Source organism: Microbacterium resistens NBRC 103078, assembly GCF_001552355.1.
Classification (GTDB): domain Bacteria; phylum Actinomycetota; class Actinomycetes; order Actinomycetales; family Microbacteriaceae; genus Microbacterium; species Microbacterium resistens.
Genome location: NZ_BCRA01000005.1, coordinates 1 through 43,299 on the forward strand (window position 1 = coordinate 1; position 43,299 = coordinate 43,299).

The window sequence follows — 43,299 nt, forward strand, 5'->3', positions numbered from 1 at the left end:
ACCCGGACGCGGCGACGCTGCGGTACGTGGTCGACGGCGACCGCATCGCCCCGGCGACGCTGGAGCGGACGGGGCAGTCCCTGGCCCCCACCCGTCGGCTGGGCGTGCTCGCCGCCGACGGAGAGGCACGGGCGATCACGCCGGATGCCCGTGCCTCCGCCGAGCGCGAGGCCGTGCTCGCCGCCACCGCCGTGCTGCTCGGCGCCGGCGAGCGCCTCCTTCGGGAGGCGGTGCAGTACGCCGGCGTGCGCGAGCAGTTCGGGCGCCCGATCGGCGAGTTCCAGGCGCTCAAGCATCAGCTCGCCGACGTGCGGGTCGCGCTGAGCTTCGCCCGGCCGCTGCTGTGGAACGCGGCGCTCACGGCCGACACCGGCACCGGCGACCGGGACAGCTCGGCCGCGAAGATCGCCGCGTCGGAGGCGGCGACCCGCGCGGCCCGCGTCGCCCTGCAGGTGCACGGCGCGATCGGCTACACGGCCGAGCACCCCCTGCGGATCTGGCTCGGGCTCGTCCCCGCGCTGTCCCGCGTCTGGGGCACGCCCGCCCAGCACCGCGCCCGCGTGGCCGGTGCGATCCTGTCCGACGGCTCGAGCGCGAGGGAGCGAGCATGAACTTCACCGTCACCGAGGAGCAGGAGGAGCTGATCGAGCTCGTCCGCGCGGTCCTCGCACAGCGCTCGGACGACCGCGCGATGCGGGCCGCGCTCGAGAGCGACGCGGGATACGACACCGAGCTCTGGCGGCTGCTGTGCACGGAGATCGGCGCCGCCTCGCTCGCGATCCCGGAGGAGGCCGGCGGGGCCGGGTTCTCCACGTTCGAGACGCACCTCGTGCTCGAGGAGCTCGGTCGCGGTCTCACGCCGTCCCCCTACCTCGGCTCCGTGGCGATCACGGCGCAGGCCATCCTCGCGACGCACGATGACGAGGCGGCGGCGCGCCTGCTGCCCGGCCTCGCGGAGGGCACGCGCATCGGCGCGCTCGGCTGGGCGGCACCGGACGGCCGGTGGGACCCCGAGCGTGTCGCGGTCACGGCGACGCCCGGCGAGCCCTGGCGAGTGACCGGCCGGGTCCCGCTGGTGCTCGAGGGCGCGACGGCGGACGTCCTCGTCGTCGTCGCGAACACCGCCGACGGCGCCCGCCTCTTCGAGCTCCTGGAGCCGGACGCGGTCCGCCGGGACGTCACCCCCGCCATGGACCCAGGGCTGCGTGTCGCGACCCTGCACCTCGAGGACGTCGCCGCCCGCCCGCTCGGCGACGGCGCGCCGGACGTGCTCCCGCTCGTCCTCGACCACGCCCTGACCGCCGTCAGCGCCCTGCAGAGCGGCACCGCCGCCCGGGCGTTGGCGAGCAGCCTCGCGTACGTCGGGCAGCGCGTGCAGTTCGGGCGGCCCATCGGCTCCTTCCAGGCGGTCAAGCACCGGTTGGCCGATCTGCACGTCCGGGTCGAGACCGCCGCGACGACGACCAGAGCGGCCGCGCGTGCGGTCGCGGACGGTTCCGCCGAGCGCACGTCGCTCGCCCGGCTCGCGAAGGCGTGGTGCAGCGAGACCCTCGACCAGGTCGCCGCCGAGATGATCCAGCTGCACGGCGGCATCGCGATCACCTGGGAGCACGACGCCCACCTCGTGTTCAAGCGCGCGCACGCACTCGGACAGCTCTTCGGGACCGCGGCCGAGCAGCGGGCGCGGGCGGCGGACTGGGCGCTGCAGCCCGCATGATCCGCCGCCGCGCCGGCTCAGGCCGTCACGCCGCCGTCGATGACGAAGTCCTGCCCGGTGCAGTAGCTGCTGGCGTCGCTCGCGAGGAACGCCACGAGGTTCGACACCTCCTCCGGGCGACCGGCACGCGGGATCGGGATGCCCGCGATGAAGCCGACCCCCGCGCGCGTGTCCTCGCTGATCATGGGCGTGTCGACCGCCCCGGGACAGATGGAGTTGACCCGGATCCCGTGGACTCCGAGCTCCCGCGCCGCGGAGCGGGTGATGCCGCGGAGCGCGAACTTCGACGCGGAGTACGCGACGCGATCCGCGTAGCCGGTCAGACCCGCCGTCGAGGAGACGTTCACGATCGATCCGCCCCTCGCCTTCATCAGGGGCAGCATCGCCTGGATCCCCAGCATCGGACCGATCGCGTTCACATCCATGGTGAGCCGGATCGTCCGCTCCTCGGCGTCCTCCAGCGGACCCGTCGGACAGTAGCCGGCGTTGTTGACGAGCACGTCCACCCGGCCGAACGCCCGACGGGCGGCCTCCGCCACCGCGTCCCAGGCGGCGCGCGACGAGACGTCGTGGGCGAGGCCGATCGCGCGGTCGCCGAGAGCGTCCGCGACCCCGGCGACCGCGGCCTCGTCCAGGTCGGTGAGGACGAGCCGGGCGCCGAGCCCGTGCAGGAGCCGGGCGTGTGCGCGCCCCTGGCCGCCGGCGGCGCCGGTGAGCACGACGACCGTGTCGTCGAGGCGGATGAGAGGGATTGTCGTCATGACGGTCCTTCCGTGAGGGATGGTGGGTGGGCGGGTCGGCGCCCCGGGAGGGAGGAGCGCCCGTGACACGGCTGCATCACATCGGGATCACGGTGAGCGACACCGAGCGGAGCGTGGAGTTCTACCGGGCGCTGGGCGCCGTCGACGTCGTCCGCCCCCGGGAGAAGAGCGGTCCAGCGGTCGAAGCGGCCACGGGATACCCGGGCATCCGGATCCTGCTCACGTTCCTGGGCTTCGGCGACGGCGGCACGGTGATCGAGCTGGCCGAGTACCGGGGCGGCGGCTCCCGGCGCGTCGATCCCGACAACGGCAGCATCGGCGCGGCGCACCCCGCCCTGCTCGTGGATGACATCGACGAGCGTCTGCGCCGCGTCGCGGACCTCGGATACCGCGCCCTGTCCGCGCCGATGACGGCGACCGACGGGCCGATGGAGGGGTTCCGGTACGTCTACGTCCTGGGCCCGGACGACGTCCGCGTGGAGCTCCTCGAAGAGCCTCACTGAGTCCGCTCCCCGACACCGCCCGCGAGCTCGGCGCGCTCGGCCTCCTCCAGGACCAGGGCCGTCGCGGCCGCGGAGTCGCGCACGCTCTCCGGGCGGCTCGCGCCCGGCACCGGGATCATCCGGTCGGAGAGGGTCAGGAGCCATGCGAGCGCGACCCGCTGTACGCTCACCCCGCGGCGCTCGGCGACGCGACGGAAGGCGGGGGCCGCGTCGGCGAGTCCCTTCGCGGCCCTCATCCCGCCGAGCGGCCCCCAGGCGAGGAACGCCAGCCCCCGCCGTTCGCAGGCGCGGAGCACCGCGTGGCTGTCCCGGCCCAGCGGAGAGTACTCGTTCTGCACGCTGACCAGCGCGTCTCCGAGCACGTCCTTGGCGATGTCGAGCTGCGCCTCGTCCACGTTCGAGACGCCCACCCGGATCACGAGCCCTTCGTCCACGAGCCCGCGCAGCGCCCCCATCGAGTCGGCGTAAGGCACCTTCGGGTCCGGTCGGTGGTGCTGGTACAGCGGCAGCGCCGGCAGACCCAGCCGGCGCAGGGACGCCCGCGCGGCCGCGGCGAGATGCTCCGGCGATCCGTCGATCCACCAGGTGGCGTTCGGTCCCCGCGTGTGCCCGCCCTTCGTGGCGATGACGACGCGGTCGACGGCTCCGGGCACCGCGCGCAGGGCCCGCACCAGGGCGGTCTCGTTCACGCCCATGTCGCCCGTCGGACCGTAGCTGTCGGCGGTGTCGAACAGGGTGACGCCCGCGTCCAGGGCCGCGTGGACCGCACGGACGCCGCGTGCGCGGTCCGTCTCCAGGGTCTGCGTCATCGTCATGGCGCCGAAGCCGACCGCCGAGACGCGCAGGTCCCCCAGGGCGCGGGTCGGGATCACTTCCCCGCCGCCGTCCATCCGCCGTCCACGGGAAGGCACTGCCCGTAGACGTGCGTGGCGTCGCAGAGCATCCACACGATCGCCTCCGCGATCTCCTCCGGCCGTGCCAGCCGGCCCCGGGGCGTGCGCGCCTCGGCCATCGTGAGGTCGTAGCCGGTCCGCTCCAGGTCCTCGACCATGGGGGTGCGGGTGTGGCCCGGGGCGATGGCGTTGACGCGGACGCCGCTGGGCGCCCATTCGATCGCCAGGTTCTCCATCAGCTGGCGCTCCGCGGCCTTGGCCGTGCCGTAGTCCGCCTGGTTCGCCCATCCCCGGTAGGCCGTCGTGGACGACACCATGACGATCGACGCGGGAAGACCGCCGAGTCGGCGGACGACGGCGCGGGACACGGCCAGTGCCCCGATGACGTGGACCTCGTACTGCCGCCGCATGGCGTCCAGAGCGATGTCCAGCGCGGGGACGTACGCGCCGCGGATGCCGTGGCACAGGACCACGCCGGTGACCGGCTCTTCGGCCGCGCACGCGGCGACAGCGGCGTCGACGGCGCCCTCGTCGCTGACGTCCACCCGGACGGAAGGCACGTCGTCGGCGACGGACGGCGCCAGGTCGAAGACGGTCACCCTGCCGCCCCGCGCGAGGAGCCGCTCGACGACCGCGGCGCCGATGCCGCTCGCCCCTCCGGTCACGATCGTGTGCCCGGGTCCGGTGGCTTCCCTCACGACGTCCTCCTCGACCTGTCCGCGAGACGCCATGCTAGCCTAGGGACCAAACAAGCGCTAGGTTTGCGCTGTTCGCAGAGTCGCGGAGAAGGAGCACTATGGCCGACAAACGGACCAGCCTGGATGAGGCCGTCGCCTCGATCCGGAGCGGGATGACGGTGGGCATCGGCGGATGGGGCTCCCGGCGCAAGCCGATGGCCCTCGTCCGCGCCCTGCTGCGCACGGACGCGACGGATCTGACCGTCGTCGCCTTCGGCGGGCCCGACGTGGGCCTGCTCGCCGCCGCCGGACGCATCCGCAAGCTCGTCTACGGCTTCGTCTCGCTGGACAGCATCCCCCTGGACCCGCTGTTCACGCGGGCCCGCGAGGAGGGCGCGTTCGAGGTCGAGGAGTACGACGAGGGCATGTTCGTCGCCGGCCTCCGGGCCGCCGGGCAGCGGGTCGACTTCCAGCCGATCCTCGCCGGGCTCGGCTCCGACGTGCTGCCGGCGAACCCGCGACTGAAGACCATCCGTTCCCCGTACTCCGAGGAGCAGTACGTCGCCATGCCCGCGCTGCCCCTCGACGTCGCGCTCGTGCACATGAACCGCGCGGACGCCGCGGGCAACAGCCAGTATCTGGGCCCGGACCCGTACTTCGACGACCTCTTCGCGATGGCGGCGCAGCGCACCATCGTGTCCGCGGAGAAGATCGTCCCCACCGAGAGCCTGCTCGACGAGGCCTCCTTCCACACCCTGCTGTTCAGCCGGATGTACGTCGACGCCGTCGTCGAGGCGCCGCGCGGCGCGCACTTCACGACCTGCGAGCCCGACTACCCCCGCGACGAGGCCTTCCAGCGGGAGTACGCCGCCGCGGCGAAGGACCCCGACGCCTGGGCCGCCTTCACCCGGACCTACCTCGACACCGACGACGCCGGATACCACGCGGCCGTCGCCCGCTTCCACGCCGCCCAGGGAGAGTCATGACCGCGCCCGCCACCCTCGCCGAGATCTGCGTCGCCGCCTGCGCAGACACCTACCGTTCGTCCGGCGAGGTGCTCGCCCACGCCGTGGGCACCATCCCGACCATCGGCGCCCGGCTCGCCCGGCGCACCTCCGCGCCGGACATCGTGCTGACCGACGGCGAGGCCTTCCTCATGAGCGACCCGCCTCCGCTCGGGCGCAGCGCGGCCGGCGGCGGGACCATCGAGGGATGGGCCCCGTTCGGCCGGATCTTCGAGATCCTCGCGACGGGGCGACGGCAGAGCATGATGGGCGCCAGCCAGATCGATCGATACGGGAACCAGAACATCTCCCTCATCGGCGACTGGGATCGCCCGAAGCGCCAGCTCATCGGGGTCCGCGGCGCCCCCGGCAACACCGCGAACCACCGGGTCGACTACTGGGTGTCGAGGCACAGCCCGCGGGTCTTCGTCGACGCGGTCGACATGGTCTCCGGCGTGGGAAACGACCGCGCCCGAGACGCCGGGCTGCGCTTCCATCGTCTCGGCGTGATCGTGACCAACCTCGCGGTCCTCGACTACGACGAGGAGGGACGCGTCCGGGTCCGCTCGATCCATCCCGGCGTCGATCCGCAGGCGGTCGCCGACGCCACGGGCTTCCCCCTCGACGTCTCCGCCGCGGCGACCACGCGTCTGCCCGATGCGGAGGAGCTGCGCCTCATCCGCGAGGAGCTCGACCCGCGCGGCGCCCGCACGCGCGAGGTCCCCGACTGATCCGACCGGTCGTGGGCGGTCGCGCGACCGCCCACGGCTCAGTCCACGAGGAGGCCGCCGTGCAGCAGGTCGAGGTAGTTCTCGGTCAGGCTCGCCGCCGTGTGCGTGCCGCTGGGTCGGTACCAGGCCACCGTCGACCACACCGAGTCGCGGATGAAGCGGTAGGCGATCGGGGCGTCGAGGGTGTCCCGGAAGACGCCCTGACGCTGCCCCTCCCGGATCTGGCCGAGCCACAGCGACTCGATCTGGAGGCTGTTCTCCTTGACGAACTCGAAGCCCGGCTGGGTGGCGAGGAAGCTCGACTCGTTCTGGTAGAGGCCCACCGCGTCGGGCTTGCTGACCACCGTCTCGAAGGCGTGCTCGATGAGGCGGTCCAGCGTCTCCCGGGGGCCCGACGACTCGGCGACGATCTGCTCGAAGCGCCCGTACAGGTCGGTCATGAAGGTGCGCAGGATCTCCTGGAGGATCGCCTCCTTCGAGGAGAAGTGATGATAGAGACTGCCGGAGAGGATCCCGGCCTCGTCGGCGATGTCGCGCACGGTCGTCGCCGAGTAGCCGCGCTGGGAGATCAGGTGGGCGGCGATGGACAGGATCTGCTCTCTCCGCTCGGAGCTCTGCTCGCCTCGCGTGGTCCGCGGGTTCATCGCCATGGCTTCTCCTTCTGGGGTGCCGGGAGTATTTCACAACAAGCGCTTGTTCAATAGTGCACCATCGCAGGCCGGAACACGCGCTCCGAGAGAGGTTTTCTTATGGTATGGGAAGGACCCCGCATGACCGTTTCTGACACCGACACCGTCCCGGCGCTGCTCCGGGAGAAGGCGGAGCTGGGCGCGCATCCGGCGATCGTCGACGCCGGCCGCGTCATCACCTACGGGGAGCTGCCCGCCCGCGTCGCTGAGGTGTCCCGCGCCTACCTCGCCGCGGGCGTCCTGCCCGGTGACCGCGTGGGACTCTGGGCTCCCAACCGGGCCGAGTTCATCCTCGCGATGCTCGGCGCGCAGGCCGTCGGCATCGCGGTCGTCCCCCTGAACAGCCGCTACACCGGCCACGAGGCCGCGACCATCCTGGCCCGCGCCCGGGCGACGGCCATCGTGCTCGCGGACGGCTTCCTCGGCCGGTCGATGTCGACCATGCTGCGCGAGGCGGCTGCCGAGCTCGGCGCCGACGGGGCGGTCGTCCCCGGGCTCCCGCACCTCCGCGCGGTCGTGACGATGGACGAGGGGGCCGGTCCCGTGCTCTCGTGGTCGCGATTCCTCTCCGCCGGAGAGGGCGTCCCCCTGGCCCGCGTGGAGGAGGCCGCGGACGCCGTGACCGCCGACACCGTGATGGACGTGCTGTTCACCTCGGGGACCACGGGGGTGCCGAAGGGCGTGATGAGCGCGCACCGGCAGACCCTCGGCGTCGCCCGCTCCTGGGCGAAGGGCGCGTTCCTCACTCCGGAGGACCGGTACGCCGTGGTCAATCCGTTCTTCCACGGCTTCGGCTACAAGGCGGGGATGATCACGTCCCTGATGGCGGGGACCACGATCTACCCGGTGGCGGTCTTCGACGCCGATGCGCTGCTGGAGCTCATCCAGCGCGAGCGCATCACCGTGCTTCCCGGGGTGCCGACGCACTTCACCTCCCTCATCGACCACCCGCGCCTTCGGGAGTACGACCTGTCCTCCCTCCGCTTCGCCATCGCCGGTGCGACGGCGGCGCCGGAGACGCTGTTCCGGGACATGGTGGACAAGCTCGGGTTCCGCACCGTGGCGCAGGCCTACGGCCTGACCGAGTGCATCGTCGCGACGCTCTCGCGCCCCGGCGAGTCCCTCGAGCACGCCTCGCAGACCACGGGCCCCGCCGTGGAGGGGGTCGAGATCCGCGTCGTCGACCCGGAGGGCCGGGACGTCGGCGTGGGCGAGGACGGCGAGATCCTGCTGCGCGGGGACTCCGTGATGCTCGGCTACTTCGAGGACGAGGCCGCGACCCGCGCCGTGGTCGACGAGGACGGCTGGTTCCACACCGGGGACGTCGGGCGCCTGGACGAGCACGGCTGCCTGAAGATCACCGACCGCCTGAAGGACATGTTCATCGTCGGCGGATTCAACGTCTACCCCGCGGAGGTGGAGAACGTGCTGCGCCAGCACCCCGCCGTCAACGAGTCCGCCGTCATCGGCGTGGACGACGCGCGCCTGGGCACCGTCGGGCGCGCCTACGTGCTGCTGCTGCAGAACGCCGGCGAGGACGTCCCGCTCCCCGGCGCCGCGGATCTGGAGGCGTTCTGCCGGTCCCGCCTCGCGAACTTCAAGGTGCCCAGGGAGTTCGTCTTCGTCGACGAGTTCCCGCGCAACGCCACCGGCAAGATCCTCAAGCCCGAGCTCCGCGCGCGCGGCGCGGCCTGAGCCCGCCGGCGACGGCGCTCACCCGAGGCGGACGGGACGCGGCGCGGCCTGCATCCCGACGGGGGTGAGCCAGTCGCCGAGCGGACCGTCGAAGGCGGCCGCGATGGCGGCGGCGTCCCACTCCTCGGCCGTCTGCAGGGCGTTCGGCGCCGGCGGGGCGATGAGTCCGAGATGACGCCCGTCGAAGCGGACGATCTGCCCGTTCAACCGCTGCGAGCGCGGGCTGAGCAGGTACACGACCAGGGGCGCCACCGCGCCGGGGGCCGGTCCCGGGGGAACCGAGCCGTCCGGGTTGAGCGCGGACATGGCCGTCTGCGCCAGCGGCGAGACGGCGTTGACGCGCACGCCGTCCGGCGCCTCCAGCGCCCACCCGTAGGTGAGCCCCATCACCGCGCCCTTGGTCGCCCCGTACAGGGAGAGGCCGGGGTAGCCCTGCAGGGCGCCGGACACCACGTTCACGATCGTCCCGCCCCCGTGGGCGGCGAAGTGGCGGAGCGCCGCGACCCCGCAGTGGATCACGCCCGCGACGTTCACGTCCAGCGTGTCCGTCACCGTGGCGGCGTCCTGCCCCACCGCCGCGCCCGCGCTGAGGACGCCGGCGTTGTTCACCAGGCCGTCCATGCGCCCGAACTCGCGGACGCAGCGCTCCACGAGCACGCCACCCGTGGCCGGATCCGCCACGGATGCGGCGACGGCGATCGCGGCCCCGCCGACGCCGCGGATGACCGCGGCGGCGTCCTGGGCCGCGTCCCGGTCGAGATCGCAGACCACGACGGCCGCACCGGCATCCGCGGCCGCGGCGGCGTACGCCCGCCCGAGGCCGCGCCCGGCGCCGGTGACGACGACGGCGCGGCCCTCGAGCAGGCCGGGCATCAGCTCAGCCGCTCCAGCACCATCGCCATGCCCTGACCGCCCGCGACGCACATGGTCTCGACGGCGAACTGCTCGTCGCGCTCCTGCAGGGCGTGGATCGCCGTCGTCGTGATGCGCGCGCCGGTCATGCCGAACGGGTGCCCCAGGGCGATCGCCCCGCCGTTGACGTTGACCCGGTCCGCGTCGATCCCGATGTCGTCGATCGAGGGCAGGACCTGGGCGGCGAAGGCCTCGTTGATCTCGAGGATGTCGATGTCGCCGATCGTCATGCCCGCGTGCCCGAGGGCCCGCCGCACCGCCTCGACCGGCCCGAGCCCCATGATCTCCGGCGAGAGCGCGGACACCCCGGTGGAGACGATCCGCGCGAGCGGGGTGAGACCGAGCTCCGCCGCGCGTGAGTCGCTCATCACGACCAGCGCGGCCGCGCCGTCGTTGAGCGGGCAGCAGTTCGCCGCGGTGACCGTCCCGTGCGGGCGGAAGACGGGCTGCAGCCCGCCGATCCCCTCCAGCGTCACACCGGCGCGGGGCCCGTCGTCGGCGGAGACCACGGACCCGTCGGCGAGCGTCACCGGCGTGATGTCCCGCTCCCAGAATCCGCGGGCGGCGGCGGCCTCGGCGCGATTCTGGCTCAGCACCGCCCACTCGTCCTGCGCCCGTCGGGACACGCCCCGGAAGCTCGCGACGTTCTCCGCCGTCTCCCCCATCGCGATGTAGATGTCCGGCAGCTCGCCGCGCGTGCGCGGGTCCGACCAGACGAACGAGGGGTCGGCGGCCTCGGCCGCGACGCGCTCGGCGGCCGCCGCGAAGCGCGGGTGCTTCGTGTCGGGCATCCCGTCCGACTTGCCGAGCCCGAAGCGCGACACCGCCTCCACTCCGGCGGAGAGGAAGACGTCGCCCTCCCCCGCCTTGATCGCGTGGAACGCCATGCGGGTGGTCTGCAGGGAGGACGAGCAGTACCGGTGCACCGTCGTGCCGGGCAGCGCGTCCAGGCCGAGCTGCAGCGCCACGATGCGGGCGAGGTTGTACCCCTGCTCTCCGGCAGGCTGCGCACAGCCCAGCATCAGATCCTCGATCTCCGCCGGGTCCAGCTCCGGGACGGCGTCCAGGGCGGCCCGGACGATCTGCACGGCCAGGTCGTCGGGCCGCGTGTCCTTGAGGCTCCCCTTGTACGCGCGCCCGATGGGCGAGCGGACGGCGGAAACGATGACGGCTTCGGTCATGGGGCTCTCCTTGTGTGTTCCGGATCGTGTGCTCCGGATGCCCGGAGGGACGAGGTCGCGTCGTGCCGACGCGGGTCAGGCGGGCAGGATGTCGCCCGCGTTCGGGGTGTGGGCCAGGAACGCCGGCCACTCGCCTCCGCCGTCGACGTCGAGCACGGCGCCGGTGACGTGGGCGGACAGGGGGGAGGCGAGCATCAGGCAGGCGGCGCCGATCTCGGCCGGCTCCGCGAGACGGCCCCGGGGGATGGTGCGGGCCACGGCCGCGTACTGCGACGCGTCGCCGTAGTGGTCCACCGCCGCCTCCGTCGCCACGAGTCCGCAGCTCACCGCGTTGACCCGCACGTCGGGGGCCCACTCGACCGCGAGGCTCGCGGTGAGGCTCTCCAGCGCCGCCTTCGCCGCGCCGTACACCGCCGTGCCGGGACTCGGGCGACGGGCGCTGATGGAGGTGATGTTGATCACCGAGCCCTGGGCGTCCCGCAGGGCGGGCAGAGCGGATCGCGCGGCGAAGGCCGCGGAGAGGAAGTTGAGCTCGGTGATGGCGCGCAGATACCGCGGAGAGCCGGCCTCGAAGCGGCCGAACGGAGACCCCCCGGCGTTGTTCACGAGGACGTCGAGGCGGCCGCGACGGGAGAGGATGTCCTGGATCCAGGCGTCGACCTGGTCGGGGTCGCGGACGTCGGCGGAGCCGAACGTCGCCTCGGCGCCCCCGCCGGACGGCAGAGCGTCCGGGGTCGTCCGCCCGCAGATCTCGACGGTCGCCCCGGCCTCGAGGAAGCTCTCCGCGATGCCTCGGCCCACGCCGCGCGCCCCTCCGGTGACGGCGACGACCCGTCCTGTGAAGTCGATCGACACGCCCATGTGCCCTCCTCCGATCCGCGTGCGCGGCGACGCCGTCGTCCGCGCCCTGGCCACGCTACCAAACAAATGCTAGGTTGTGCCCCATGTCCCCCACCACCTCCCGCCCCCGCACCTGCGTCGTGACCGGCGGCGCCCTCGGCATCGGCGGCGCCGTGTCCCGTCGCCTCGCCGCGGACGGCGACCACGTCCTGCTCGTCGACCTCGACGAGGAGGCCGCCCGCCGCGCGGCATCCGACATCGCGACGGCGGGCGGACGCTGCACGGTGATCGTGGGCGACATCACCCGGGAGGAGACGGTGCGGTCCCTCGGCGCGGCCGCGGACGACGCCGGCGGCGCCGACGTCGTCGTCAACAACGTCGGCGACTTCCGGCCGGCCAAGGCGGTCTTCGTCAAGAGCGAGCCCGCCCAGTGGCAGCGGCTCCACGAGCTCAACCTCTGGCACGTGTTCACGGTCACGCACCGCCTCCTCCCGGCGATGATCGAGCGCGGGGCCGGCGCGATCGTGAACGTCTCGACGGTCGAGGCGTTCCGGGGGATCCCGGGACACGCCGTCTACTCCGCGTACAACGCGGGGGTCTCGGCGTTCACGAAGAGCCTGGCGGTGGAGCTCGGCCCCTCGGGGATCCGCGTCAACGCGATCGCCCCCGACCTGGCCGACACTCCGCAGACCCCGGCGGAGGCGATGCTCGCGGGACGGGATCCGGCGCTCCTGCGCTCATGGCTGCCGCTCGGCCGCTTCGGCGTCCCGGACGACTACGCGGAGGTGGTCGCGTTCCTCGCCTCCGACGCGGCGCGCTTCGTCACCGGGCACACGATCCCGGTCGACGGCGGGACCCTGGCCGCGTCGGGCTGGTACGGCCGCGCCGGTCGCCGCGGCTGGACGAACCTCCCGGACCACGCCTGATGCCCGCGCCGGACGCCGCCCGCGACCGCCAGGAGATCCATGATCTGATCCTGCGGTACTGCCGAGCGGTGGACCGCGCCGACTACCCGGCGGTCCTCGCGGTGTACGCCTCCGACGGGGTCGATCGGCACACCGGCTTCGAGGGCCCCGCGGCGGACTTCGTCGCCTGGCTGGCCGAGCGCACCGCGGTGTTCGACGGCACGATGCATCTCGTCGGCAACCACCTCGTCGAGCTCCACGGCGACCACGCCTTCGTCGAGACCTACGGCACGGCGGTGCACTGGGGCACTCCGCCGGAAGATCCGCGTCGGAACTTCACCAGCGGGTTCCGCTATCTCGATCACGTGCGGCGGGACGCCGCGGGGTGGCGGATCGTCGAGCGGACGGCCGTGCGCGAATGGACGCGGTCGGACGCCGGGCGGCTGATCCCGCCCGAGGGGCAGGGCCCGCGTGGGCGTCGAGGGCCGGCGGACCCGCTCGGGGAGGTCCGCGCCCGGGTGCTCCGCGCCGTCGGCGCGCACACCCCCGAGAAATCCGGTTGACCACCGAACCCGGCCGGGCTACCTTGGCAACCAAGCACTTGCTTGTGCGTCTCCCCCGAAGCCGCGTGACCCGACGACGAACCAATGGAGGTTCCTCATGTTCCGACGCAGCATGTCCCGACACCGCATCCTCGGCGTGGCGGCCGCGACCGTCGCCGCGCTCGCCCTGACCGCCTGCGCCGGCGACGACGGCGGCGCCTCCTCCTCGGGGAGCACCGCCGACGGCGGCGACCCGATCATCATCGGCCTCGACGAGGACAGCACCGGCCCCGGCGCGTCCTACGCAACGATCGCCGGGGACACCGTCCGGATGGCCGTGGACGAGATCAACGCGGACGGCGGCATCCTCGGTCGCGAGGTCAGGATCGTCGTCGGCAACGACGAGTCCGACCCCACGAAGACGCCCTCGATCGTCCGCAAGCTCGTGGACGACGGCGCGCACGCGATCATCCTCGCCACCGGCGGCGGCTCCGTGCTGCAGGCGAAGGCCGTGGCGAAGCAGGCCGGGATCACCGCCGTCGCCCCGGTCGCGATCACGACCTCGGTCGGCCTTCCCCCGGACAACGAGTTCACCTACATGCTCGCCAACGGCCTGGACGACTACGCCTCCGTCTACTGCGGGGCGTTCGAGGAGATGGGCTACGAGAAGCTGGCGATCCTCGCCGACACCACCCCCGCCATCGACAACATCGCGGGCCTGCTCGTGCCCGGGCTGGAGGAGTGCATCGACATCGTCGCGGAGGAGTCCGCGCCCGTGGACGCCGCCGACCTCGGCGCCCAGACCGCGCGCATCAAGCAGGCCGATCCCGACGTCGTGCTCGTGATGAGCGTCGGCGGGAACTTCGAGGTGCTCGCGCACAACACCCTCGACCCGCAGCTTCCGGACGTGCTCCGCTTCTCGCTGGCCTCCATCGGGAACCAGCCCGACGCGTGGGACCGCGCCAACCCCGGTGCCCTCGCGGAGGTCGTCTACATGGGATCGATCGACACCAAGAACGCGGCGACCGCAGCCCTGGAGGAGAAGCTGAAGAAGGCGAACGGCGACGACTACCGGCTGACCGCCTACGACGCGCAGGCCTACGACACCGTGCACCTGCTGAAGGCGGCGATCGAGGAGGCCGGCGGCACCGAGGACCTGACCGCGATCCGTGACGCGTTCGACGCGATCAGCGCCTACCCCGCCGCCTTCGGACAGGACGGGTTCACCCTGTCGTTCTCGCCGGACAAGCACATCGGCGCCGACAGCCTGTGCGGCCTGGTGCTCTCCGGCTTCGACGAGGACAACCAGCCCTCCGGCGCCTGGCCCGAGTACCAGGTGACGTGCTGAGGATCCGTCGATGACCGATCCGCAGCTCTGGCTCTCCGTCCTGGAGATCGGCAGCTTCTTCGGGCTGATCGCCCTCGCCTACCAGCTCACCCTGATCGGCGCCGGCTTCTTCAACTTCGCGATCGGCCCGTACGCGATGACGGCGGCGCTGGGCGCCTCCTGGTTCGTCATCGAGGTGGACCTGCCGGTGTGGCTGGGCGTGCTCGTGGGGCTGCTCGCGGCGATGGCGCTGAGCGCCCTGACGGAGCTCCTCGTCGTGCGCCCCGTGCAGCGGCGGTCGGGGCGGGGCGAGCTCCCCGCCCTGGTCGCCGTCACCGCGGTGCTCTTCATCGTCCAGCAGGGCGCCGGCACGGTCTTCGGGCGCCGCGCCCTCCCCGGGCAGAACATCGCACCGTTCGGGCCGTGGCAGCTCGGCCCCGTGCACGTCCCCGGCAGCAGCGTGCTGCTGATCGCCGTCACCGCGGCCGTCTTCGTCCTCGTCTCGATCTGGATGCGCCAGAGCCGGACCGGCCGCCTGCTGCGCGCCGTCGGCGACAACCGGGACGCCGCGCGACTGCTGGGCCTCCCGGTCGGACGCATCCGCCTGATCGCGTTCCTGCTGGCCGGCCTCATCGCCGGGATCGCCGGGATCCTGTACGCGCCCAAGAGCGGCGTCGGGTTCACCAGCGGTCTGTCCTGGACGCTGGTGGGATTCCTCGCCCTGGTCCTCGGCGGGACGGGACGCACCTGGGCGCCGCTGGTGGGCGGCCTCCTGCTCGGGGCGATCCAGGTCTTCGCGCCGTTCTACTTCGGGAGCCTCGGCCCGACGACGATGGTGCTCGTCATCGCGCTGCTGTTCTTCGCTCTGCGACCGCAGGGCATGTTCGCGACGAAGGTGAGGCTATGACCGACCGTTCGCTCGCCGTCCGCGAGACCGCCTCTCCCCGCACCGTCCCCGACGGCGGTGCACGCTGGCGGCGACTGCTGCCTCCCGCGCTCGCCGTGCTCGGTGCCGGTCTCCTGCTCGCCTGGGCCGGTGGGAGCGGGTTCAAACAGGACCTCCTCGTGCTCGTGGCGGTCTACGCGCTCATCGCGCTCGGGATGTACATCCCGTTCGTGCTGGCCGGGTCGCTGTCCATGGCGTACGCCGCGTACGCCGCGATCGGCGGCTACGCCGTGGCGATCATCGCCACGAAGACGGACCTGCCGGTCATCCTCGGATGGGTGCTGGGCCCGGCGGTGTCCGCGCTCGTGGCCACGATACTGAGCCTGCTCACCCGGCGCCTCAGCGGCTTCTACCTCGCGGCGGTCACCCTGCTGTTCAGCCTCGCGTTCGAGCCGTGGCTCATCGAGGCGAAGGAGCTCACCGGCGGATCCGGCGGGATCGGCGGGATCCCGGCACCGGTCCTGTTCGGCTGGGAGCCGCCGCGCCCGCTGCTGGTGGCCGGCGCGCTCCTCCTGGTGATCGTCGTCACCGTCCTCGTCGAGCGCGTGCGCACCGGGTCCTGGGGCGTGATCGTCCGCACGATGCGCGACGTCCCGTCCGCCGTCGAGGCCGCCGGGGTCCGCACCACCACGCTGACGACCGTCGCGCTCGCCGTCGGCGCCGCCGTCGCCTCGCTCGCCGGCGCCCTCTTCGCGAGCTTCGTGCTCAGCATCACCCCGGAGACCTTCACCCTGTCGATCGTGTTCATGGCGATCTTCATCCCCCTGATCGGCGGGCAGGGAAGCGCCTGGGGCTGTGCGGTCGGCGCGATCATCGTGGTCCAGCTGACCCTGAACATGCCGGGGTTCGAGGGGTCGGGGCAGCTCGTGCTCGCGATCGGCGTGCTGCTGATCCTGCTCGTCGCCCCGGCGGGCCTGCTCGGCTACGCCCGGCGGCTCCTCGCGGGGATCCGCTCCCGACGCGCACGAGGAGGCTCCGATGTCGCCTGATCCGATCCTGTCCGGAGACGGGCTGTCCAAGGCCTACGGCGGGCTCGTCGCCCTCGAGGACGTGTCCTTCTCCGTCGCACGCGGCGAGATCCTGGGGCTGGTCGGCCCCAACGGCGCGGGCAAGACGACCCTCGTGGACCTCATCACCGGGATCCAGGGCGCCGATCGCGGGACGCTCACGCTCGACGGCGCGCGTCTGGCCGGTCCGCCCGCCTCCCGCGCCCGCCGCGGACTGGCCCGCACGTTCCAGCATCCGCACCTCGCCCTCGACCTCACCGTCCAGGAAAACCTCCTCGTCGGGGCGGCCGCGCACCGGTTCGCCTCGACGTGGCGCATGGTCTGGGGCGTGGTGACCGACGGCGTCCGCCACCGGCGCGAGGAGACGGATCGCACGCTCGCGGTCGCCGAGGAGCTGGGCGTGCCCCACCTGGACCAGATGTGCGCGAACCTCTCCCTCGGCGAGCAGCGCCTCGTGGAGGTGGCCAGGGCCCTGGCGCAGGACCCCCTGGTCATGCTGCTGGACGAGCCGTTCGCGGGGGCCGACGCCGGCTCCGTGGCCGGGATCATCGACGCCATCCGGCAGGTGCAGCAGCGCGGCCACACCGTGATCCTGGTCGATCACAACGTGGATCTGCTCACGTCCCTGGCCGACCGGGTGATGCTGCTCGCCCAGGGACGACGGGTCTTCTCCGGCACGCCGGCCGAATGCCTGGCGAGCGCGGAGATGCAGCGGGTGTACTTCGGCACGGGCGGGGAGGAGGCCGCATGAGCGCGGATCTCGTGGTCGACGGACTGCACGTCTCCTACGGGAAGGCGACCGCGGTCGAGAACGCGTCGCTGCACGCCCCGGCGGGCACGGTCACGGCGGTGGTGGGGCCGAACGGCGCGGGCAAGTCGAGCCTCGCCCTGGGGCTGTACGGCTCGGTGGCCGCGACCGGCGGGATCCGGCTCGGCGACGAGGACCTCTCCGGGCGAAGCCCCATCCAGCGAGCCAGGGCCGGTCTCGCGATCGTCCCGCAGGGGCGCCAGCTCTTCCCCAAGCTCACCGTGCGGGACAACCTGCTCGTGTCCGCGGAGATCCTCGGCCTCGGCCGCGCCGCGGTGGACGCCGCGCTCGACCGCTTCCCGGTGCTCCGTGAGCGCCAGGGGCGCCTCGCGGGGGTCCTGTCCGGCGGCGAGCAGCAGATGCTCGTGGTCAGCCGGGCCCTCATGGGGGAGCCGCGCTGCCTGATCCTGGACGAGATGACCACGGGGCTGGCCCCGCAGATCGTCGGTCAGCTCGTGGACACCGTCCGGGCCATCGCCGCGCAGGGCGCGGCCGTGGTGCTGTTCGACCCCGCCATCGGCGCCCTGCGCCGGGCGATCGACCGCGGGCACGTGCTGCTGCGCGCCCAACTGGGCGCGCCCTATGAGGACGTCGACGCGCTGGACGCCGGCTACCGCCAGGCCATGGGCGTCATCCACGAGGAAATGGAGTCGGAATGACCGCCGTGACGACCGTCGACGCCGAGACCGTCGCCGAGTTCACCCGCCGGGGGTGGTGGGGCGACCGGAGCGTCGCCGACCACGTGGCCGCACAGGCGGCGCGCGTCCCGGACCGGATCGCGTACCTCGTCGGGGACGTCGCGCTGACGTGGGCGGAGTACGACGCACAGGTCGACGACCTCGCCCGCGTGCTGACCGCCCTGCTCCCCCGGGGCGCCCGGTTCGGGATGCTCCTGCCCGACGGCACGGAGTTCCACGTCGCGCTCTGCGCCGCCGAGCGCAGCGGCACCGTCGCCGTGGGCATGGACGCCCGGTCCGGCCGGTCCGAGATCCATCACCTGATGACGGCGTCCGGCGCCCGCGTCCTGGTGATGCGCCCCTCGCACCGCGGACGGAGCGCGCGGGAGCACCTGGAGGAGCTCCGTGCGGACGGCGCGGCGGTGGACCTGCTCGTGGAGGTGGACGCCGCCGGGCCCGTGCGCGTCGTGCGCGCGGCGGCGGACGGCTACCGCGAGGAGGAGCCGATCCGGGCGGACCTCGCCGAGACGCGCCGCCGCGCTCTCGGCCCCAACGACCTGTCCATGCTCAACTCGACGTCCGGGACGACGGGCCGGCCCAAGCTCGTCACGCAGTTCGCGAACCGCTGGCTGCACTTCAGCGAGCTCGCGTTCGCCGCCGCCGACTTCACGGAGGACGACGTGATGCTCGGCGCCGTGCCCGGGCCGTTCGGGTTCGGGCTGTGGACGGCCCATTACGCCCCGGCCATGCTCGGGATGACCACGGTGCTCATGGAGCGCTTCGACGCGGACGAGATGATCCGCCTGCTCGATCGGCACCGGGTCACGATCCTCGCCTGCGTGGCCACCCAGTTCAAGATGATGCTCGATGCGCCCTCCCTCGACCGCGTGGGACCGCTGGCGCTGCGCGCCATGTTCACCGGTGGCGAGGCGGTGTCCGCGGAACGGGCCGCCCAGTTCGAGGACCGTGTGGGGGCGGCCGTCCTCCAGTTCTACGGCTCCAACGAGTCCGGCGCCATCAGCGCCACCACCCTGCGGGACTCGCAGGAGCGGCGGCTGCGCACGGCCGGCCGGGTGTTCCCGCACGTGGACATGCGGCTGTACGACGACGCAGGGCGCGACATCACCGACACCGGAGGACCGGGGCGGCCCGGGGTGACCGGACCGACGATCTGCCTCGGATACTACGGCGACCCCGCGGCCGACGCCGAGCTGTTCCATGACGGCCATCTGATGATGCCGGACCTCGTCGAGGTGGACGAGGAGGGGTACCTCCGCGTGGTCGGCCGCACGACGGATCTCATCATCCGCGGAGGGAAGAACATCTCCGCGATCGAGGTGGAGGAGGTCGTCGAGGCCCACCCGTCGGTCGTCATGGCCTCCGCGGTGCCGGTCCCGGATCCTCTCTTCGGCGAGCGCATCGGCGTGGCCGTCACGCTGCGTGCACCGCTCACGCTCGCCGGGCTCGTCGACGCGCTGACCGCGCGCGGCGTGTCGAAGCACCTGTTCCCGGAGCGTCTCGTGGTCCTCGACGAGCTCCCCCGTGCGGCGGGCGGCAAGGTCGCGAAGGGACGCGTCCGGGAGATCGTCGCGGGGTGCGAGTCCGCCGAGACCGATCTGCGCGACCGGGGTGCGGCATGACCGCGGCTCGCGTTCCCGGAGAGGTCGTCGTCTCGGGGCTCGCCTTCCCGGAGGGGCCCCGCTGGCATCACGACGCCCTGTACTTCTCGGACGTCCACTCCCACCAGGTGCTGCGCTGGCGGGCGGGGACGCTGGAGGTCGTCGCGCACGTGCCGGGCCGCCCGTCCGGGCTGGGATTCCTCGACGAGGAGACGCTCCTCGTCTCGTCCCAGGAGGATCGTCGCGTCCACCGTGTCGACCTCCGCACACCGGGGGCGCCGCCGGTGGTCCACGCCGATCTCGGCCGCGTCGCGACCTGGCACCTGAACGACCTGCTCACCGACGCCCGCGGGCGCGCCTACGTCGGCAACTACGGCGACGGCGCCCCGCCCGGTGAGCCGATCGCTCCCGCCGCCCTCGCCCTCGTGGACGTCGACGGATCCGTGCGCGCCGTGGCCGACGAGCTGTTCTTCCCCAACGGCATGGCCCTGCTCGACGAGGGGCGCACGCTCGTCGTCGCCGAGACCCGGAGCGAGCCGGGGCGGTTGACGGCCTTCGACGTCTCAGCGGACGGTTCGCTCCGCGGCCGACGGACGCTCATCGCGTTCACGGGACAGTGGCCGGACGGCATCGCGGCGGACCGGCACGGGACGCTGTGGGTGGCCTGCCCGTTCGACGCCGAGGTGCTGCGGGTCTCCGCGGACGGCCGGATCGTCGGGCGCGTGGCGGTGCCGGATCCCTACGCCGTCGCGATCGGCGGGGACGACGGCACCGACCTGTTCGTGGCGACGGCGGACACGTGGGTTCCGGAGGAGGCCGCCGTCGTCCGTTCGGGGCGGATCCTGGTGTTCCGGGGCGTCGCCGCCGACGCCCCTCGCTAGGCGGCCCGCCCCTCCCTCTCCCCTCCCCGCACCTCCCCCGCATCTGCGGAGATCCCCTGCCCACGCGGACGGATTCGACGAGGACCGCCGCCGGGACGCGGATCACCGCGGGGCGTGCGATCACCGCAGGAACGCGCGATCACCGCGGGGGCGCGGGATCGCCGCGGGAGGGCGCGAGCCCTGGGCCGGACCTGGGCAGGCCCCGTCTCGGTCGGTCGACGACCGGCGGTCAGGCAGCGGCGCCGAAGTAGGCCTTCTGCAGCTCCTCCAGCGTGACCGTCGAGGCCGCCCCGGACAGCACCGTCCGGCCCATCTCGATCACGCTCACCTCGTCGGCGATGGCGACGGAGTCCTGGACCGCCTGCTCGACGAGGAGGATCCCGAGACCGGTCTGCTTCAGAGCGTGCACGCGCTCCATCACCTCCTTGACGATGACGGGCGCGAGCCCCTGGCTCGGCTCGTCCAGGATCAGCAGCTTCGGGCGGGCCATCAGCGCCTGCCCGATCGCGAGCATCTGCTGCTGCCCTCCGGACATGCTGGCCGCGGCGAGCGCCCGTTTGGCGGCGAGGATCGGGAACAGGTCGTAGATCTCCGGCAGCGTGTCGATCAGCGCACGCTTCCCGACGCGCCGGGAGAACCCGCCGAGGAGGAGGTTCTGCTCCACGGTGAGCTCGTGGAAGACGCGCTTGCCCTCCTGGACGTAGGAGATCCCCCGGGCGACACGCTTGTGCGGAGCGTCCTCCAGCGGCACGCCGAGGTAGCGGACCGTGCCGCCGGCGGTGCGGTTGAGGCCGGAGATCGCGCGCAGCGTCGTGGTCTTGCCCGCTCCGTTGCGGCCGAGCAGCACGGTGATCTGGCCCGCGCGGACGGTCAGCGACACGTCCCGGACAACCCGCAGATCGCCGTATCCCGTCTGCAGGTTCGAGACCTCCAGCAGCACGTCGTCAGTCATCGCCCTCTCCTGCCGTGACGGCCGCATCGTGCTCGACGGAGACCCCGAGGTACTCCTCCATCACGCGCGGGTTGCTCTCGATCTGCTCCGGGGAGCCGTGCGCCATCACCGTGCCCTGCGCGAGCACGTAGATGTCGTCGGCCAGGCGCAGCACCAGTTGGAAGTTGTGCTCCACGAGCACGACGGTCATGCCCGCCGCGCGGAGTCGGACGATCAGGCCCTCCAGGACCTCCAGCTCGTCCTCGTCCAGGCCCGACGCCACCTCGTCCAGCAGCAGCACCTTCGGGGAGGCGGCCAGGCTCCGTGCCACCTCGAGCAGCCGGCGCTGGCCGAGCGGGAGCGAGTCGGCCAGTTCGTCGCGCTGCCCGTCCAGTCCCACGAGGGCCAGGGCGCGCTCGGCGCCGTCGCGGTCCGCACGGTCCACCCTGCGGTAGCGCGGCAGACGCAGGACGGAGGAGAGCACGCTCACCCGGTCGCCGGCGTAGCGTCCGGCGAGGACGGCTTCGAAGACGGTCAGCTTCTCCGGGATGTTCGGGGTCTGGAACGTGCGGGACACGCCGCTGCGGGCGACGCGGTAGCTGGGCAGCCCCTGGATCTGCTCGCCGTCGAGCAGGATCGTCCCGGCGTCGGTCCGGTAGAAGCCCGAGATCATGTTCAGCAGGGTGGTCTTGCCGGAGCCGTTGGGCCCGATGACCGCCGTCACGGCACCCGGTCGAGCCACGACGCTCACCTCCGCGAGGGCCCGGTTCCCGCCGAACGCCTTCGAGACCCGCTCGGTCTCGAGCACGGCTCCGGCCATGTCAGGGATCTCCCCCGCGGCGAGGGGCGCCGCCGTGACGCCCGCCGCCGCCTTCGCCGCGCGATCCGCCCGTCGGACGAGCCCTCGCAGCAGCCCCGACAGTCCGCCGGTGAAGGCGACCCCTCCGATCAGGAGGAAGGCGCCCGAGATGATCAGGCCGAACTGCTGGAAGTTCGTGGCCTGGTTCATCCCGAACTGGAGCACGGCTGCCCCGGCCAGGGCCCCGTAGACGCTCGCGGACCCGCCGAAGATCGACGCGGCGAGCACCGTCATCGCGAACGAGAAGGCGAAGGCCTCCGGGGAGATGAACAGGTCCAGGTTGGCGAAGAGCACGCCGGCGAGACCGGCCGGCACGGCGCCGAGCGCGTACGCGGTGAGCTTGGTCCGGAACACCGAGATGCCCATCGAGGACGCGAGCACCGGGCTCTGCTTGAGCACGCGCAGCGCCGTGCCGTGCCGGGAGACGACGAGGTTGCGCATCACGGCGAACCAGAGGATCGCGATGACCGCGATCACGAGGTAGTAGGTCCGCGGATCGACCATCTCGCCGAACAGCGTCGGCGGCTTGATCCCCGCCAGCCCGTTGCGTCCGCCGGTGACGTCCTTGAACATCGACAGCAGGTCGGGGACGAGGAGGATGAGGAAGAACGAGGTCATCGCCAGCGACCAGCTCCCCATCCGCAGCCCCGGGATGCCGGAGATCAGGCCGACGACGAGGGCCACCAGCGCACCGGCGACGAGCTGCAGGAGCAGGTCGGTGATCCCCGCCTTGCTCATCAGCCCCGCCGTGTACGCGCCGGCGGCGTACATCGCGACCTGGCCCATGGCCAGCTCCCCGGCATAGCCCAGCGAGAGGTTCAGTCCGGACACGATGAGGGCGAGCAGCAGCGTCAGCTCGATCTGACGCGTGACGGCGTAGCCGGTGCCGAGGAACGGCAGCACGAGCAGCACGGCGCCGATCGCGAGGGGCCAGATCCACCCCGGGACCGCCCGGAGTCTCAGCCAGAACGTCGCCATGTCACACCGCCCGTTCCCTGCGACGGGTGAACAGCCCCGTCGGCTTGACCATGAGGATGAGGATGAGGATCAGGAAGACGCTGAGGTTCGCGAAGTCCGATCCGATGTACCGGCTGGCCAGGGCCTCGGTGAGACCCACGATGACCCCGCCGGCGAGGGTCCCCCACAGCGATCCGAAGCCGCCGATCGCGAGGACCACGAAGCCCTTGAGCGCGAGAGAGGCCCCGAGGGTCGCGACCGCGTAGGTCTTCGGCCCCACGAAGACGCCGAGGAACCCGGCGAGCACGCCGGTGAAGACGAAGGCGATGAGCGCGAACCGGCGCACGTTCACGCCGCGCAGCTGCGCGGCCTCGCGGTCCTCGCTCATACCGAGGAGCGCCAGGCCGTTCATGCTCCGCTTGGCGTATTGGGTCAGCCCGACCACGATGAGGACGACCAGCACGACCAGCGCGATCTCCACCGGGTACATCCGCCCGCCGGCCACGGTGAGCACCTGATCGCCGAGGAAGAACGGGACCCGGCGCGGCTCGCCGCCCCAGATCACCTGCGCGACGCCCTCCATGATGATGGAGGCGCCGAGCGTGGTGACGAGCAGGTTGTGCATGTCCTTGACGGGGCGGATCGCGATGCGCTCCTCGAGCGCCGCGATGCCGCCGACGATGAGGGCGGCGCCGATCGCGACCAGCCACCACGGCAGACCCATCACGGCGATGCCGAGGTAGGCGAGGAACGCGCCGAGCATCATCAGCGCCGCCTGGGCGAAGTTGAACGTCTTCTGGGAGAGGAAGACGATGTTGTAGCCGATCGCGACGAGCGCGTAGACCGCGCCGAGGGCGAGACCGGACCAGATGATCGTCATGGGTCGGGGTCCTTCCGTCACTGCTTCCTGCGCGGCGGCCCCGGATCGTCGGTCGAGGATCCGGGGCCGCCGGTCGGCGGACGCGCTCCGTTACTGGTACTGGCCGTTGACGAGCTTGCCCGGCGGGATGAAGAGGAAGTCCTCGGGCGTGACGTGCGGGGTGTGCGACTCGGCGGTGAAGCCGTAGCGAGAGAGGATCACGGTCCCCGCCGACTTCTGCACCTCCGGATCCACGAGGGCCTCGGCGAGCGCCTCGGCCTCGAGCGAGCCCGCCGACTCCGCCGCCGCCTTGAGCAGGAACATCGAGTCGTAGTTGTAGGCGAGGATCAGCGAGGACCGGATGTCTCCGGCGGCCATCATGGTCTCGACCGCCGCGTTGACCTTGTCGTCGCTCGGGTCGTGCTTCGTGCTGGTGTAGACCTGCATGGTCAGGTTCTTGACCTGGTCCGTGCCGAGGACGCCGGAGGGCGGCTCGGTCGCGATCAGCTGGGTGGCGGCCACCGAGGTGTTGCCCAGGACCGGGATGTCCCAGCCGAGCTTCTCCAGGCTCTGCAGCACGTAGCCGAGGGGCGCGCCGTACGCGTCCAGCACCAGGGCCTCGGGGTTCGTCTCCTTCAGCGCCTCGAGCTGAGCGGTCATGTCGAGGGCCGCGTTGTCGAAGCCCTGCATCCCGGTGACCTCGATGCCGGCCTCGGTGTACGCGTCCTTGGACTGCTTGCCGAAGAGCTCGCCGTACGCGCTGGACCCGTGCAGGATCGCGACCTTCCCGTAGCCGCGCTGCTCGATCTCGTGGACGAAGGAGCCGATGTAGTCGGGGACGGAGGCCGACAGATCGAAGTTGAGCGGGTTCACCGACGGGTCGCCGGACGTCGCGGTCGGGCCGATGTTGAACGAGAGGATCTGGTTCTGACCGAGGATCGGGATCGTGGCCTCGGCGACCGTGGAGGGGCCCGAGTTCATCACCGCGACGGGCTTCTCGCTGGCCAGCAGCTCGCGGAGCTTGGTGACGGCGACGGTCGGGTCCGCGGTGTCGTCGACGACCTCGATCTGGACCTCGCGCCCGAGGATGCCGCCGTCGGCGTTGATCGCATCGACGGAGGCCTTCGCGGCGGTCACGGACGTGGTGGCGTTGTCGGCCAGGACGCCCTCCGCGCCGATGCCGCCGAGGACGACGACGGTGATCGGCTCGTCGGAGCCGGGCTGTTCGGACGAGCCCTCCGCCGCCCCGCCTCCGCCGCAGCCGGCGAGGGTGAGCGACGCGGCGAGGACGCCGGCGGTCACTGCTGCGATTCGGGTGATACGCATGGAAGTGCCTTTCTCATCATTGAGCGGAGGAGCGAACGGGCAGACGCAAACCAAACGCTTGCTTGATTCAAACACATGTCAGTATTCCGGGCAAGACCGAACGGTCACTTGCTTGTGCGCGGTGATACGGTCGGGCGATGACCCCCACCGAACCGGATCCCCCTGCCCGCCCCGAACGACACGGCGTCGCCGTCGTCACCGGGGGCGGCGGCGGCATCGGCCGGGCCGTGGCGCGACGCCTCGCGGCGGACGGCCTGACCGTCTGCGTCACGCACCGCAGCGCCGCCCCGACCGATCTCCTCGACGAACTCGGCCCGCGCGCCGTCGCGCACCGCCTGGACGTCCGCGACGCGGACGGTGCCGCCGTGCTCGCCGAGACCCTCGTCGCCGAGCACGGCGGCGTGCACACGGTCGTGCACGCCGCGGGGCCGCACGTGCCGATGAAGCATCTCTCCACGGTCACGGTGGAGCAGTTCGCGACACAGGTCGACGAGGACCTCGTCGGGTTCTTCTCGGTCGCCCGCGCCTTCCTGCCCGCGCTGCGCGCATCGGCCGGATCGCTGACGGCGGTCACAAGCGCCGCGACCCGCCGGTACCCCGTGCGGGACGGGCTGTCCGCCGCCCCCAAGGGCGGCGTCGAGGCGCTCGCCCGCGGACTCGCCGCGGAGGAGGGGCGGTACGGCGTGCGCGTGAACTGCGTGGGGCCCGGCATGCTCTGGGACGGGATGTCCGCACGGCTGATGGCCTCCGGGGATCTCGACGAACGCGCCCTCGAGGTCGCCCGCGGGAACATCCCGCTCCGCCGCTTCGGCACGGCCGCCGACATCGCCGAGGCGGTGGCGTTCCTCGCCTCGCCGGCCGCGGGGTTCATCACCGGCCAGAAGCTCGACGTCGACGGCGGCTTCGGAGTCTGAGCCCGCACCGCCGGGACGCGTTTCGTCTCGTCGCTGCGCTCCTCGCTCAACGACCGGGACCCACCGGTCGTTGAGCGAGCGAAGCGAGGCGAAACGCCCCGGGTCTCACGCCATGCCCTGCAGGCGCTCCAGCAGCCAGTCGATCCGCTCGGCCTCGTCACGGTAGAACCGGTCGGACCACTCCAGCGCGAGCGACGAGAACCGCCACGACGGCTCGCGCAGCGCGCCCTCCGCATGCGCCGCCGCGCGGCCCGCCCGCACCAGCGCCTCGTCGCGGTACGCGAGGAGGGCCCGGCGAAGGCCGTCGAGGTCGCCGTTGTGGGCGGCCCACAGGCGGAGGATGTGGGAGTGCTTGAGCACCACGGGGTCGGCGGGAACGGCGTCGGCCCAGTGCGCGATGCGTTCGCGCCCCGCCTCGGTGATCTCGTACAGCCGCCGGGACTTGGCCGCGTGCGTCTGCTCGACCCGGGAGACGGCAAGCCCCAGCCGTTCCAGTCGGCGCAGCTCGGTGTAGATCTGGCTCTGCGACGGCGCCCAGTAGAAGAAGGCCAGGCTCTGATCCGCCCAGCGCTTCACGTCGTATCCGGACAGCTCCGTCCCGAACGACAGGATCCCGAGCACCGCCCAGGTCGTCGCCGGGAGGTCCGTGTCGTCCTCGTCGATCGCCATCGCCGCCCCTCTGGAAAGATATGACTAAATGTACTATGACTGTTAGTCATATTGCCGTGACACCCCGTCATGAGCCCAGCTGATCGAAGGAGATCGGGATGGACGAGACGCGACGGCTGCTCGCCCTGCTGAACGAGACGTTCCCGGATGTGGCCGCCCTTCCGCCGCTCGAGGCGCGCGCCGCGGTCGACGCGCGGATCCGTCCGCCCGGCAACCTGGACGACGTGGCGGACGCCGAGGACCACCGCCTCGAGGTCGGGGGCCACGGCCTCCCCGTGCGCCTGTACCGACCGCACCCGGAGGATGCGATCGCGGGGGTCCCGACCACCGTCTACGCCCACGGCGGCGGCTTCCTGCACGGATCCATCGAAGGACACGACGGCTGGTGCCGCACCTGGGCGCGACGCACGGGCGGCCCCGTCGTCTCCGTCGGATACCGCAAGGCCCCCGAGCATCGGGCGCCCGCCGCGTGGGAGGACATGGTCGCCGCCGTGCGCTGGACCGTGCAGCGCGGGCACGGCGCGCACGGCATCCTGGTGGCCGGCGACAGCTCGGGCGGGAACCTCGCCGCCGGCGCGGCGGTCGCCCTCCGCGGAGATGCTGCGGTGCGCGTGCGCGGGCAGGTGCTGCTGTATCCGCTCCTGGACCCGACGATGTCCTCCGAGACGTACCGGACCCGCGCAGACGGGTACTTCATCACGGCGGCGATCCTGGCCGCGTACTGGCGGCACTACCTCGGGGCGGATCCGGCCGATCGTGCGACGCGGGACCGCGCCGCCGCCGACCCGCGCATCGCCCCCGGCGCCGCGGATCTCCGAGGGGTCGCACCCGCGATCGTGGTCACGGCCGGGCTCGACCCCCTGCACGGCGAGGGCGCCGCCTACGCCGAGCAGCTGCGCGGGGCCGGCGGCGTGGTGCTCCACCGGCACCATCCCGACCAGTTCCACGGCTTCCTCACGATCCCCGGATACGGCCCGGCTCGCGCCGCCGCGGACATGCTGTGGGCCGACATCCGCTCCCTCTTCGCCCCGCACCGACAGGAGCACGCATGATCTCCACGCACGACCTCGTCGTCGTCGGGGCCGGGTTCGCCGGTCTCTACACGACGGTGCACGCTCGCCGCCGCGGACTCGACGTGATCGGCCTCGAAGCGGCGGACGACGTCGGCGGCACGTGGTTCTGGAACCGCTACCCGGGCGCGCGCTGCGACGTAGAGAGCATCGACTACTCCTACTCATTCGACGACGACCTCCAGCGCGACTGGCGCTGGAGCGAGCGCTATGCGACGCAGCCCGAGATCCTCCGCTACCTGAACCACGTCGCCGACCGGTTCGACATCCGGCGGCACTACCGCTTCGGGGAGCGTGTCATCGAGGCCGTCTGGGACGACCCGGACCAGCGCTGGACCCTGCGCACCGGCTCCGGGCTCGAGGTGCGGGCGCGGTGGGTGGTGATGGCGAGCGGCTGCCTGTCGCAGCCCCTGCTGCCGGACATCCCGGGGCGGGACGCCTTCGCGGGGCGTGTGCTCCAGACATCGTCCTGGCCGACAGAACCGGTCGATCTCCGGGGCCTCCGCGTCGGCGTGATCGGAACCGGCTCCTCGGGCATCCAGGCGGTGCCGATCATCGCCGAACAGGCCGCCGAGCTCGTCGTCTACCAGCGGACGGCCAACTACAGCGTGCCGGCGTTCAACCGACCGATCGACGACGACGAATGGGCACGTCAGCAGGAGGGGCTCGCCCATCGCCGCGCGGTCTCGTGGCGCAGCCCGGCAGGGTCCCCCTGGTCGTCGCACCCCGTGCCGTTCGCGGACGCCTCCGAGGATGAGCGCGAGCAGGTGTTCGAGGAGAGCTGGACGCGCGGCGGCGTGCTCTTCGCCAAGGCCTTCGCCGGAGTGACGACGGACACCGTCGTCAACGACGCGGCCCGGGACTTCTTCGAGCGCAAGCTCGCCGCCACGGTGTCCGATCCCGACGTCCTCGCCGACCTCACGCCGACCGGTCACCCCCTCGGCACCAAACGCATCTGCACGGACAGCGGCTACTACGAGACCTTCGCGCTGCCGCACGTCGACCTCGTGAACCTCCGCAGGGATCCGATCACGGGGATCGAGCCGAGCGGCATCCGGACCGCGTCGGGCCTGCGCGAGCTGGACGTCATCGTCTTCGCGACGGGATTCGACGCGATGACGGGCGCCCTCACGGCGATCGACATCCGCGGGCGGGAGGGACGCGTCCTGCGGGAGGAGTGGACCCGGTTCCCGGTGACCCATCTCGGCATCGGGCTGCCCGGCTACCCGAACCTGTTCCCCCTGAACGGGCCGGGCACGCCCAGCGTCCTGGCCAACATGGCTCTGACCTCGGAGCAGCAGGGCGAGTACGCGCTGCGACTCATCGACCATTGCCTCGCGCACGGTTACACGTCGGCCGAGGCGCGCGAGGACGCGGCGCAGGCGTGGACGGAGGAGACCGCCAGGGTCGCGGCCGGCACGCTGTTCGCCGGCGCCGACTCGTGGTACACCGGCGCGAACATCGAGGGCAAGGCGCGCGGATTCCTCCCGTACATCGGCGGATTCCGCCGCTACATCGAACACGCCGAGGAGGTCGCCGCCGAGGGCTACCGCGGCTTCGTGCTGTCCCGGCGCTGACCGCGGCGTTCCGGTATGGCGCCTCCGGACGGATGGGGCTAGGGTGCAGAGCAAACAAATGCTTGGTCGAGGAGGATCATCATGAGCACGCCCGATCTCGGGTTCACCCCCGGCGACGTCCTGCTGATCACCGGCGCCGGAAGCGGCATCGGCCGGGCCACGGCCCTGCACGCGGCCCGGCTCGGGCTGTCCGTGAGCCTGTGGGACCTGGTCCCCGCGGGCCTGGAGGAGACCGCGGCCACCGTGCGCGATGCCGGCGGCACCGTGCACACCTGGGTCGCCGACGTGGGCGACGACGAGGCGGTACGGGCCGGCTTCGCCGACGCGCGCGCCGCGCTCGGCGGGATCCGGTACCTGCACAACAACGCCGGCCCCGCCTCCAGCAGCGCTCTGCCCTTCGACCAGGCGCTCGCGGTGTGCATCGGCAGCGTGCGCCGGATGACCGACGCCTGGGCCGACGATCTCCCGGCCGGGGACGCGCTCCCCGCGATGGTGGCCACTACCTCGGTCGCCGGGAATCTCGTCGGCACCGACAACGCCTGGTACTCCGCGTCGAAGGCGGGGATCATGGGCTACGTGCGTCATCTCGCGGCGCATCGCGCCGACGCGTTCCGCGCCAACGGCGTCGCGCCCGGGATGACGGACACGCCGCGTCTCGCCGGGTTCGCCGCAAGCCCGCTGGGCCGGCAGGTGCTGGAGCGGATCCCGCTGCACCGGATGGCCTCCCCGTCCGACATCGCGTGGGCGACGCTGTTCCTGCTCTCGCCCCTCGCGGGATACGTCAACGGCGTCCTCCTGCCCGTCGACGGCGGCTGGACCGTGACCCAATGACGACGCCGGCGCGCACCGACGCCCCGGCGCCGCCCGCTCGCCCCGTGCTGCACAGCCACGTGGTGCGCCTCACCTACGCGGACACCGACCCCGCCGGGATCCTCTACTACGCGGCCTGGTTCCCGAAGATGGAGGCCGTGCAGACGGAGTTCCTCTTCCTGCAGGGGCTCCGCCAGGACGAGCTGAAGGAGCGCTACGGGTGGTGGACCGTCTCCCGCGCCACGCAGTGCGAGTACCTGGCCGCAGCGCGGCTGCTCGACCGGATCCGCATCGATCTGCGGGTGGGCGACGTCGGAACGTCCTCCTTCCGCTTCACCCACGAGATGACCCGTGTGGACGACGGCGTCGTCGTGGCGAGGGCGTCGAACACCCTCGTGACCGTCTCGCCCGACCAGAGCACCATCCGCATCCCGGACCTGCTCCGCGAGCGCCTCACGGCGTGGGCCGCGGGGCCCGCATGAGCACGGACCCCGCGCTCCTGCGCACGGTCGCCGACCGACAGGAGATCATGCTGCTCCTCGGGCGCATCGCCCAGCTCGCCGATCACGGCGACGTGGAGGACTACCTCGACTGCTTCACGGCGGACGCGGTGTGGGACCTCGTCCACGCCACGGGGCTGCCGCTGGAGGCGGGACCCATCTCCGGACGCGAGGCGCTGCGCGAGGGCGTCCGGGAGCGCCGTGCCGCGGGGATCCAGGGACCGGGGAGCGCCACGCGCCACGACGTCTCGACGATCACCGTCGAGGTCTCCGGCGACACCGCCCGCAGTCGCGCCTACTTCCGCTACTACCGGGAGACGGACGCGACGCCCGTGCTCACGGCGATGGGCGGCTACGACGACGAGCTCGTCCGGACGCCCGCGGGCTGGCGGGTCCGTCGGCGGGTCATCCGCCGGGAGTGATCCCGTACCGGGCGAACAGCTCGTCGGCTCGTCCGCTCCGCACGAGGTCGCGGTGCATCTGGGTCTGCTGCAGGGCCGAGTGCAGGGAGAAGTCGGTCAGCGCGTCCCACCCCGCGGTCCAGGTCAGACGCCGGGCGTACTGCCAGATCGGCGCGTCGCCGAGCTCGTCCGCGACGGCCGCCACCTCCGCGGTGCGCCGGAGATGATGCGCGGCGATCTGGCGGCGACGCGATCCGAGGCCGGTGAACCGGTACTCGTGCCCGGGAAGCACCTCGAAGTCGTCGAACTCTGCGAGCCGCTCCAGCGAGGACAGCAGATCGCCCAGCGGCTCGTCACCGGGGAGGGAGCCGATGCCGACCCCGGAGTTGATCTGCGGCAGGACGTGATCGCCCGTGAACAGCAGACGAGCGGCCCGGTCCGCCAGACAGACGTGCCCGCCGGTGTGCCCGGGCGTCGCCACGACCTCCAGGACGCGGCCCGCCAGCCGCAGCTCGTCGCCGTCCGCCACGAGCAGGTCGGGTTCGGTGTCCTCCACGAGCGAGGGCCGGTCGAAGCCCGCCAGGAGCTCCGCGCGCCGCCCGCCGGGGACTCCCCATTCCTCCAGGCGACTCCGGTACTCGACCTCGTCCGAGGCCGACGGATGCGTCTGACGGGCCAGGACGCGGCGCTCTTTCCCGGAGAGGACCAGCGCCGCGCCGCTCTCCCGCCGGATGCCGTCCGCGGCCCCGAGGTGGTCCGGATGGAAGTGCGTCACGACGACCGTCCGCACGTCCGCGATGCGCCGACCGCGCGCGAGGAGGGCCCGTTCGAGAGTGTCCCGCGTCCGCTCCCCGCCCCAGCCGGGATCGATCAGGTGGACGCCGTCCTCGCCGATCAGCGCATAGCTGAGCGTGGCGGGGATCCCGCCCCCGGGGATCGGCACGGGGATCGCCCACACGCCGTCCGCGACCTCCTCGACCGGGGCGGACTCCCGCCGCCTCCAGGCCTCCGCCTGCGCGGGGCTCGTCACGACGATCGGGTCCTGCGGGGGTGCGGACGGTGCGGACATGCGCCCACCCTAGCAACCGCTTGGTGCCGCGCGGTAGGCTCACCCTACAAAGCGCTTGTCCGAGAGGCAGGGCATGGCCGGTTCCGCACACGGACGATCCGCGCGGCTGACCATCGGCGTCCTGGCGCTGACCGGGATGATCGCCTCGCTCCAGTTCACCCTGCTCATGCCGGCGCTGCCGCTCGTCCCGGCCGAGCTCGGCGTCCCCGCCGAGGACGCCGTCTGGCTGGTGACGATCACGCTGCTCACCGGGACCCTGGGCACCCCGGTCCTCACCCGGCTCGGGGACCTCTACGGCCGCCGCCGGATGCTGCTGCTGTCGGTCGGCCTGCTCGTCGTCGGCTCGGTCGTCGCCGCCTCCGTGCCGAGTTTCACGGCCGTGCTGATCGGCCGGGCGCTCCAGGGGACGGCGAACGCCGTGATCCCCCTCGGGATCGGGCTCATGGCGGCGCTCCTCGACCGGACCAGGGCGGTGCTGGGGATCGCCCTGATGAGCGGCACACTGGGCATCGGGTCCGCTCTGGGTCTGGTGCTGTCCGGAGTCCTCACCGCCGCCGGCGGGCTTCCCGCGATCTTCTGGTTCTCCGCCGTGGCCGGCGTGGTCGTGGGCGGGCTCATCGCCATGACGACACGGGAGAGCCCCCGGGGCGGCCCGCAGCGCTTCGACGTGCTCGGCACCGCGCTGCTCGCCGTCGCGCTCACCGCTCTCCTCCTGCTCATCTCCAAGGGAACGTCGTGGGGCCTGACGAGCGCCGCCGGAATCGTCTGCGCCGTCGTCGCCGTCCTCGGCTTCGCGATCTGGTTCCCCTGGGAGTGGCGGCATCCCCGCCCCGTGGTCGACGTGCGCGCCGCCCTGCGCGCCCCGGTGCTGCAGATCAACATCGCCTCCTTCTTCGCCACGTTCGGCATGTTCGCGAACCATCTGCTCACCATGCAGGAGGCGCTGGGACCGGTCGAGACGAGGATGGGGCTCGGCCTGCCGGAGGTCGTCGCGGGGGCGGTGCTCGCGCCGTCGGCGGTGCTGATGATCCTGCTCGCGCCCGCCGCCGCCCGCGCGCTGTCCCGGTTCGGGGGGCGAGCGACGCTGTGCGGAGGATGCGCCGTGATGGCGGCCGCGTTCCTCTTCCGCGCCGTCGCGCACGGCGACGTGGTGCTCGTCGTCCTCGGTTCCGGTCTCGTCGGCGCGGGGATCGCGTTCGCGTTCGCCGCGATGCCCGCGCTCATCACCGAGGCGTCCCCCGCCGCGGACGTGGCCGCCGCGAACGGCGTGAACTCGCTCGTGCGCGCCCTGTCCGGCGCCGTGGCCAGCGCGGCGTTCGCGTTCGCGCTGGTGTCCTGGCCGGCGACCGCCGACCCCGACTTCCTGTCCGACACGGGCCTCACCGCCTCCCTGATCACGGTCGCGGGCTTCTCGGCCGCCGCCGGCGCCCTCGCCCTGGTCGTGCCGCGGCGCGGAGCGGCCGGGACGCGACGGTAGCGTAGGACCCGTGAGCCGTCGCCCGCTGCCCATCGATCCGCTCGCCGAGGCGAAGCGGCAGTGGCTGGCGCACGGGTGGCACGACGCCGCCGACGGCATGTCGGTGGTGATCTCGGTCATGCGGGCCCAGCAGCTCCTGCAGGCGCGGGTCGACCAGACCCTGCGCCCTTTCGGGCTGAGCTTCGCGCGCTACGAGGTGCTGCGCCTGCTCGCGTTCAGCCGGGAGGGGCACCTGCCGCTGTCGAGCGTCGTCGCCCGGCTCCAGGTGCACGCGACGAGCATGTCGAGCACCGCGGATCGCCTGGTGCGCGACGGGCTCATCCGCCGCGAGCCCCACCCGCACGACGGACGTGCGGCGATGCTCGCCCTCACCGAGGAGGGGCGGGCCGTCGTGGAGCAGGCGACCTCCGCGCTCAACGCGGAGGTCTTCCGCGCGCCGGGGCTGTCCGCCGCGGACGCCGCCGACCTCGTCGCGATCGTCGCGCGCCTGCGCAAGGGCGCCGGCGACTTCGCCGACCCGCGACCGCAGCCGGATCCGCTCTGATGCCCTCCTTCGTGCTCGAACGCGACATCGCGGCGCCCGTCGCCCTCGTGTTCGGGCTGTCTCTCGACGCCGATGTGCACGTCGAGTCCATGTCCCGCCACCGGGAGCGGATCGTCGGCACCGCACCGGCCGAGCAGCTCGGCGAGGGCGACGAGATCACCTGGAGCGCGCGGCACTTCGGGATCCGCTTCCGGATGACCTCCCTCGTCCACGACGTCGACGAGCCCCACGGCTTCATCGACCACCAGGTGCGCGGCCCCTTCGCCGAGTTCCGCCACCGGCACGCGTTCACGGCGATCCCCGGGGGAACCCGCATGCGGGACGAGATCCGCTTCCGCTCGCCGTTCGGAGTGCTCGGCCGGCTCGTCGACGCGACGCTCATGGGCCGCCACCTCGAGCGGCTGATCCGGGAGCGCAACGACGTGCTCGAGCGGCGCGCGCTCGCCCTGTCGCCCGGGCTCGACGCGCCGTAGGCTGACGCGCATGAGCGAACTCCGACTCCGCACGGTCCTCGAGCCCATGGGCCCTGCCGGCGCGATCGTGCTCACCGACGAGCAGGTGGCGGCGCTGGGCGACGCCAAGGCGTTCCCCGTCACCGTGACGATCGGCGACCGCACCGCGCGGCTGCGCCTGGCCCGGATGGGCGGGAAGAACCTCATCGGCTTCAGCAAGGCGGTGCGCGCCGAGCTGGGCGTCGAACTCGGCGACGAGCTCGACGCCGTGATCGTCCAGGACACCGCGGAGCGCACGGTCGACGTCCCGGGTCCTCTCGCGGACGCCCTCGCCGAGGCCGGTCTGGCGGCGTCCTTCGACGGGCTCTCCTACACCCGCCGCAAGGAGATGGCGCGGGCGGTGGACGAGGCCAAGCAGGATGCGACCCGGGAGCGGCGCATCGCGAAGATCCTCACCGAGCTCCGCGACGCCTGACCGAGCGGTCCCCCGGGTCCCGCGGCCTGCGCGCGTCGGATCCGGTCAGTCGCCCTCGTAGACGTAACGGTCGAACCGGGCCGGGATGTTCATCCGCTGCCAGGCCAGCTCCTCGTCGCGACGCGCACGATCGTGGGGGAACGCCTTCGCCGTGTGCCGCGGGACCTGGCGGCTGTGACCGGCCATGTGCGCCACCGCCACGGCCTGCCCGCACACCCGGGCGGCGGCCCCGGCCGCCGGATCCTCGGCCTCGCGAGCCGCGGCGTGACACGCGAAGGCACGCTCGCGCACGGCCTCGATGTCGAGCTCGCCGCGAAGGAACGCCCACGCGGCGTCCAGCGCCTCCTGCGGACGACGATCGTCCGGACGCTCCGCGACGAACAGGGGCAGCAGCCGCTCGGCGCACGCCACCGTCCACGCGACGAGCTCCCGGCGATCGTCCTCGGACAGGGTCAGGTCGGTGTCGTCCGGGATCGCCAGGGCGCCGAGCCCGCCGGTCTCGATGCGGATCTCCTCGTCTGCGGACGGGGAGGCGGAGGGCGTCGACGCGTTCATCGGTGCTGGAACTCCGGGGGGCGCTTCTCCCGGAAGGCGGCCATGCCCTCCTTCTGGTCCGCGGTGTCGAACAGCGCGGCGAACGCCTGCTTCTCGAACGCGAGCCCGTCCGCGAGGGTCGTCTCCATCGCCTGATCCAGCGCCGCCTTGGCCGCGTACACGGAGGGCAGCGACTTGGAGGCGATCGTCGTCGCGAGCTTCTCGGCCTCGGCGAGGAGGTCGGCGGCCGGAACCACCCGGGAGACGAGGCCGGACCGCTCGGCCTCCGCGGCGTCCATGAGACGGCCGGACAGGACGAGCTCGGCCGCCTTGTAGTAACCGACCGCGCGGATCAGCCGCTGAGTGCCGCCCATCCCCGGGATCACGCCGAGGTTGATCTCCGGCTGACCGAACCGCGCGGTGTCGGCCGCGAGGATGATGTCGCACATCATCGCCAGCTCGCAGCCGCCGCCCAGCGCATAGCCGGAGACCGCGGCGATGACGGGGGTGCGCACGGCCGCGAAGTCGCGCCAGACGCCGAAGTGGTCCGTGGCCGTCATCTCGGCCGCCGACATCGACTCCATCTCCTTGATGTCGGCGCCGGCGGCGAACGCCTTCTCGGAGCCCGTGACGACGATGGCTCCGATCCCCTCGTCCTCATCGAAGGCGACGGACGCGGCGGTGACCTCCGCGGCGATCCGGGAGTTCAGCGCGTTGAGCGCCTCGGGGCGATGGAGGGTGATCCATCCGACGCGTCCTCGCTGTTCGACGATGATCGTCTCGTACTCGGTCATGTCTCTCCCCTCCGTCGCGGCGCTGCAACCCTTCCAGTATCACCGATGCTCCGGACACCCTCTCCCGCCCCACGGGATTCCCCTCCCCATCCCGCCCCGTCCCGGTCCCGCCCCGTCCCGGTCCCGCCCCGTCCCGGGTCCCGCCCCGTCCCGGTCCCGCCCCGTCCCGGTCCCGCCCCGTCCCGATCTGCACACTTTGTCCCGGTCCCGCCCCGTCCCGATCTGCACACTTTGTCCCGATCTGCACAGGGAACGCCGAAATTGCTGTGCAGACCGGGTTCGGGTGTGCAGATCGGGACAGGGTGGGGTCGCGGGCGGGGATTGGGGTCCGGGACGGGGATTGGGGTCGCGGACGGGGATTGGGGTCCGGGTGGGTGTGGGGGTCGGGATTGGGGATGGGGTCAGGGGGTGGGGACGGGAGGGGCGGAGGCGTCGCGGATGTCGGTGATGATGCCGGAGAAGTCGCGGCCCGCACCCTCCCCCGCGGCGAAGGCGGCGTAGATCTCCTGCGCCAGACGGCCCAGCCGCGCGTCGGTGCCTGTCGCCTCGATCGCCTGCAGCGCGAGCCCCAGGTCCTTCGCCATCAGCGCGCCGGCGAAGCCCGGCTGATAGTCGCGGTTCGCCGGGCTCGTCGGCACGGGGCCGGGGACGGGGCAGTTCGTGCTCAGCGCCCAGCACTGCCCCGACGCCTGCGACACGACGTCGTAGAGCACCTGGTGCTCCAGCCCGAGCCGCTCGGCGAGGACGAAGGCCTCCCCGACGACGATCTGCGACACCGCGAGGATCATGTTGTTGCACACCTTCGCGGCCTGCCCGAGCCCCGGCCCGCCGCAGTGCACGATCCGCTTCCCCATGGCCTCCAGCAGCGGCAGCGCCGCCGCGAAGTCCTCGTCGGATCCGCCGACCATGAACGCGAGCGTGCCGTTCTCCGCGCCGACCACTCCTCCGGACACCGGGGCGTCGATGTTGCGGTGCCCCGCCGCCACGGCCCTGTCGTGAGCGGTCTGCGCCTCGTCCACCGCGATCGTGGAGGAGTCGATGAACAGGGTTCCCGGAGGCGCGGCGGCGAGGAGCCCGCCGTCGTACGCCTCGATCACGTGCCGGCCGCTGGGGAACATCGTCAGCACCACGTCCGCGCCGGAGGCCGCCTCCGTGCCGGACGCCGCGACCGGGATGCCCGCCGCCTGCGCCGCCTCGACCGCCGCGGCCACGACGTCGAACCCGATCACGTCGTGGCCCGCCTCGACGAGGTTCCTCGCCATCGGCAGGCCCATGTGCCCGAGGCCCAGGAATGCGATCTTCATCGTCCGCTCCTTCCGCGCGCCCCGACGGGCGCTCACACGCCCTTGAGGACGTCGCGCCCGACGATCAGGCGCATGATCTCGTTCGTGCCCTCCAGGATCTGGTGCACGCGGAGGTCCCGCACCACCTTCTCGATCCCGTAGTCCTGAAGGTAGCCGTAGCCGCCGTGCAGCTGGAGGGCGCGGTTGGCCACGTCGAAGCCGGCGTCGGTCGCGAAGCGCTTCGCCATGGCGCAGCGGGCGGCCGCGTCCGGGGCGCCGGCGTCCACCGCCTCGGCCGCGTCCCTGACCATCAGACGCGCGGCGTGCAGCTCCGTGCGCATGTCGGCGAGGGCGAAGACGATCGACTGCTTCTCGGCGAGCGCCTCGCCGAACGTGAAGCGCTCGTGCACGTAGCGCGTCGCCCGGTCCAGGGCCCACTGCGCGCCGCCGATCGAGCACGCGGCGATGTTCAACCGTCCGCCGTCGAGGGCCGACATCGCGATCGCGAAGCCGCGGCCCTCCTCGCCGAGCACGTTCTGCGCCGGGATCCGCACCTCGTCCAGGATCACCTGCCGGGTCGGCTGCGCGTGCCAGCCCATCTTCTTCTCCGGCGCCCCGAAGCTCAGCCGCGGAGCGTCGGCCGGCACGAGGAAGGCGGTGATCCCCTTCGCGCCCGGCTCCCCCGTGCGCGCCATCACGACGTAGACGGCCGCCTCGCCCGCACCGGAGATGAACTGCTTCACCCCGGTCAGCACGTAGTCGTCGCCGTCGCGGATGGCGCTCGTCGCGATCGCCGCGGCGTCCGATCCCGCGCCCGGCTCGGTCAGGCAGTACCCGCCGAACGCCTGCATGCTGGTCAGCGACGGCAGCCACTGGGCCCGCTGCGCCTCCGTGCCGTAGCCGTCGATCATCCCGACGACCATGTTGTGGATCGAGATGTACGCCGCCACGGCCGGATCCCCCTCGGCGAGCGCCTCGAAGATCGCCACGGTGTCGACGCGGGAGAGTCCCGTGCCGCCGGACTCCTCACGGACGTAGATGCCGCCGAGGCCGAGCTCCCCCGCGCGGTGCAGGCTCTCGCGCGGGAAGAGGTGCTTTTCGTCCCGCTCCGCGGCGAACGGCTCCAGCTCCGTGGCGGCGAAGTCGCGGACGGCATCGAGGATCGCCTCGCGCTCCTCGGCGGTCGTGGTGGTGACCATGGTCATCGGTGTCTCCTCGTGGGGTCGTGCTCGTGGCGCGGAGGGTGGGCGCTAGTGCATCGTGGGGATGACGAAGCTGGCGCCCTCGCGCACGCCGTGCGCGGGCCAGCGGCTCGTCACCGTCTTGGTCTTGGTGTAGAAGCGGAACGCGTCCGCGCCGTGCTGGTTGAGGTCGCCGAAGCCGCTGCGCTTCCATCCGCCGAAAGTGAAGTAGGCGATCGGGACGGGGATGGGGACGTTCACGCCGACCATCCCGACCTCGACCCGGGCGACGAAGTCGCGGGCGGCATCCCCGTCGCGGGTGAAGATCCCCACGCCGTTGCCGAACTCGTGATCCGAGCACATCCGCAGCGCCTCCTCGTAGTCCTTCGCCCGGACGATCACGAGCACCGGTCCGAAGATCTCCTCGCGGTAGATCGACATGTCGGTGGTCACGTGGTCGAAGAGGGTGGGGCCGAGATAGAAGCCGTCCTCGTGCCCCGGGACCGTGAGCCCGCGGCCGTCGGCGACGAGCGTGGCGCCGGCGTCGATCCCCTGCTGGATGTAGCCCTCGACGCGCTCGACGGCGGCGCGGTTGACCAGCGGGCCGTAGTCGACCCCGTCGGCGAGCGATGGGCCGACCTTCAGCGCCGCCACCCGCTCGGCGAGCTTGGCGGACAGCGCCTCGGCCGTCTCCTCGCCGACCGGCACCGCGACCGAGATCGCCATGCAGCGTTCGCCGGCCGATCCGTACCCCGCGCCGATCAGCGCGTCCGCGGCCTGGTCGAGATCCGCGTCGGGCATGACGACGAGGTGGTTCTTGGCACCGCCGAAGCACTGCGCACGCTTCCCGTGGGCGGAGGCGGTGGTGTAGATGTACTCGGCGATCGGGGTGGAGCCGACGAAGCCGACCGCCCGGATCCGCGGGTCGGTCAGCAGGGTGTCGACGGCCTCCTTGTCGCCGTGCACGACGTTGAGGACCCCGGCCGGGAGCCCGGCCTCGAGAAACAGCTCCGCGATCCGCACCGGCACCGAGGGATCGCGCTCGCTGGGCTTGAGGACGAAGGCGTTGCCCGCGGCGATCGCGGGGCCCATCTGCCACAGCGGGATCATCGCCGGGAAGTTGAACGGGGTGATCCCGGCGACGACGCCCAGCGGCTGGCGCAGCGAGTAGACGTCGATCCCGGTGCCGACCGCGGTGGAGTACTCCCCCTTGAGCAGGTGCGGGGCGCCGATGCAGAACTCGATGACCTCGACGCCGCGCTGGATGTCGCCCTTCGCGTCGTCGAGCGTCTTGCCGTGCTCGCGCGACAGCAGCTCCGCCAGCGCGGGGGTCTCGTCGCGGAGCAGTTCCAGGAAGCGCATGAAGACACGGGCGCGCTTCTGCGGGTTGGTCGCGGCCCAGTCGGGCTGCGCCGCCTCGGCGTTCGCGATCGCGGCGCGCACCTCGGACGCATCCGCGAGCGGGACGCGGGCCTGGACGGCGCCGGTGCTCGGCTCGAAGACGTCTCCGAATCGTCCGGAGACGCCCTCTACACGCGATCCGCCTATGAAGTGCGGGATGTCACGGGTCATTGTGCTCGATCCTCTCGTGCCGCCATTGGCATCATGACGATGGTACGTGGATCCCATGGGAATTACTAGGGTGCCCAAGTATTCGCCCGAGCCTTCCCTCCGCGTTCACCTCCTCGTCACCTCGGCCGCGTACAACAGTGTGTGCGCGGACACGTACTCAGACCGGATCGGGTGACCGTCGTCTCCGCGCCACCGGGATCGCCTTTCTCACGGGCGCCCGTCGCGGTTCCGCACCGCGAGACCCCCGCCGAATCGGGTCGGCGGGGGTCCCCTCTTTTCCGGGCACTCCGGGCCACCCGTGATCCGGGGATCCGAATCTGGTTCGGGGTCTGTCCCGGGTCGATCGGCCCCGATTCGGGCCCCAATCCCCCGCCGTGAGCCCCGAACCCGGGACCTGGGGAGCGGGAGGGTTCGGGGTTCGATCTGGGGGAAATCCGCGCTGAGGCGGGCCCCGGAACCCCGGACACGACCCCGAAACCGGATGACGCGGAGCCCCGGGGGCGGGGGGCGGGGGCGGGGAGAGGGGGTGGGGAGGTGGGGTCAGAGGCGTTCGAGGATCAGGGCGTTGGCCATGCCGCCGCCCTCGCACATCGTCTGCAGGCCCCGGCGGCCGCCCGTGGCCTCCAGGTGATCGAGCAGCGTGCCGAGGAGCCGGGTGCCGGAGGACCCCAGCGCATGCCCCAGGGCGATCGCGCCGCCCCAGGGGTTCAGCCGGGCCGGATCCGCTCCGAGCTCCGCCGCCCACGCCAGCGGCACGGACGCGAACGCCTCGTTGACCTCGTAGGCGTCGAGATCGTCGAGGGAGAGCCCGACCCGATCGAGGACGCGCCTCGTCGCCGGGATCGGGCCGGTCAGCATGAACAGGGGATCGTCTCCCACCACCGCGGTGGCGAGGATCCGGGCGCGCGGGCGCAGACCGAGCCGCTCCGCCCAATCCGCGCTCATCAGCAGGGCCGCGGAGGCGCCGTCGGTCAGCGGCGACGAGGTGCCGGCGGTGATCCGCCAGTCCAGCCCCGGGAACCGCTCGGCGAGAGCGTCGGTGCGGAAGGCGGGGGCGAGGGCGGCGAGCGCGTCCGCGGTCGTGCCGGCACGCACCGTCTCGTCCTCCCGCGCCTCGGGCGCCTCCGGAACCGGAACGAGGCTCGGAGCGAACGCGTCGTCCGCCCACGCCTGCGCCGCGCGGCGGTGGGACTCGGCGGCATAGGCGTCGAGCGTCTCTCGCGACAGCTCCCACCGGGAGGCGATGAGCTCGGCCGACACCCCCTGGTTCACGAGCCCCTCCGGATAGCGCTCCCGCATCCGGGGCGACAGGGGCGAGACGCCGCCGAGCGAGGATCCGAGCGGCACGCGGCTCATCGACTCCACCCCGCCGGCGATCACGATGTCTGCGGCGCCCGCGGCGATCGCCTGCGCGGCGAAGTGCACGGCCTGCTGGCTGGACCCGCACTGCCGGTCGATCGTGGTCGCAGGGACGGCCTCGTCGAACCCGGCGGCGAGCACCGCCTGCCGGGCGACGTTCATCGCCTGCTCCCCCACCTGGCTCACGCAGCCCAGCATCACGTCGTCGACCTGCGCCGGATCGACGCCGGTGCGCTCCACGAGCGCGGTGAGGACCCCGGCGGCCAGGTCGACCGGGTGCACGCCGCTGAGCGCGCCCCCGGGCTTGCCCCGGCCGACCGGGGTGCGGACGACGTCGACGATCACGGCTTCGTTGCTCATGCTCCGATTCTCCCCCTCGTCCGAGGGGCGGGTCTCGTGCAACATCCGCGAAACACGGGGTGCGTACACTCGACCACGCCACAAGCACGCACGACCCGAGGACCCAGAATGTCCAGCATCCCCGTCACCGTCTCCATCCGCCGCGAGGTCGACCCCTCCCGCATCGCCGAAGCCACCGCCTGGGTGCAGACCGGTGTGAACCTCGCCAGCTCCTACCCCGGGTTTCTCGGGTCCGGCTGGGTCCGCGACGGGGAGGGATCCCATCACTGGCACATGCTGTACCGCTTCGGCAGCGAGGCGGAGCTGGAGGCCTGGGAGTCGTCCGGCGAGCGCGCGTGGTGGCTCTCGATGGGCGAGGGCTTCGTCCGCAGCGAGCGCACGCAGCGCCGCACCGGGATCGAGGGCTGGTTCGACGAGCCCGCGACCGGACCGGTCACGGTGCCCGACGCCACGCGCACCGGCACGACGACGGTCGCGCTCGTGCACACCCCGCCGCGGTGGAAGCAGGCCGTGTCGATCTGGCTCGGCTTCTTCCCGGTGAACCTGTTGTTCACGTACCTGATGACGCCGGTGCCCGGATGGGACGCGGTACCGATCTGGCTGCGCGTGCTCGTCACGACGCTCGTGCTCACGCCGATCATGACCTACGCGGTCCTGCCGTGGGTCACCCGGATGCTGAGGTCCTGGCTGAACCGCTGATCCGCCCGGGGTCACCGCGTTTCGTCTCGTCGCTGCGCTCCTCGCTCAACGACCGGGAGGGGGTCGGTCGTTGCGCGAGCGAAGCGAGACGAAACGCACCAGCCCCAGGTCGCCGCGTTTCGTCTCGTCGCTGCGCTCCTCGCTCAACGACCAGCAGGGGGCGACCCGGAGCCGAGCGGAGCGATGGCCTCGTCCGACGCGCCGGCATCGGGCCTGGCGGGAGCCGACCGAAGGACGGCGGGGGACCGCGCGACGGACGAGGCCATCGCGCAGCGGCCGCACCCACACCGCGGACCGGGTCACCGCGTTTCG

General features: G+C 72.5%; 45 protein-coding genes. 26 read left to right on the forward strand and 19 right to left on the reverse strand.

Translation table 11 applies throughout. The annotated features are described in order from the left end of the window. Both MR1_RS00700 and MR1_RS00705 read left to right on the forward strand, forming a co-directional pair. A partial coding sequence (locus MR1_RS00700) for an acyl-CoA dehydrogenase family protein (RefSeq protein WP_303621317.1) occupies window positions 1-611 on the forward strand: 611 nt, incomplete at its 5' end. Continuing rightward, window positions 608-1,717 carry an acyl-CoA dehydrogenase family protein gene (locus tag MR1_RS00705; protein WP_067242414.1) on the forward strand — a complete coding sequence of 370 codons (1,110 nt, stop codon included), beginning with the start codon at window positions 608-610 and terminating at the stop codon, window positions 1,715-1,717. The genes MR1_RS00700 and MR1_RS00705, both read left to right, overlap by 4 nt. Window positions 1,718-1,734: 17 nt before the next feature. Here MR1_RS00705 and MR1_RS00710 read toward each other — a convergent pair whose 3' ends face one another. After that, on the reverse strand, window positions 1,735-2,478 hold the full coding sequence (locus tag MR1_RS00710) for an SDR family NAD(P)-dependent oxidoreductase (protein ID WP_067242417.1): 744 nt from the start codon (window positions 2,476-2,478) through the stop codon (window positions 1,735-1,737). 62 nt (window positions 2,479-2,540) lie between these two features. On the opposite strand from MR1_RS00710, the gene MR1_RS00715 reads away from it, so the two are divergent. Further along, the gene (locus tag MR1_RS00715; RefSeq protein WP_067242420.1) at window positions 2,541-2,981 is read left to right on the forward strand and encodes a VOC family protein; all 441 of its coding nucleotides are present in this window, start codon (window positions 2,541-2,543) and stop codon (window positions 2,979-2,981) included. Here the strand turns inward: MR1_RS00715 and MR1_RS00720 are convergent. Both MR1_RS00720 and MR1_RS00725 read right to left on the reverse strand, forming a co-directional pair. Further along, window positions 2,975-3,853, reverse strand: coding sequence for an aldo/keto reductase (locus MR1_RS00720; protein ID WP_255218057.1), 879 nt, complete (start codon window positions 3,851-3,853; stop codon window positions 2,975-2,977). The two genes, MR1_RS00715 and MR1_RS00720, sit on opposite strands and share 7 nt — an antisense overlap. Then, window positions 3,850-4,572, reverse strand: a complete 723-nt coding sequence (locus MR1_RS00725) for an SDR family NAD(P)-dependent oxidoreductase (protein ID WP_217996156.1) — start codon at window positions 4,570-4,572, stop codon at window positions 3,850-3,852. Before MR1_RS00725 ends, MR1_RS00720 begins: the two co-directional genes overlap by 4 nt. Before the next feature lie 98 nt (window positions 4,573-4,670). Between MR1_RS00725 and MR1_RS00730 the strand changes: the two genes are divergently transcribed. Continuing rightward, window positions 4,671-5,537: a CoA transferase subunit A gene (locus MR1_RS00730; RefSeq protein ID WP_067242423.1), complete on the forward strand. Its 867-nt coding sequence runs from the start codon at window positions 4,671-4,673 to the stop codon at window positions 5,535-5,537. After that, window positions 5,534-6,286: a CoA-transferase subunit beta gene (locus MR1_RS00735; RefSeq protein ID WP_067242426.1), complete on the forward strand. Its 753-nt coding sequence runs from the start codon at window positions 5,534-5,536 to the stop codon at window positions 6,284-6,286. The genes MR1_RS00730 and MR1_RS00735 overlap by 4 nt, the downstream gene beginning before the upstream one ends. A 38-nt stretch (window positions 6,287-6,324) precedes the next feature. Here MR1_RS00735 and MR1_RS00740 read toward each other — a convergent pair whose 3' ends face one another. Next, window positions 6,325-6,936, reverse strand: coding sequence for a TetR/AcrR family transcriptional regulator (locus tag MR1_RS00740; protein ID WP_157517844.1), 612 nt, complete (start codon window positions 6,934-6,936; stop codon window positions 6,325-6,327). A gap of 120 nt (window positions 6,937-7,056) precedes the next feature. Here MR1_RS00740 and MR1_RS00745 point away from each other — a divergent pair, with 120 nt between their 5' ends. Then, entirely contained in the window at window positions 7,057-8,670 is a 1,614-nt protein-coding gene (locus MR1_RS00745) for an AMP-binding protein (RefSeq protein WP_067242430.1), read from the forward strand. Window positions 8,671-8,688: 18 nt separating this feature from the next. Here MR1_RS00745 and MR1_RS00750 read toward each other — a convergent pair whose 3' ends face one another. The 3 genes from MR1_RS00750 to MR1_RS00760 all read right to left on the reverse strand — a co-directional run bounded on the left by MR1_RS00750 (window position 8,689) and on the right by MR1_RS00760 (window position 11,624). Further along, window positions 8,689-9,543 carry an SDR family NAD(P)-dependent oxidoreductase gene (locus tag MR1_RS00750; protein ID WP_067242433.1) on the reverse strand — a complete coding sequence of 285 codons (855 nt, stop codon included), beginning with the start codon at window positions 9,541-9,543 and terminating at the stop codon, window positions 8,689-8,691. Further along, the gene (locus MR1_RS00755) at window positions 9,543-10,763 is read right to left on the reverse strand and encodes an acetyl-CoA C-acetyltransferase (protein ID WP_067242436.1); all 1,221 of its coding nucleotides are present in this window, start codon (window positions 10,761-10,763) and stop codon (window positions 9,543-9,545) included. The genes MR1_RS00750 and MR1_RS00755 overlap by 1 nt, the downstream gene beginning before the upstream one ends. A gap of 75 nt (window positions 10,764-10,838) precedes the next feature. Beyond that, window positions 10,839-11,624, reverse strand: coding sequence for an SDR family oxidoreductase (locus MR1_RS00760; protein ID WP_067242438.1), 786 nt, complete (start codon window positions 11,622-11,624; stop codon window positions 10,839-10,841). 83 nt (window positions 11,625-11,707) lie between these two features. Between MR1_RS00760 and MR1_RS00765 the strand changes: the two genes are divergently transcribed. The 9 genes from MR1_RS00765 to MR1_RS00805 all read left to right on the forward strand — a co-directional run bounded on the left by MR1_RS00765 (window position 11,708) and on the right by MR1_RS00805 (window position 20,315). Next, window positions 11,708-12,529: an SDR family NAD(P)-dependent oxidoreductase gene (locus tag MR1_RS00765; protein ID WP_067242441.1), complete on the forward strand. Its 822-nt coding sequence runs from the start codon at window positions 11,708-11,710 to the stop codon at window positions 12,527-12,529. Continuing rightward, window positions 12,529-13,071 (forward strand): nuclear transport factor 2 family protein, encoded by a 543-nt coding sequence (locus MR1_RS00770; protein WP_067242445.1) that lies wholly within the window; start codon window positions 12,529-12,531, stop codon window positions 13,069-13,071. The genes MR1_RS00765 and MR1_RS00770 overlap by 1 nt, the downstream gene beginning before the upstream one ends. A 97-nt stretch (window positions 13,072-13,168) precedes the next feature. Then, window positions 13,169-14,398: an ABC transporter substrate-binding protein gene (locus MR1_RS00775; RefSeq protein WP_217996157.1), complete on the forward strand. Its 1,230-nt coding sequence runs from the start codon at window positions 13,169-13,171 to the stop codon at window positions 14,396-14,398. 10 nt (window positions 14,399-14,408) lie between these two features. Then, window positions 14,409-15,284, forward strand: a complete 876-nt coding sequence (locus MR1_RS00780; RefSeq protein WP_067242448.1) for a branched-chain amino acid ABC transporter permease — start codon at window positions 14,409-14,411, stop codon at window positions 15,282-15,284. Then, a complete protein-coding gene (locus MR1_RS00785) occupies window positions 15,281-16,312 on the forward strand; it encodes a branched-chain amino acid ABC transporter permease (RefSeq protein WP_084344255.1) in 1,032 nt (343 codons plus the stop codon). The genes MR1_RS00780 and MR1_RS00785 overlap by 4 nt, the downstream gene beginning before the upstream one ends. Next, a complete protein-coding gene (locus MR1_RS00790) occupies window positions 16,302-17,081 on the forward strand; it encodes an ABC transporter ATP-binding protein (protein WP_067242452.1) in 780 nt (259 codons plus the stop codon). The genes MR1_RS00785 and MR1_RS00790 overlap by 11 nt, the downstream gene beginning before the upstream one ends. Beyond that, window positions 17,078-17,797 (forward strand): ATP-binding cassette domain-containing protein, encoded by a 720-nt coding sequence (locus MR1_RS00795; protein ID WP_067242456.1) that lies wholly within the window; start codon window positions 17,078-17,080, stop codon window positions 17,795-17,797. The genes MR1_RS00790 and MR1_RS00795 overlap by 4 nt, the downstream gene beginning before the upstream one ends. Beyond that, entirely contained in the window at window positions 17,794-19,455 is a 1,662-nt protein-coding gene (locus MR1_RS00800) for a class I adenylate-forming enzyme family protein (RefSeq protein WP_084344256.1), read from the forward strand. Before MR1_RS00795 ends, MR1_RS00800 begins: the two co-directional genes overlap by 4 nt. Beyond that, window positions 19,452-20,315, forward strand: a complete 864-nt coding sequence (locus MR1_RS00805; protein ID WP_067242460.1) for an SMP-30/gluconolactonase/LRE family protein — start codon at window positions 19,452-19,454, stop codon at window positions 20,313-20,315. The genes MR1_RS00800 and MR1_RS00805 overlap by 4 nt, the downstream gene beginning before the upstream one ends. A 229-nt stretch (window positions 20,316-20,544) precedes the next feature. On the opposite strand, the gene MR1_RS00810 is transcribed toward MR1_RS00805, so the two are convergent. The 4 genes from MR1_RS00810 to MR1_RS00825 form a co-directional block, all read right to left on the reverse strand. Next, on the reverse strand, window positions 20,545-21,267 hold the full coding sequence (locus MR1_RS00810) for an ABC transporter ATP-binding protein (RefSeq protein ID WP_067242464.1): 723 nt from the start codon (window positions 21,265-21,267) through the stop codon (window positions 20,545-20,547). Beyond that, window positions 21,260-23,083: a branched-chain amino acid ABC transporter ATP-binding protein/permease gene (locus MR1_RS00815; protein ID WP_067242467.1), complete on the reverse strand. Its 1,824-nt coding sequence runs from the start codon at window positions 23,081-23,083 to the stop codon at window positions 21,260-21,262. The genes MR1_RS00810 and MR1_RS00815 overlap by 8 nt, the downstream gene beginning before the upstream one ends. Before the next feature lies 1 nt (window position 23,084). Beyond that, window positions 23,085-23,942, reverse strand: coding sequence for a branched-chain amino acid ABC transporter permease (locus MR1_RS00820; protein ID WP_067242470.1), 858 nt, complete (start codon window positions 23,940-23,942; stop codon window positions 23,085-23,087). Between the two features lie 90 nt (window positions 23,943-24,032). Continuing rightward, window positions 24,033-25,247: an ABC transporter substrate-binding protein gene (locus MR1_RS00825; protein WP_067242472.1), complete on the reverse strand. Its 1,215-nt coding sequence runs from the start codon at window positions 25,245-25,247 to the stop codon at window positions 24,033-24,035. A gap of 137 nt (window positions 25,248-25,384) precedes the next feature. Here MR1_RS00825 and MR1_RS00830 point away from each other — a divergent pair, with 137 nt between their 5' ends. After that, window positions 25,385-26,161: an SDR family NAD(P)-dependent oxidoreductase gene (locus MR1_RS00830; protein ID WP_067242475.1), complete on the forward strand. Its 777-nt coding sequence runs from the start codon at window positions 25,385-25,387 to the stop codon at window positions 26,159-26,161. A gap of 105 nt (window positions 26,162-26,266) precedes the next feature. Here the strand turns inward: MR1_RS00830 and MR1_RS00835 are convergent, their stop codons facing one another. Then, window positions 26,267-26,830, reverse strand: a complete 564-nt coding sequence (locus MR1_RS00835) for a PadR family transcriptional regulator (protein ID WP_067242478.1) — start codon at window positions 26,828-26,830, stop codon at window positions 26,267-26,269. Between the two features lie 98 nt (window positions 26,831-26,928). Here MR1_RS00835 and MR1_RS00840 point away from each other — a divergent pair, with 98 nt between their 5' ends. The 5 genes from MR1_RS00840 to MR1_RS00860 all read left to right on the forward strand — a co-directional run bounded on the left by MR1_RS00840 (window position 26,929) and on the right by MR1_RS00860 (window position 31,209). Next, a complete protein-coding gene (locus tag MR1_RS00840) occupies window positions 26,929-27,882 on the forward strand; it encodes an alpha/beta hydrolase (protein ID WP_067242480.1) in 954 nt (317 codons plus the stop codon). After that, entirely contained in the window at window positions 27,879-29,477 is a 1,599-nt protein-coding gene (locus MR1_RS00845; RefSeq protein ID WP_067242483.1) for a flavin-containing monooxygenase, read from the forward strand. The genes MR1_RS00840 and MR1_RS00845 overlap by 4 nt, the downstream gene beginning before the upstream one ends. A gap of 81 nt (window positions 29,478-29,558) precedes the next feature. Beyond that, window positions 29,559-30,308, forward strand: a complete 750-nt coding sequence (locus MR1_RS00850; RefSeq protein WP_067242486.1) for an SDR family NAD(P)-dependent oxidoreductase — start codon at window positions 29,559-29,561, stop codon at window positions 30,306-30,308. Further along, window positions 30,305-30,769, forward strand: a complete 465-nt coding sequence (locus MR1_RS00855) for an acyl-CoA thioesterase (RefSeq protein WP_067242489.1) — start codon at window positions 30,305-30,307, stop codon at window positions 30,767-30,769. The genes MR1_RS00850 and MR1_RS00855 overlap by 4 nt, the downstream gene beginning before the upstream one ends. Beyond that, a complete protein-coding gene (locus MR1_RS00860) occupies window positions 30,766-31,209 on the forward strand; it encodes a nuclear transport factor 2 family protein (RefSeq protein WP_157517845.1) in 444 nt (147 codons plus the stop codon). The genes MR1_RS00855 and MR1_RS00860 overlap by 4 nt, the downstream gene beginning before the upstream one ends. Here MR1_RS00860 and MR1_RS00865 read toward each other — a convergent pair. Then, window positions 31,193-32,257, reverse strand: a complete 1,065-nt coding sequence (locus MR1_RS00865; RefSeq protein ID WP_067242496.1) for an MBL fold metallo-hydrolase — start codon at window positions 32,255-32,257, stop codon at window positions 31,193-31,195. The two genes, MR1_RS00860 and MR1_RS00865, sit on opposite strands and share 17 nt — an antisense overlap. A gap of 73 nt (window positions 32,258-32,330) precedes the next feature. On the opposite strand from MR1_RS00865, the gene MR1_RS00870 reads away from it, so the two are divergent. The 4 genes from MR1_RS00870 to MR1_RS00885 are packed head-to-tail and all read left to right on the forward strand — an operon-like array spanning window position 32,331 to window position 35,205. Continuing rightward, the gene (locus MR1_RS00870; RefSeq protein ID WP_067242500.1) at window positions 32,331-33,734 is read left to right on the forward strand and encodes an MFS transporter; all 1,404 of its coding nucleotides are present in this window, start codon (window positions 32,331-32,333) and stop codon (window positions 33,732-33,734) included. Between the two features lie 10 nt (window positions 33,735-33,744). Continuing rightward, complete coding sequence (locus MR1_RS00875) at window positions 33,745-34,278, forward strand: MarR family winged helix-turn-helix transcriptional regulator (RefSeq protein WP_067242503.1); 534 nt, start codon at window positions 33,745-33,747, stop codon at window positions 34,276-34,278. Next, window positions 34,278-34,751, forward strand: coding sequence for an SRPBCC family protein (locus MR1_RS00880; RefSeq protein WP_067242506.1), 474 nt, complete (start codon window positions 34,278-34,280; stop codon window positions 34,749-34,751). Before MR1_RS00875 ends, MR1_RS00880 begins: the two co-directional genes overlap by 1 nt. A gap of 10 nt (window positions 34,752-34,761) precedes the next feature. Continuing rightward, on the forward strand, window positions 34,762-35,205 hold the full coding sequence (locus tag MR1_RS00885; RefSeq protein WP_067242509.1) for a YdeI/OmpD-associated family protein: 444 nt from the start codon (window positions 34,762-34,764) through the stop codon (window positions 35,203-35,205). A 45-nt stretch (window positions 35,206-35,250) separates the two neighbouring features. On the opposite strand, the gene MR1_RS00890 is transcribed toward MR1_RS00885, so the two are convergent. The 6 genes from MR1_RS00890 to MR1_RS00915 form a co-directional block, all read right to left on the reverse strand. After that, window positions 35,251-35,760, reverse strand: a complete 510-nt coding sequence (locus MR1_RS00890) for a putative immunity protein (RefSeq protein WP_067242513.1) — start codon at window positions 35,758-35,760, stop codon at window positions 35,251-35,253. Then, window positions 35,757-36,533 (reverse strand): enoyl-CoA hydratase-related protein, encoded by a 777-nt coding sequence (locus MR1_RS00895; RefSeq protein WP_067242517.1) that lies wholly within the window; start codon window positions 36,531-36,533, stop codon window positions 35,757-35,759. Before MR1_RS00895 ends, MR1_RS00890 begins: the two co-directional genes overlap by 4 nt. A 401-nt stretch (window positions 36,534-36,934) precedes the next feature. Continuing rightward, window positions 36,935-37,837 carry a 3-hydroxyisobutyrate dehydrogenase gene (mmsB, locus tag MR1_RS00900; RefSeq protein ID WP_067242519.1) on the reverse strand — a complete coding sequence of 301 codons (903 nt, stop codon included), beginning with the start codon at window positions 37,835-37,837 and terminating at the stop codon, window positions 36,935-36,937. 32 nt (window positions 37,838-37,869) lie between these two features. After that, window positions 37,870-39,021: an acyl-CoA dehydrogenase family protein gene (locus MR1_RS00905; protein WP_067242521.1), complete on the reverse strand. Its 1,152-nt coding sequence runs from the start codon at window positions 39,019-39,021 to the stop codon at window positions 37,870-37,872. Between the two features lie 45 nt (window positions 39,022-39,066). Beyond that, window positions 39,067-40,569 (reverse strand): CoA-acylating methylmalonate-semialdehyde dehydrogenase, encoded by a 1,503-nt coding sequence (locus MR1_RS00910; RefSeq protein WP_067242523.1) that lies wholly within the window; start codon window positions 40,567-40,569, stop codon window positions 39,067-39,069. Window positions 40,570-41,109: 540 nt separating this feature from the next. Then, complete coding sequence (locus tag MR1_RS00915) at window positions 41,110-42,288, reverse strand: thiolase family protein (RefSeq protein ID WP_067242525.1); 1,179 nt, start codon at window positions 42,286-42,288, stop codon at window positions 41,110-41,112. Between the two features lie 108 nt (window positions 42,289-42,396). Here MR1_RS00915 and MR1_RS00920 point away from each other — a divergent pair, with 108 nt between their 5' ends. Continuing rightward, entirely contained in the window at window positions 42,397-42,987 is a 591-nt protein-coding gene (locus tag MR1_RS00920; protein ID WP_067242527.1) for an antibiotic biosynthesis monooxygenase, read from the forward strand. The last annotated feature ends 312 nt before the right edge of the window (window positions 42,988-43,299 follow it).

Coding starts and splice junctions, on each gene's coding strand:
- MR1_RS00710 (WP_067242417.1), bottom strand. CDS start 2,478: ATGACGACAATCCCTCTCATCCGCCTCGACGACACGGTCGTCGTGCTC.
- MR1_RS00820 (WP_067242470.1), bottom strand. CDS start 23,942: ATGACGATCATCTGGTCCGGTCTCGCCCTCGGCGCGGTCTACGCGCTC.
- MR1_RS00750 (WP_067242433.1), bottom strand. CDS start 9,543: ATGCCCGGCCTGCTCGAGGGCCGCGCCGTCGTCGTCACCGGCGCCGGG.
- MR1_RS00745 (WP_067242430.1), top strand. CDS start 7,057: ATGACCGTTTCTGACACCGACACCGTCCCGGCGCTGCTCCGGGAGAAG.
- MR1_RS00855 (WP_067242489.1), top strand. CDS start 30,305: ATGACGACGCCGGCGCGCACCGACGCCCCGGCGCCGCCCGCTCGCCCC.
- MR1_RS00825 (WP_067242472.1), bottom strand. CDS start 25,247: ATGCGTATCACCCGAATCGCAGCAGTGACCGCCGGCGTCCTCGCCGCG.
- MR1_RS00890 (WP_067242513.1), bottom strand. CDS start 35,760: ATGAACGCGTCGACGCCCTCCGCCTCCCCGTCCGCAGACGAGGAGATC.
- mmsB (WP_067242519.1), bottom strand. CDS start 37,837: ATGAAGATCGCATTCCTGGGCCTCGGGCACATGGGCCTGCCGATGGCG.
- MR1_RS00850 (WP_067242486.1), top strand. CDS start 29,559: ATGAGCACGCCCGATCTCGGGTTCACCCCCGGCGACGTCCTGCTGATC.
- MR1_RS00840 (WP_067242480.1), top strand. CDS start 26,929: ATGGACGAGACGCGACGGCTGCTCGCCCTGCTGAACGAGACGTTCCCG.
- MR1_RS00770 (WP_067242445.1), top strand. CDS start 12,529: ATGCCCGCGCCGGACGCCGCCCGCGACCGCCAGGAGATCCATGATCTG.
- MR1_RS00845 (WP_067242483.1), top strand. CDS start 27,879: ATGATCTCCACGCACGACCTCGTCGTCGTCGGGGCCGGGTTCGCCGGT.
- MR1_RS00885 (WP_067242509.1), top strand. CDS start 34,762: ATGAGCGAACTCCGACTCCGCACGGTCCTCGAGCCCATGGGCCCTGCC.
- MR1_RS00910 (WP_067242523.1), bottom strand. CDS start 40,569: ATGACCCGTGACATCCCGCACTTCATAGGCGGATCGCGTGTAGAGGGC.
- MR1_RS00785 (WP_084344255.1), top strand. CDS start 15,281: ATGACCGACCGTTCGCTCGCCGTCCGCGAGACCGCCTCTCCCCGCACC.
- MR1_RS00915 (WP_067242525.1), bottom strand. CDS start 42,288: ATGAGCAACGAAGCCGTGATCGTCGACGTCGTCCGCACCCCGGTCGGC.
- MR1_RS00780 (WP_067242448.1), top strand. CDS start 14,409: ATGACCGATCCGCAGCTCTGGCTCTCCGTCCTGGAGATCGGCAGCTTC.
- MR1_RS00860 (WP_157517845.1), top strand. CDS start 30,766: ATGAGCACGGACCCCGCGCTCCTGCGCACGGTCGCCGACCGACAGGAG.
- MR1_RS00920 (WP_067242527.1), top strand. CDS start 42,397: ATGTCCAGCATCCCCGTCACCGTCTCCATCCGCCGCGAGGTCGACCCC.
- MR1_RS00735 (WP_067242426.1), top strand. CDS start 5,534: ATGACCGCGCCCGCCACCCTCGCCGAGATCTGCGTCGCCGCCTGCGCA.
- MR1_RS00705 (WP_067242414.1), top strand. CDS start 608: ATGAACTTCACCGTCACCGAGGAGCAGGAGGAGCTGATCGAGCTCGTC.
- MR1_RS00865 (WP_067242496.1), bottom strand. CDS start 32,257: ATGTCCGCACCGTCCGCACCCCCGCAGGACCCGATCGTCGTGACGAGC.
- MR1_RS00790 (WP_067242452.1), top strand. CDS start 16,302: ATGTCGCCTGATCCGATCCTGTCCGGAGACGGGCTGTCCAAGGCCTAC.
- MR1_RS00805 (WP_067242460.1), top strand. CDS start 19,452: ATGACCGCGGCTCGCGTTCCCGGAGAGGTCGTCGTCTCGGGGCTCGCC.
- MR1_RS00755 (WP_067242436.1), bottom strand. CDS start 10,763: ATGACCGAAGCCGTCATCGTTTCCGCCGTCCGCTCGCCCATCGGGCGC.
- MR1_RS00765 (WP_067242441.1), top strand. CDS start 11,708: ATGTCCCCCACCACCTCCCGCCCCCGCACCTGCGTCGTGACCGGCGGC.
- MR1_RS00905 (WP_067242521.1), bottom strand. CDS start 39,021: ATGACCATGGTCACCACCACGACCGCCGAGGAGCGCGAGGCGATCCTC.
- MR1_RS00870 (WP_067242500.1), top strand. CDS start 32,331: ATGGCCGGTTCCGCACACGGACGATCCGCGCGGCTGACCATCGGCGTC.
- MR1_RS00795 (WP_067242456.1), top strand. CDS start 17,078: ATGAGCGCGGATCTCGTGGTCGACGGACTGCACGTCTCCTACGGGAAG.
- MR1_RS00895 (WP_067242517.1), bottom strand. CDS start 36,533: ATGACCGAGTACGAGACGATCATCGTCGAACAGCGAGGACGCGTCGGA.
- MR1_RS00835 (WP_067242478.1), bottom strand. CDS start 26,830: ATGGCGATCGACGAGGACGACACGGACCTCCCGGCGACGACCTGGGCG.
- MR1_RS00740 (WP_157517844.1), bottom strand. CDS start 6,936: ATGGCGATGAACCCGCGGACCACGCGAGGCGAGCAGAGCTCCGAGCGG.
- MR1_RS00730 (WP_067242423.1), top strand. CDS start 4,671: ATGGCCGACAAACGGACCAGCCTGGATGAGGCCGTCGCCTCGATCCGG.
- MR1_RS00800 (WP_084344256.1), top strand. CDS start 17,794: ATGACCGCCGTGACGACCGTCGACGCCGAGACCGTCGCCGAGTTCACC.
- MR1_RS00815 (WP_067242467.1), bottom strand. CDS start 23,083: ATGGCGACGTTCTGGCTGAGACTCCGGGCGGTCCCGGGGTGGATCTGG.
- MR1_RS00775 (WP_217996157.1), top strand. CDS start 13,169: ATGTTCCGACGCAGCATGTCCCGACACCGCATCCTCGGCGTGGCGGCC.
- MR1_RS00830 (WP_067242475.1), top strand. CDS start 25,385: ATGACCCCCACCGAACCGGATCCCCCTGCCCGCCCCGAACGACACGGC.
- MR1_RS00810 (WP_067242464.1), bottom strand. CDS start 21,267: ATGACTGACGACGTGCTGCTGGAGGTCTCGAACCTGCAGACGGGATAC.
- MR1_RS00760 (WP_067242438.1), bottom strand. CDS start 11,624: ATGGGCGTGTCGATCGACTTCACAGGACGGGTCGTCGCCGTCACCGGA.
- MR1_RS00880 (WP_067242506.1), top strand. CDS start 34,278: ATGCCCTCCTTCGTGCTCGAACGCGACATCGCGGCGCCCGTCGCCCTC.